The sequence below is a fragment of the Streptomyces sp. NPDC047042 genome, assembly GCF_040644035.1.
Classification (GTDB): domain Bacteria; phylum Actinomycetota; class Actinomycetes; order Streptomycetales; family Streptomycetaceae; genus Streptomyces.
This window is the reverse complement of sequence record NZ_JBEYVP010000018.1, coordinates 1-55,929: the sequence shown is the minus strand read 5'-3', so window position 1 is coordinate 55,929 and position 55,929 is coordinate 1. Positions and strand designations below refer to the sequence as shown.

The following is a 55,929-nucleotide window of genomic DNA, read 5'->3' as shown; positions in this document are numbered from 1 at the left end:
ACACGGGGTGGATGACGCGGGCGATGGTGAGGGCCATCGCAGCTCTCTCCAGAACGGTCGCAGCCGTCGGGCCGAATGTCGAGGGGGTGGGGCGGCCCGACGGAGCGGGCAGCATGACCACCCGGCCCCAGCTTTCGCCCTGGTACTCCACGGATGTCACGAGCCAGCCGCCGGGTCCGGACACGGATGTGCGGCCGGCGGGAGGTGTCGCTCGTGAGCGCCGTTCCCAGTCGCTGAGCGCTGCCTCGACCGTGCTTGCGGAGGGCGCGCAGATGAGTGCCTGGTGGGCCAGGTTCTCCAGTACGACGGTATGGCCGCTCATCTCGGCGGCGGCACGTACGACCTCCTCGGGCACAGCGCCGCGCAGGGTGAGGGCGGTGAACGCCTCGTGAATGCGCTGGGTCCGGCGCATCTCCTCGGCCTGGTTGCCGAGGATGAGAGCGTGGACGACTTGTGTGACCTCAAGGAAGTTGACGTCCTTGGCCAGGGTCACGAGGGGGAGCCCGCGCGCCTCGCAGGCATGGACCAGGGCGTCCGGCGGGCGGTGGTATCGGCGGACCAGTTCGATGACCAGGGCCGCCGCGCCGACGTCGGCGAGTTCGTTCACGTAGCGGCGTACGCCGGCCGGCTCCTCGGGCAGCGGCATACCGGTCGTCAGCACGAGCTCGCCGCCCTTGAGGAAGGACGCAGGGTCGGTCAGCTCGGTCATGTGAACCCAGCGGACGGCGCGGTCGAGGAAGTCTGCTCCGGTGACGACCTGTGGCTGCCCGGCGGCGAGGACGGGAAGGGTCAGGACGTCGGCCACGGTGAGCGGATGGTTGGCGGTGGCCATGTCCGGGCCTGCCAAGGAGGCGTCAGGACCGTCGGTGACGGGCCGCGCAGCCGTGTGGTGGTTCTCGTGCATGGGGCCTCCCTGGGTGCTCCGTCACCCTGACAATCCTCGCTGACCTGCGCAAGAGCTCTGAAAGGGCTGCTGTGAGCAGGACGAGCGGGGCGTGATGCCGGGTGCGGCTGACACAACGTCCAGATGCCGTGGCGGGGGCGGACAGATCGCGCATTGGTGTCATCGAGGTACGCGGAGATGCTCGACCGGACCGGAGCCAGACCGACGATCCGCCGGGAGACGAACATGACTGCACTGTCGCCGCACCTACGCCAGGCCACGCCCGTGGTGGCGGCCCGGGGAGAGGGCGTCCACCTCTACGGTGAGGATGGCCGCCGCTACCTCGACTTCACCGCCGGCATCGGCGTGACCAGCACCGGGCACTGCCACCCCAGGGTCGTAGCGGCCGCCCAGGAACAGGTGGGCACCCTCGTCCACGGCCAGTACACGACAGTCATGCACCAGCCGCTGCGGCGGCTTGTCGACAAGCTGGGCGAGGTCTTGCCCGAGGGGCTCGACAGCCTGTTCTTCACCAACTCCGGCAGCGAGGCGGTGGAGGCCGCGCTGCGGCTGGCCCGGCAGGCCGCCGGCCGCCCCAATGTCATCGTCTGTCACGGCGGCTTCCACGGCCGTACGGTCGCCGCCGCCTCTATGACGACCTCCGGCACCCGCTTCCGGTCCGGCTTCTCCCCGCTGATGAGCGGTGTCGTCGTCACTCCGTTCCCGTCTGCGTACCGGTACGGCTGGGACGAGGAGACCGCGACCCGCTTCGCGCTGAAGGAGCTGGACTACACGCTCCAGACGATCTCCTCGCCCGCCGACACGGCCGCGATCATCGTCGAGCCGGTGCTCGGCGAGGGTGGATACGTCCCTGCCAACCGCGCCTTCATGGAGGGCCTGCGGGAGCGGGCGGACCGCCACGGCTTCCTGCTGATCCTCGATGAGGTACAGACGGGCGTCGGCCGCACCGGTCGCTTCTGGGGTCACGACCACTTCGGCGTCACGCCGGACATCCTCGTCACCGCCAAGGGCCTGGCCAGCGGCTTCCCGCTGTCAGGAATCGCCGCCTCCGAGGAGCTGATGGCCAAGGCGTGGCCCGGCTCGCAGGGCGGTACGTATGGCGCCAACGCCGTCGCCTGCGCCGCGGCCTGCGCCACCCTTGACGTCGTCCGCGACGAGAGGCTCGTCGAGAACGCCGAGGCGATGGGCAAGCGCCTTCGCCAGGGCCTGGAGGCGGTGGCCGAGCGGACCGCAGGCATCGGCGACGTACGCGGCCTCGGGCTCATGCTCGCCACCGAGTTCGTCACCGAGGACGGCAGGCCGGACCCCGAGACGGCCGCCCGCGTGCAGCGTGCCGCTGTCGACCAGGGTCTGCTCCTGCTTCTGTGTGGCGCCTGGAACCAGGTCGTGCGGATGATCCCGGCCCTGGTGATCGACGAGACGGCGGTGGACCAGGGACTCCAGGCATGGGCGGCCGCGGTGGAGGTCGGCACATCGGGAGCGGCGCGGCGATGACGCGGTCGGGCCGGGGTGGTGTCCTTTCCGGCCACACCGGCCCGCGCGTACCGAGGGTTCCTGTGCGGTCGTCACCGCGGCGACGGTCCACCTGGTGGCGACCGCACAGGCTTCCACACCGCTCGCTCCCTCGCGTCTTGAGTCAGGAGCTTGCGGAAGCCGCGCAGGAAGGCGGCCAGGTTCTCCGGCGCTGCTGTACGTCCAGCAGCGAGGTGGCTCGGACCTTCACCTCGTCTGCGCCGTCGCAGTCGAACTCGGCATGCACCAGGCACATCCCTCGGGGAGGCCGGTGACGGAGTCCGGGCCGCGGCGGACCCGCATGGCGGTTGCGCTCACGGAACGCTGATCTGCTTCCGGCTCTCGGACCTGCGCCGGGAGACGGCTGCGACTCAGTACCTCTGTCGGCCTTACGTTCCAGCACCATGGACGGCGGTCCCTCCCGCCCGCTGGACGGGAACCAGCCCAGCCACACCCCGCACACGGTGGCGAGGAGTGAGGCGAGCAGGAACTTGGGGAGCGAGGCGAGGACGCCGACGCCGATGGCCCCTGCCCCCCGGTGCGGTCGTCGCCGGGAGCCGAGATACAGGGTGCGGGCACTGACCAGCGCCGCGACCGCGATGGTGACCGCGAGCGCCCCGAGCATCAGGGTTATGGAGACCGCGAAGGCACTCGTCGCAGCGAGGCAACCCGCCCAACCAGTGCGCGAGATGCGTGAACGGTCCCTCGTCCAGACCCAGTTGCTCCCGTACCGCAGCCAGCTGCTCCGGGGTCGGATCCTGGTCGGCGGAACGGGCCCGCAGGACCGTCAGGGCGGGGTCATTGCCGGACAGCCAGGGCAGCATTCGGGCAATGAGGGCTCGGTCATTATGCTTAGGTGAGCCTTACTTGATCTGCCTCGGTAGGTGAATTTCTCAACCAATAGGATCGCTGGGCACGAGATAACGCCATCCGCGACTGGATGGCTCCGCTGCGGCGGGACCTGGCTCACCCCTGGTCCGGCTGACCCGCGTGCTCTTCGGCAGGGTCACGGACGTGATCTTCTGCTGCATCGGGGGTCGTGCTTCGTAGAGGGTGCGTAATGGATGTTCGGCAACTGGAGTACTTCCTTGCGATCGTTGATCGTGGGGGGTTCAACCGTGCGGCCTCGGCTCTGTACGTGTCGCAGCCGTCGCTGTCGCAGGCCGTGCGGGCACTGGAGCGTGATCTCGGTTCCGAGTTGTTCCATCGCATCGGGCGCAGGGCAGTGCTGACGGAAGCCGGAAGGGCTCTGATCGAGCCTGCCCGCGAGGCAGTGCGGAGTTTGGAGACGGCGCGAGCGAGTGTCGCGGCGGTGCACGAGCTTCGAGAGGGGCGCCTGGACGTGGCATCCGTGCCCTCGCAGGCGGTGGAGCCGCTGACGAGTCTGGTGAGTGCCTTCAGTCACCGGTATCCCGGCGTCTCCGTGGCCATCAAAGCGGCGTTCACCGCGCGTGACGTGACCGACATGGTGCGCACGGGTGCCGTGGAACTGGGGCTCTTGGCGTCCGCCGGGCCGCTTTCCGACAAAGAGGTCGTCTGCCATGCGCTGGGGCGGCAGCGCTTTGCGCTGATGGTGCCGGCCGACGGCCCGTTCGCTGATCGGACAGCGGTGGGGTGTCAGGAGCTTGCCGGACAGCGGCTGATCGTCGGGCAGCCGGGTACCGGAATGCGCGCCTACGTCGACGCGCTCCGGGAACAGGGCATCGAGTTCACCGTCGCCGCCGAGACCGAGCACCGGGTGTCGCTCATGCCCTTGGTACTGGCCGGGGTCGGGCTCGCGGTGGTCATGGATTCCTGGCGGGACCTCGCCCGGCAGCTGGGCGCCCGCGTCCTGGACATCGAGCCGGAGACCACCTTGGACATCGCTCTCGTCAGCCGCCGAGGCAGCCTGTCGCCTGCGGCCGCCGCGTTCGTCACGGCCGCCCTGTCAGCCGCCGGCAGCTGATAGGCGCCGCTTATAAGGGGTATCCGCTTTACGTCTTGGACGCCCCGTGGACCGCCTTGCTGCAATCGACGGTATGACGACCAACCACCGCATTGCCCTGATCCCCGGCGACGGCATCGGCGCCGAGGTACTGCCCCCAGCGCAGCAGGTGCTCGATGTTCTCGGCCGCCGCCACGGCTTCAGCCTGTCCTACACGTCCTACGACTGGTCGTGCGAGCGGTACCTGCGGGAGGGCGCGATGATGCCCGCCGACGGGATCGACCAGCTGCGCGACAAGGACGCGATCCTGCTGGGCGCCGTCGGCTACCCGGGGGTGCCGGACCATGTCTCGCTGTGGGGGTTGCTGATCCCGATACGGCGCAGCTTCCGCCAGTACGTCAACCTCCGGCCCGTCCGTGTCTTCGCGGGCATCGACAGTCCGGTGCGCGGCGCGCGGCCGGGCGAGGTCGATCTCGTCGTCGTGCGGGAGAACGTCGAGGGCGAGTACAGCGAGATCGGCGGACGGCTGAACCAGGGAACGGCCGAGGAGCTGGCCGTCCAGGAAGCGGTGTTCACCCGGGCCGGGGTCACCCGTGTCGCGGACTTCGCGTTCTCGCTCGCCGCCCGCCGCCGGGGGAAGCTCACCTCCGCCACCAAGTCCAACGGCATCATTCACACCATGCCGTTCTGGGACGAGCTGATCGCCGAGCGGGCCACCGAGCACCCCGGAGTCTCCTGGGACCAGGAGCACATCGACGCGCTGGCGGCCAAGTTCGTCCTCGACCCCGCCCGCTTCGATGTCGTCGTCGCCTCCAACCTCTTCGGCGACATTCTCAGCGACCTCGCCGCCGCGGTCGCCGGATCGATCGGCGTCGCCCCGGCGGCCAACCTCAACCCCGAGGGCGAGTTCCCCTCGATGTTCGAGCCGGTACACGGCTCGGCGCCCGACATCGCGGGCCAGGGCATCGCCAACCCGCTGGGCGCGATCTGGTCCGCGGCCATGATGCTCGACCACCTCGGCCACCCGGCCGCGGCCAAGGACATCACGGACGCGATCGCGTCGGTCCTGGCCAAGACCGATACCCGCACCCGTGACCTGGGTGGAACCGCGACCACCGCCGAGTTCACCGACAGGCTGATCGAGTTCCTCTGAGCCATGTTGTTCCGCGGTGGGCGGCGGGGACGACGCCGCCCGCCAGTCAGTCCCGCGCGCCCTCTGCCGCTGCTTCTCCCGCGTCCAGAACCAGCACCGCGACGTGCAGGGACGTGCGCTCCAGTCCTGACTCCAGGTCGCAGCCGAGGAGCCGCTCGATGGTGTGCAGGCGCTGGTAGTACGCCTGCCGGGACATCCCGGCACGTTTCGCCGCGACCGACTTGTTCCCGGCCGCCGCCAGATAGGCGCGCAGTGCCGGGACAAGATCGCCGCTGTTGCGGTCGTCGTGCTCGATGAGGCGGGTCAGTTGCCGTTCGGCGTACCGCTGAAGACGGGTGTCCTCGCGAAGGATGCCCAGCAACTCCGGCAGCCGGACGTCGGCGGGGACGTAGAACCACCGCTCGGGGGAGGCCGGTGTGATCGCCTCGGCCGTCTGCTCCGCCTCCTGCCACGACCGGGCGATCCCGCCGAGATCGGTCACCCCGGGGCCGACGGCGACGACTGCCCGCGGTCCGAGTTCTTCCCGGGCCAGGCGGCCGATCCGTTCGGCGACCGGCTGCCAGCCGCTCGCCTGTGCCAGAGCCATGAGGACACCGATGCGGCCCGGGGCCGTCTCGCCGACCAGGGCGCGGACACCGGTGTGCGTCAGCGCCTTCGCGATCCGTTCGTCGAGGTGCTCCCCCTCGGTGCCGGTGTACGGGTGGCGGATGACCACGGCGAACAGGCGGTGTCCGAGGGTGGGCAGTCCCAGTGCCTCGGCGCGGGCGCGGGCGTCCGCGGGGGAGCGGAAACGCCGTTCGTACAGGTCCCGCAGTACGGAGCGGTGGGCTCGCCGCTCCCACCAGGCTTGCCCCGCCAGACGCGCCATGGTCAGTGCGATCGCCGCACGCTCCAGCACCAGGACGTGCTCCGGGTCGGGCTCGGCGCTCAGCCGGTCCTCCAGCAGCACCAGCCGCCCCCACGGGCCGTGGTGGTCCTGCACCGGCGCGATCAGCCACCCCTCCGGGCCGCTCGGCGTGATCCTCTCCGGCGTCGGGGCGGCCCGCGAACGCCGCGACCAGGCCGACACCACCGGCTCGTACGGCCGGCCGAGCAGCTCGCACATCAGGACCCGGTGGGTGAGATCCTCCAGCACCACGGGGGCTCCGGTGAGCTCCGCGGTGGTGTGCACCAGTTCCTCGGGGTCCGCGCCCCGCAGTGTCAGGGCCGTGAAGATGTCCTGGATGTCCCGCCCGCGGCGCAGCAGGGCCCCCTGGGCGTCGAGGATGAGCGCGTGCACCGTGTGTGTGACGTCGATGAACCGGACGCCACGGGCCAGCTCGACCAACGGCACATCACGGGCACGGCACGCCGCCACCAGCTCCTGGGGCACCTTCTGGTACCGGTACCCGAGCTCCACGATCAGGCCGGCCGCGCCGACGTCCGAGAGCTGGTCGACGTAGCCGCGCAGCTCGGAGGCCTTCTCGGGATGCGGCACACCGGTCGTCAGGATCAGCTCGCCGCCCTCCAGGAAGTCCGCGGGGTTGAGCAGCTCTGTGACATGCACCCAGCGCACCGGGCTGTCCAGCCGTGACTCGCCTGCCAGCACGCGAGGCATCCCTTCGGCGAGCACGGGCAGGCGCAGTACCTCCCTGAGCGTGGGGAAGTGCCCGGTTGCGTGACGTATGGGTGGCATAAGTGGTGCTTTCTTCCGAGGGGAATCGGGCTCACCTTCGCATCGGCCACTCATCGTGACAAGAGGCGGCCCGTCATTCGGGCAGCCCGGTCGTCCGCCGTGACAGACCGTCTCAAGAAGGCCTGGAGGCGGAACACAGTGTGGGTTGCCCTGCGGGTTCTCCCGGGCGGAGAGTGAACGCCATCCCCAGCAGGACGCGAACCGGAAAGGTCCACACGGTGTCCGCACAGTGCTGGGGCCCCACTGCCACCCACCACACCATCGAGAGGAGCGACCTCATGCGCATCCCGAAGCGCGTCGCCGTGATCGGTGCCGGCAGCATGGGCAGCCAAACCATGTGGCGACTGGCCGCCCGCGGAGCCGAGGTCATCGGCTACGACCGCTACGCACCGGGTCACGACCGCGGCGCGGCCGGGGGCGAGAGCCGTATCTACCGAGCCGCCCACCTCGGCGAGCCGGGGTACATCCCGCTGCTGCGGCTGGCGGACCGGTTGTGGGAGCAGCTCCAGGCGGAGACGGGCCGGTCGCTGCTACGCCGCAGCGGCAGCCTTGTGATGGGAGAGACCGCCTCACCGTCCATGCGCCTCCTCCTGTCCACCAGCGCCGCACACGGGCTGGATCACGAGGTACTGGACCGGGAGGAACTCGCCCGCCGCTACCCGCAGCACCGGCTCCCGGACGGACACACCGCTGTCCTCGACCGGTTGGGCGCCGTCATCAGGCCGGAGGCGTCGATCCAGGCCGCCGCCGCCCGTGCCGAGCACCTGGGCGCCCGGCTGCACCGCTACACCACGGTGCGCGAGGTCGCCCCCGCGGCCGGCGGCGGGGTGCGGATCGTCACCGACCAGGGCACGGACCACGTGGACGCCGCCGTGGTGACCGTGGGCCCCTGGATCAACAACCTGCTCCCGGACCTGCCCCGGACCATCGACGTCCGCCGGGTGATCTGCTCCTGGCACCTGCCCACCCGCCACGACTGGTTCGCGGGCGGTGCCCCTTCCTTCGTGCGCGCCGCGCCCCACGACTGCTTCGGGATCCCGTCGCCCGACGGCATCTCCGTCAAGCTCGGTCTCTCCGTCAAATACCATGCGCCGGTGCCCGAGCCCGACCGGCTCGACCGTACCGTCCGCCCCGAGGAACTCGGTGTCTTCCGCGAGCTCATCGGTGAACTCATGCCCGACCTGAACCCCGACCCCATCAGGATGTCGGCCTACATGGAGGGCTACACGGAGTCCGGAAACCCGATCGTCGGTCATCTCCCCGGCGAGGACGACATCATCGTCATGGCCGGGTTCTCCGGCAGCGGTTTCAAGTTCTCGCCCGCGATGGGCGAGATCGCCGCCGACCTGGCGCTCGACGGCACCACGGAGCACCCTGTCGACTTCCTTGCTCCGGCAGGAGTCGGCGCCGCCTGATCCCCAGCGGTTGCCGACGTCATCACCCCCTCATGACGTCTCTGTCGTGAGCATGCCTAAAAGGGCCCGCACCGGCCCTGACCACTTCCCCGACGCAAGAAAGTGGAGCACTTCCATGCCCATTCCCTCGTTCCAGTTCCGCCCGAAGTACGTCTCGTTCGACTGCTATGGGACGTTGATCGAGTGGCCGATGACGCCCATCACGCGTGAACTCGTCGGCGACCAGATCCCCGCCGAGCAGTGGGACCAGTTCGTCAAGGAGTTCCGCGGCTACCGCTACGACTCGGTCCTCGACAAGTACTACCCCTACGAGCAGACGCTGCAGGCCGCCTTCGAGGGCGTCTGCCGCAAGTGGGGCATCAAGGCGGCCCCGGACGCGGGCAAGCGGTTCGCCGACGGCGTGCGCAGCTGGGGCCCGCACGCCGACGTGCCGGAGCCGCTGAAGAAGATGGGCGAGAACTACAAGCTGGTGATCCTCTCCAACGCCGACGACTCCGTCCTCGCCGAGAGCGTGCCCCGGCTCGGCGCCGACTTCCACGCCGTCTTCACCGCCGAGCAGGCCGGCTACTACAAGCCCCGCTACGCCGCGTTCGAGTACATGCTCGACCAGCTCGACGCGTCCCCCGAGGACTTCGTGCACGTCTCCTCGCACACCCGCTACGACCTGATGCCGATGCACGACATGGGCTTCCGCAACCTCGTCCTGCTGGACCGCGGCTGCGACCCGGTCACCCACGGCTACGACTACGTGACCGTCAAGTCCCTGGACGAGCTCAACCAGATGCTGGGCATCTGACGCCCGACGCGCACCCGCTCACCCACCCCCCCCGTCCGATCCGCACGTCGTCCCCGCATCACGGATTCCCCGTATCCCCGTATCCCCAGGAGGCACCGCCATGGAAACCAACCGGACAGGCCGCAGAAACGCATTCCGCACCGCAGGCGCCGTGGCCGCCGCGATGCAGGTCAACAGGCACCTGAGCATCCCGCTCGTCACCACCGCCCTGGCCCTCGCGCTCGCCGCGTGCGGGTCGACCGGCACCGCGCAGAACGCGGGGGCGAAGGGCACGACGCAGGGCGGGGGAGCCGGCGCGTCCGCCGAGCACACCGACGACATCTCGGTGGGCGTGAAGCCGGACCAGAACGCGGTGAAGCTGCTGCCCGCCACGGTGAAGGCCAAGGGCACGCTCTCGGTGGCGATGGACCTGTCGTACCCGCCCACCACGTTCATGGCATCGGACAACAAGACCCCGATCGGCTTCAACCCGGACATGTCCCGGCTGATCGCTGCCAAGCTCGGCCTGAAACTCCAGATCAACAACGTCAAGTTCGACACCATCATCACCGGCCTGCAGGCCGATCGGTACGACTTCACCAGCTCCACCATGGGCGCCACCAGCGACCGGCTGAAGGTGCTCGACATGGTCGACTACATCAACTCCGGGACCGGCGTGTCCGTCCCCTACGGCAACCCGCAGAAGCTGGGCACCCACACGCTGTGCGGGCACCGCGTCGCCGTCCCCTCCGGCAGCACCGCGGAGCTCCAGTGGCTGCCCCAGCTGTCCAAGCAGGACTGTACGAGCCAGGGCAAGCCGGCCATCAAGTCGGTGACCCTGCCCAGCGTCAACGACGCTCTGACCCAGCTGGTCTCCAAGCGGATCGACGCGGTGATGTACGACTTCACCTCGCTCGAGTGGGCGGCCGCGCAGCAGCCCAAGACGTTCGACGTCCTCAGGCCCCTGGTGGCCACCAAGCCCGCCACCGTCGCGCTGAAGAAGGAATCGCCGCTGACCCCCGCGGTGAAGGCCGCCCTCCAGTCGATCATCGACGACCCCAAGTACACCGAGGCGCTGGGCCGCTGGGGTCTCAAGGACCTCGGGATCAAGACCGCGGCCATGGCCGTCCCGCAGGACTGACATGTCCACGGATCTGATCGGTACGAAGACCGGGAGCCGACCGATGTCACCCCTGCTGGCCGAAGAAAAGAAGCGGATCACGCCGAAACGTCCGCGCGACTACGTCGCCTGGGCCGTCGCGATCGCGATCGTCGCCGGTCTGGCGTGGACCGCGGTGACGAACGAGAACTACCGATGGCCGGTGGTGTTCAGCTACTTCACCACCGAGACCATCCTCAACGGCCTGCTGATCACGCTCCTCCTGACCGCGGCGAGCATGGCCCTGGGCACGCTGCTCGGGCTGGTGCTGGCGGTGATGCGCATGTCGGACCAGCGGCCCGTCTCCGGGCTTGCCCAGCTCTACATCACCTTCTTCCGCGGCACCCCGGTGCTCGTGCAGCTGGTCTTCTGGTTCAACATCGCGGCCCTGTATCCGCACCTCTCGATCGGCGTCCCGTTCACCGACATCTCCACGCCGGTGAACGTGAACGCGATCATGACGCCGATGACCGCGGCCATCGTGGGGCTGACCCTCAATCAGGCCGCCTACATGTCCGAGATCATCCGCGGCGGGTTCGCCTCGGTCAGTCGCGGACAGCACGAGGCAGCGGAGTCCTTGGGCATGTCGGGGTTCACCAAGCTCCGGCACGTGATCATCCCGCAGACCATGCCGGCGGTCATCCCGGCCACCGGCAACCAGGTGATCGGCATGCTCAAGGAGACCTCGCTGGTGAGCGTGCTCGGCGTCGCCGACCTGCTGAACAGCGCACAGTCGATCTACGCCCGCAACTACCAGACGATCCCGCTGCTGATCGTGGCCAGCCTCTGGTACCTGATCATGACGCTGGTGCTGAGCGTGCCGCAGTCCATGATCGAGCGCCGTTTCTCCCGCTCGACCCGGGCGCGGCTGACCCCGGCCGCCATGCCGGCCGAGCCGGGGGCGAGCCAGCCAGTTCCCACCACGAGGGAGTCCCTGCTGTGAACGCCGACGGAACGATCGTCGCACGCAAGCTGTGCAAGAGCTTCGGACGTCACCAGGTCCTGCGTGACATCGACCTGACCGTCGCGGCCGGAGAGATCTCCTGCATCATCGGACCGAGCGGATCGGGCAAATCCACCCTGCTGCGGTGCATCAACGGCCTGGAGACCGTCGACCGCGGAGTCCTGCGAGTCAACGGCGAGGACTTCGGTTACGTCGAGAAGGACGACGCCTACCATGCCGTCCGCCCGCAGCGGCTGGCCGAGCAGCGTGCCCGCATCGGCATGGTGTTCCAGCAGTTCAACCTGTTCCCGAACATGACCGCCGAAAGCAACGTCATGTCCGGACCGGTGCTGGTGCAGAAGAAAAACCGCGCCACCTGCCGGGAGCAGGCACAAGAGCTGCTGGCCAAGGTCGGCCTCAAGGGCTGTGGCCACAAGTACCCCGCTCAGCTCTCCGGCGGCCAGCAGCAACGCGTGGCCATCGCCCGCGCGCTGGCGATGGAACCCACCATCATGCTGTTCGACGAACCCACCAGCGCGCTGGACCCCGAGCGTGTGGGTGAAGTACTCGCCGTCATGCGCGACCTCGCCGGCAACGGAATGACCATGCTGCTCGTCACCCACGAGATGGGCTTCGCCCGCGAAGTCGCCGACGAAGTGCTCTTCATGGACGAAGGCATCGCCGTCGAACGCGGCGATGCCCGCGAGGTCCTGGGCAACCCCCGTGAGAAACGAACCCAGGCCTTCCTCGAAAGGGTCCTGTAGAAGCGGCTGGGACCGACGTGACGTCCGCACCCTGCAGGTCCCGGTCCCCAACGCCCTCCAGTCAGACGTCGATCCGACGGTCGCTGACGTCGCCGTCGGCCGGGCCCCTGGTGCTGCCCGGCCGCGCCATCTTCGAAACTCCCCGCTAAGGACCCGACATGAAGACGATTCCCTACTGGATAGAAACCGCCGGGGCGTTTCCCGACCGATCCGGCAAGCCGCTGACCGAGGACACCGACCTGGTGGTCATCGGCGCCGGCCTGACGGGTCTGTCCACCGCCCTGCACTCCGCCCGCAAGGGCGCTCGCGTCACCCTCGTCGAAAAGGGCCAGATCGGCTCCGGTGCCTCCGCCCGCAACGGCGGCATGGCCAACCTGGGCTTCACCATCGGCGTGGGCCAGGCCATCCGCCGGTACGGACTGGAGCGGGCCCGCGAGATATACAACTCCTACGGCGAGGCCGTGGACACCGTCGAGCGGCTCGTGAACGAGGAGTCCATCGACTGCCAGTTCCGCCGCGTCGGACGCCTGGGCGTAGCCTCCCGCCCCGCCCACTTCGAAGCCAAGAAGGCCCAACAGCGCGCCCTGGCCAAGCACTTCGGACACGAGACCACTCTGATCGGCAAGGCCGAGCTGCGTTCCGAGATCGGATCCGACGCCTACCACGGCGGCCTCCTCGACCCGTTCAGTGCGGCCCTGCACGTCGGCCGCTTCGTGCGCGGTTTGGCCGAGGCGTGCGAGCGCGCCGGTGTGGAGATCCACGAGCGCAACGCTGCCATCGGCGTGCGGCGTACTGCCGCCGGCCGGTTCGAGGTCAGCACCGAGCGCGGAGTCATCCGTGCCGGGCAGGTCATGATGGCCACCGACGCCTACACCGACAAGAACTTCCCCTGGCTGCGTCGCCAGCAGGTCTGCGTGGGCAGCTTCATCATCGTCACCGAGCCGCTGGGCGAGGAGCTCGCCGGGGACATCATTCCCAAGGCCCGCCTCATCGTCGACTCGAACAAGGTCTGCCACTACTTCCGGCTCACCCCGGACAACCGGCTGCTGTTCGGCGGCCGCGCCCGCTTCGCACCGTCCGACCCCACCTCGGACAAGAAGAGCGGGGCCGTTCTGTTCCGTGAGATGTGCGAGATCTTCCCCCAGCTCTCCCGCACCAGGATCGAGTACGTGTGGGGCGGCTCCGTCGGCTTCGCCATGGACCGCATCGTGCACGCCGGGCAGACCGAGGACGGCGTCCACTACTCCATGGGATACGCGGGCCACGGTGTGCAGATGGCCACCCACATGGGGCACGTCATGGCCGAGGTGCTGGACGGCCACCCCGAGGCCAACCCCGTCCGCGACATCGCCCCGCCCCGCATCCCCCTCTACAACGGCACTGCCTGGTTCCTGCCCTTCGCGGGCGCCTACTACAAGACGCTCGACCGCATCCGCTGACCGGTCGGCAGCCCCTCTGCACCCACAAGGAGATACCCACGATGACTGTCGTCCGTGATGTTCCCAAGCAGCTGTTCATCGGCGGCGATTGGCAGGACGCCGAGTCCGGCCGGACCCTGTCCGTCGACAACCCGGCCACCGGCGAGGAACTGTGCCAGATCGCCGACGCCTCACCCGCCGACGGCCGTCGTGCGGTCGAGGCGGCGGTCGCCGCGCAGGCCGCCTGGGCCGCCACCCCGCCGCGCGTGCGCAGCGAGATCCTGCGCCGCGCCTACGACATCATCATCGCGCGCACCGAAGACCTCGCGCTGCTGATGACCCTGGAGATGGGCAAGCCCCTGGCCGAGGCGCGTGCCGAAGTGGCCTACGGCGCGGAGTTCTTCCGCTGGTTCTCCGAGGAAGCCGTGCGTATCGACGGCGGCATGATGACCGCCCCCGACGGCAGGAACCGTCTGCTGGTCGCCCGTCAGCCCGTCGGCCCCTGCCTCCTCATCACTCCCTGGAACTTCCCTCTGGCGATGGGCACCCGCAAGATCGGCCCCGCCGTCGCAGCCGGCTGCACCATCGTCCTCAAACCCGCCCCCCAGACCCCCCTGACCAGCCTCGCCCTGGCGGAGATCCTCACCGAAGCGGGCCTTCCGGCCGGGGTGCTGAACATCGTCACCACCACCGACGCCGCCGGCGTCGTCGAACCCCTCCTGCGCGGCGGGAAGATCCGCAAGCTCTCCTTCACCGGCTCCACCCAGGTCGGGCGGATCCTGCTGGCCCAGTGTGCCGACACCGTCATCCGCACCTCCATGGAACTGGGCGGAAACGCCCCCCTCATCGTCTTCGACGACGCCGACCTCGACGTGGCCGTCGAGGGCACCATGGTCGCCAAGATGCGCAACATGGGCGAGTCCTGCTGCGCGGCCAACCGCATCTTCGTCCAGAGCTCCGTCGCCGACGAGTTCGCCCAGCGACTCACCGCCCGCATGGCCGCCCTCACCGTCGGGCCCGGCACCGAACCCGGCACCGACGTCGGCCCTCTCATCGACCTCGCCGGCCGCAGCAAGGCCCACGACCTGGTGCGGGACGCCGTCAAGCGCGGTGCCACCGCCCTGACCGGCGGTGAACTCCCCGAGGGACCGGGCTGCTTCTACCCGCCCACCGTCCTCACCGGCATCGCCCCCGACTCCGCCATCATCGACACCGAGATCTTCGGCCCCGTCGCCGCGATCCGCGCCTTCGAGACCGAGGACGAGGCAGTCGCCGCCGCCAACGACACCGAATTCGGCCTGGCCGCCTACCTGTTCACCCAGAACCTCGACCGTGCCCTGCGTGTCGCTGAACGCCTCGAAAGCGGCATGATCGGCATCAACACCGGACTGGTCTCCAACCCCGCCGCGCCCTTCGGCGGCGTCAAGCAGTCCGGCCTGGGCCGCGAGGGCGGACTTGTCGGCATCGACGAGTTCCTGGAGTACAAGTACATTGCCGTCCCCGTCGGAGCCTGAGATGGGCGAGCGACTCGTCGTCCTCTACCGCGGCAACCGGCCCCCCGCCACCGACCGCATCGAAAGCCTCGCGGACACCGTCTACGCGACCGAGGAGGAACTGCCCTACCTCCTCCCCGGCGCCGACGTCCTCCTGGCCTGGGTGACCATCACCCCGGCCATCCGGGAGGCGTGGCCCGACGATCCGCAGAAGGCGCCCCGTTGGGTCCACGCGTCCTCCGCGGGCGTGGACTCCTTCCTGTTCCCCGCCCTGGTCGACGATCCGCGCCTTGTCCTGACCAACGCCCGCGGGGTCTACGAGCAGCCGACCGCCGAGTACGTCCTGGGCCTGATCCTCGCCCTCGCCAAGGATTTCCCCGGCACGTGGGAGCACCAGCGGCGCCGCGAGTGGCGTCCGCGCCCCAGTGACGGCATCACCGGACGCACTGTGCTGGTCTGGGGGACGGGGCCGATCGGCCGGGCCATCGCCCGGCTGCTGCGCGCCGTCGGGATGCGGGTGAGCGGTGCGGGCCGCAAGTCCCGCGCGGACGACCCCGACTTCGGCACGGTTCACGGTGCGGCGACCCTGCGCTCCGCCCTGACAGAAGCGGACTACGTCGTCCTGGCCGCCCCCCTCACGCAGGGCACCAGGGGAATGGTCGACGCCCCCGTGCTGGCGGCCATGAAGCCGGGGGCCCGGCTGATCAACGTAGGCCGGGGCGGACTCGTCGACGAGGAGGCGCTGGTCGACCACCTCGCCGCCGGACGGCTCGCCGGCGCGGCCCTGGACGTGTTCGCCCAGGAACCGCTGCCTGCCGAGTCCCCCCTGTGGAACATGCCCGGCGTGATGATCTCCCCGCACACGGCGGGCGAGACCACCAGCGAGCGGGAGGAGCTCGTCGAGATGTTCCTCGACAACTTCGCCCGGCACATCGAGGGCCGGCCGCTGCGCAACCTGGTGGACAAGCAGCGCGGATACGTGGTCGACGAAACGCCCCCAGCCTGAAGGCGAGTAGCACGCGCCCCGACCGGTGACTCCTACCGGTCGGGGCGCGTGCTACTCGCCTTTTCTCTCTCCGACTCGCGGCACCTGGCTGAACCCGGACGCCGGGCAGCATGGATGGGACCGGGCGGCAGCCGCCCGGTCCCATCGCCCCGTACCGCTTCGCTGAGCTGGGTTTATGAAACGGTCAGGTAGATCTTGCGCACGGTTTCGATGGTCTTCCAGACACCGACGTAGCCCGGCTTCATGACAAAGCTGTCGCCTGCCTTGTAGATCACCGGTTCGCCGCCTTCCGGCGTGAGTTCGATGACGCCGGAAAGGATGTGGCAGAACTCGAAGAGTTCGCCCTTGATCGAGTGCGTCTCGCCGGGCGTGGCTTCCCAGACACCCGTTTTGATCGTTTCCCCGCGGGCGGCGTCCTGGGCCCAGGTCTTGTAGGTCGGGTCGCCGGAAATCAGGCGTTCCGGCAGCGGGCCGGACTCCTGGGGTGCGAAAGAGGGGTTGGGATCGATGGTCTTCAGGAGCGACATGCTTTTCTCCACTGGTTCTGGGAACGGTGCGAATCGGGTGCGGACATACCAGGAGGTCACCGGGGCGAGTCAGATCAGGCTCATCACCCATCCACCACGGGTCTCGGCGTGCAGCAACCGGCGAGCCTCTTGGCGGGCAACAGGCCCTTCTCCTGAGCGAGTCAGGCCACGCACCGGCGGGCGGGCGAGGGCCTCGCGGTGCTGTCCGGCCTCCGCCGCCATGGTGATGACGTCGTGCGACTGCGCGCCTGTTGCCGCCCATCGAGTGTCTCCGACGCCCCGCACCGAGCTCAGACGTGATCTGTCCGTTGCGGGCACGATCTTCGGACGTTGTGTCAGGCGTGGGGCTGGGCGGCGACACTCACGGCCCGTTGAACGAGGGGATGCTGAAACCTCCGCGTATGCTCCCGCAGCGGTGCCTTCCGGCCAGTTCCCGCTGCCAAGGCTCCGCGATGAGACCCCAAGCCGGCGGCTTGGGGTGCTTGTGCTGTCAACGGCGGCCTGTGCGTTGCCGAAGACGCCCGGCGCCCGACTGGGCCTCCGTGACGAGCAGGATTCCCTCGACCGTTCGCCGAGGGGAACAACGTCCGTTTCCCGCACGGTCGCGGCCAGATCAGTCGTACGGGAGTGGCAGGAGGTGAGCGTGGCGTCCCGGGTGAGCAGGAGCATTCCGACGGGCTTGCCGAGGATCGTGCTTCGACCCGCGACAACGGCATGCTGACCTGCAAGATCGATGGTTCGCGGCGATGAGGCGTCCTTTTCCGGCGCGATGGCCTCGAACGCTGCCCGCTCATCGATGTGAGGGCCTACGGGGGTGCTGGCCTGCCTTCGCGCCACGCGCCCGCTTCATCGGTACGTACGTCACCGAAGCCGGATCTTCACCCGCCGGCACCGTTGCCGGGCAAGGCGTCACACCGACATGCCGCGCAAGCTCCGCCGCCTTGGGTGACATCTCCTCGGCGATGAGTCGGGCATCCGCGCTGCATCCGGCGCCGACAGCCAGTCGCTGATCCTGGGGTCAGGACCGGGCTGCTGGTGCCGCGGCGCGGGCCCGGTGCGCGCGGATCTCGTCGTGGTGGTCGGTGGCCCAGCCGATCAGGGATGTCACGATCTCGTGGAGGCCGCGCCCCAGCGGGGTGAGGGCGTACTCGACGCGCGGTGGGACCTCGGCGTAGGCGGCGCGGGTGATCAGACCGTCCTCCGTCAGCTGCCGGAGCGTGAGGGTGAGCATCCGCTGGGAGATTCCGGGGACCTGGCGTTGCAGGTCGGTGTAGCGCAGCGGGCCGGCCTCCACGACCGCGATGAGCAGCAGGCTCCACTTGTCGCCGACGCGGTCGAGGACCTGCCGGATGAACTCCATGTGCTCGGTGGGGATGCGGGCACAGGGCCCCACCGCCGCCGCGCCGCCCGAACTGCTGGTGACCTCCATGACGCACATCCCTCTCCGGCACGAACACCGATGTGCCTTTTGTATCGACTTCCATACTGGCCCATCATGGCGCTACGAACAAAAAGTAGGAATCGCAGCGCAGGCACGGGAGGCGCGCGTCATGAAGATCGAGATCTGGGCCGAGGTCACCTGCCCCTGGTGCGGACTGGGCAGCCACCGCGTCGACCGGGCCGTGGAGCGGTTCGAGCACGGCAAGGAGGTGGATGTCGTCCACCACTCGTTCCCGCTGAGCAGTTCGTTCCCCGTGGGTGAGACGTTCCGCGTCCGGGAGGTGCTGCTGAGCCGGTACGGCATGGGCGGCTCCCAGGCCGAGGCGTCCACGCGGCGGATCGAGGCGCTGGCTGAGGCCGAGGGGCTCCGCCCCTACATGGTGCTGGACAACCTGGTCGGCAACACCGATCTGGCGCACGAGTTCCTCGCCCATGCCTCCGCCGAGGGGAAGAACCGCGAAGCCTGGGACGCGATTCTCCGCGCCTACTTCGGTCAGGCCCGCCCAGTCTTCGGCATGGACGACCTGCTCGACCTGGGCCAGGAGATCGCTCTGGACCGGGAGACCACTCGCCGGGCGCTCACCGAGCGCCGCTACCGGCGGCAGGTGGGCGATGATGCCGCCCGCGCCCAGCGCCTGGGCGCCACCGGCGCGCCCTTCATCGTCGTCGACGGCAGGTTCGGCATCCCCGGGGCCCAGGACAGCGACGGCCTTCTCGACGTGCTGCGCACGGCCTGGGACGCCTCCCACCCGCTCACCCTCGGCACCGACGGCGACGCTCCGGTCTGCGGCCCCGACGGCTGCGCCGTACCGGCCCGCAACTGACCTCCACCGTTCACCCCACGACACACCCTTGATCATTTCGAAAGGCTGACCTCCCCATGTCCTACCTGCTGCACATCGATGCCTCCTCGCTCGACGAGGCATCCTTCTCCCGCCAGGTCGCCCGGTCCTTCCGTGACGCGTGGAAGGGCACGGTCATCCACCGCGACCTGGCCGTCCACCCCGCCCCGCACCTCAGCGCAGCGGGCATCACCGCCCGCACCACCGACCCCGCCGAGCACACCCCCGAGCAGGCGAAGGCCCTGGCGGTCCAGGACGAGCTGATCGAGGAATTCCTCGGCGCCGACGCCTACCTGTTCACCGTGCCGATGTACAACCTCACGATGCCGTCCGTGTTCAAGGCATGGCTGGACCAGATCATGGTCGCCGGGCGCACCCTGAGCTTCGACGGACCCCCTCCCACCCTCGGCCGCGCGGCCACGGTGATCTCCGCACGCGGCGGCGGCTACGGCCCCGGCGCCCCCAAGCACGGCATGGACCACCTGGTGCCCACACTGGAAACCGTCCTGGGCCACCCGGCCAACCTCGGCCTCGACCTGACGACGGTCCTGCCCGAACTGACCATGGCCCCGTACGTGCCGATGATGGCCCCGCTGCTGCCGATGCACGAGGCGTCCATGGCCAAGGCGCACGACGAGGCCCGCCGCCTGGGCTCTGCCCTGACCGGCCGGCCGGCCGCCTGATCCACCTCTGAATTGACCGAAAGGCGTTTGATCACCATGAGCAGCCTCCTTGTTCTCGGCGGCAGCGGCCGCACCGGCGCCCACGTCCTGGAGCACGCGGCCCAGCGCGGCCACCACGTCCGCGCCCTCGTCCGCAACCCCGACAAAGTGCAGGCACCGGCCGGTGTCGAGCTGATCCAGGGCACGCCCGCCAACATCGACGACCTCCGCAAGGCCGCCGAAGGCACCGACGCGGTGATCGGCGCGCTGAACAACGCCCGCACCTCCGACAACCCGTGGGCCATGCCGGTCAGCCCGCCCATGTTCATGACCGACGCCACCCGCAACACGCTCACCGTCATGGGCGAACAGGGCATACACCGCATCGTGCTCACGTCCACGCAGGGCTCCGGCGACGACTGGGCCCGGCTCAACCCGCTGGTCAAGGCGGTCATCAACCGGTCGAACCTCAAGGCGGGCTTCGAGGACCACACCGGCGTCGACCAGGCCGTCCGCGCCTCGTCCGGCATCGACTGGACCCTGGCCCGCGCCGTCACCCTCACCGACAAGCCCCTGAGTGGTCCCGTACGGGCTGCCGAGGCCGGCACCGAAAAGCCCGGCGCCCGTATCAACCGCGCCGACCTCGCCCAGTTCCTCGTCCGGACGATCGAGGACGACACATGGATCCGCGAAGCCCCCCTCGTCTGGAACGCACGAGGATGACCCACCCATGATCCACACCCACCTCATGCGCAACAGCTTTCCGGCCTTGGGCGCACCGTCCGTCGACGGCGACGCCGGACTGGAGTTTCGACGATCTTCAGAAGGCGTTCGGGGACGTGGCGCTCAGGCACGGCATCACGCGCGAGGAGCTGGGCCAGACCATCACCTACATGCAGAAGCTGGTCGCGTCAGGGGAGTTCATGCTGGCGACGACCCTGCTCCTCGCCAATCGCACGATCGAGGTCAGTTACGGCAGGGCCTACGCCCACCCGGAGAAGGACGGTGCCTCCACCTGGATGGCGACCGGGCCCGCCCACGTGCCCGGGGCACCGGAGATCGACAACCCCGGCGTGCTGCCGATGGCGCCCGACGAGCCCGGCGACACACTGTTCGTCTCCGGCGTCGTACGCTCCACCACGGGCAAGCCGCTGCCCGGCGCGGTGATCGATCTCTGGCAGACCACCGCCGACGGCCGGTACGCGGGTCTGACGCCCGAGCGGGCGGGCCCCCTGGAAGGCCTCGACGTCGGCGACTTCGACCTGCCGAAACACCACCTGCGCGGCAGATCGTCGCGGATGCCGAGGGCCGCTATGAGTACCGGACCGTGGTGCCCGGGGTGGAGGCCGCGGCGGTGCCGGGCAGCCTGCTCGACGACCTCCTGCACATGCTGGGACGGGCCAACTCGCGCGCGAGGAACATCCACGCGCACGTCAAGCACGCGGTCTGACCGGCCCGTACCGGACCCTCACCTGCGACTACATACTCCGCCCCATCGGCTTCGACGAGGTGAAGGACCCGTACGTCCTCGAGGGCTTCTGGAAATAGTGACCCGGAGCGGCCACGGGGCTGCTGACGAGCTGGCTATCCGTGAGTCGAGCCAGGAGCCTTGCTCGGTCACCGCTGCCGGAGCCGACATCCAGAGCACGGTCAAACCGCCTCGGTAGCTGCCTCAGAATCCAGCGGTGGTGATCAACGACGCCGGGAGGATCAAAGAGACCTACTGAGCCAACGGAGACCTTCGCTCGTGCCGGCGCGGGGGCGGTACTCGCAGCCGATCCAGCCGTCGAAGCCCAGCTCGTCGACCACGTCGAGCAGGTGGCGGATGTTGATCTCACCACGGTCGGGCTCGCCCCGGTCGGGCACGCCCGCGATCTGCAGATGACCGACCCTGCCGGTCGGCAGATCACGGCGCAGGGTCGCGGTGAGGTCGCCCTCGACGATCTGGCAGTGATAGAGGTCGAGCTGCACCTTGAGATGCGAGGCTCCCACCTCCTGCACCACGGTGTGGGCCTCGGCCTGGGTACTCAGGAAGTAGTCGGGCATGTCGCGGCCGTTGATCGGCTCGATCAGGATGTCGACGCCCGCCGCGGCGGCCCGTTCCGCGGCCCAGGCCAGGTTGGTCAGGTAGGTGTCGCGGTGCTTGGCCCGCTCGGCCGGTGTCGCGTCAGGCCGGACCAGTCCGGCCATGAGGTGCACCCGCGGGCAGCCCAACGCCGCTGCGTACTCCAGCGCCCGGTCGACCCCGGAACGCACCTCCGCCTCGCGTCCGGGCAGTGCCGCCATCCCGCGCTCTCCGGACTCCCACGCTCCGGGAGGGGCGTTGAAGAGCACCTGCTCCAGGCCGTGGTCGTCGAGCCGGCGGCGCAGCTCGGCGGCGTCGTACGCATAGGGGAAGAGGTACTCGACGGCCTGGAAGCCGTCGGCCGAGGCCGCGGCGAAGCGGTCGAGGAAATCGTGCTCGGTGTACATCATGGACAGGTTCGCTGCGAACCTCGGCATGCTGGCTCCTGTGTTTTGGCCGTGCTTACCTGCGTAGTCAGTCTCCCTGTCATTCCATGGTCTCGAAGGCCCCTGCCGTGGTACGGACAGGTTCAGCCGTCTGCTCGGTCAGCACACGCACCGCGTTCTCCGCTCCGCTGCGCGGGCTGGAGAGGACGGGCTTGCCGACGGCTTCGGCGATCGCGGGAGCCAGCCGTGCCATGGATGCCTGGGCCAGCACGATCACGTCCACCTCGGTGGCCAGCACCCGTGCCCCGTGCAGCACCATCGCGTCGTGGCGGTCGCGGTCACCGGACATCAGCACCGAGAAGGCGCCTTCGCAGAGCCGCTCCCGGACGGTGACATCGCGACCGGCCGCCCGGGCCTTCTCCTCGACGAGGGAACGGGTCGGCGGCAGCGTCGTGGGGACCGTGGCCAGGACGCCGACGGCGTTCGCGGTCTCGACCGCTGACGCGGTCATCGCGTCGTCGATCTTGACGACCGGGACGGAGACCAGGTGTCGGGCCACGTCGATGGCCGGACCGACCGAGGAGCAGGCGGAGAAGATGACGTCGGCGCCCGCGGCCTCCGCCGCCTGGGCCAGGTGCACCATGCGCTGGGTGCTGGCAGGTGACACCTCACCGTCGCGCACCACGGCTGCGAGCACGTCGCTGTCGACGAAGTGCAGGACGTGGGCGTCCGGCGCGAGTTCCGCGAGGTGTTCGTTGATGACCGAATTGGGGTTGATGAACAGCAGGCTGGTGTGCAGCACGGCGATCGAGGCAGTGGTGGACATGGTGTCTCCAACGGGGTGAGGTATCGGGCCGCGTGCCGGTGAGGGCACGAGAGCACGAGCCGAAGTGGTGCGGTCCAGGTCGGCGGGGCTGAGTTCAGGTCAGGCGTTTTGCCCTTCGGCGTAGGGGCTCAGGCGGCCGATGACCTCCAGGGCTGCGTCCCGGACCGCGTCGCGGCCCGCCGCCCACAGGGAGACGACGTCGGAGCCGGGCAACGCGGACGGGAGGGTCACGTGGGTGGCCTCCAGATAGGCGCGGCGCAGTTCGGCGTTGACGTTGACCTTGGCGACGCCTCGGGCGAGAGCGCCGTGCAGCTCCTCGACGGGCAGACCGCTGGCGCCGTGCAGGACGAGCGGGACCGGTACGGCCTCGTGGATCGCGGCCAGCCGCTCCAGGTCCAGGCGGACCGGGTGCTTGGTGAAGCCGTGGACGTTGCCGACGGCGACGGCGAGCGCGTCCACGCCCGTCGCGGCCACGAATTCGGCCGCCTGCTGTGGATCGGTCATCGCAGCGGCCTGCGCGACGGCGTGGGTGGAGACGTCCTCGTCGCCCGGCAGGGCACCGAGTTCGGCCTCCACCCAGGCACCGTGGGCACGAGCCCGCCGGACCGCCTCCTGCGTCAATGCGATGTTCTCGGCGAACGGCAGATGGGAGCCGTCGACCATGACGGAGGTGTAGCCCGCCTCCAGACAGGCGGTGATCTCCTCCAGGTCCCGGCTGTGATCGAGGTGCACACCGAGGCGGGCGGCGGATTGTCCGGCCGCGTGCAGCGCCAGCCACATCAGGGCCTCGCGCCCGGCGTGCTTGAAGGGACTGGAGCCCGCCTGGATGACGACCGGCCGTCCCGCGGCCTCAGCGGCGGCCGTGATGCCCTGGACCGTCTCCAGGTTGTAGGCGACGAAGCCAGGCAGGGCGTGACCGGCGGCCGCCGCCTCCTTGAGGGCATCGGTTCCGTGCAGCAGCATCAGGCACTCCTGAGCAGGTCGAGGGCGTCGGCGAGGGCGTCGGCGCCCCCGACGTTCCCGGCGAAGACGATGTAGGGGATGCCGGCGGCGGGACCGTCCGCGGGCTCCCAGAGCGAGACGATGCCCGGCAGCAGGGTGCCCCGGGCCCAGGCACGGCGGATCTCAAGGCCGTGGGTGGCGGTGTCGCTGGAGGTGATCCCGCCTTTGGCGACGACGAAGGCGGGCCGCCGGGTGGCGCTGACCTGGCGTACGGCCTCGATGAGCGCGGCGGAGACCCGGCGGGAGATCGCGAGACTGTCGTCCGCGTCGGCACCCGTCACCAGCACGCGAGAGGTACGGATCACGGCGTCCGCCGAGTCCAGAGCGCCGGCGGCCGCGGCCGCGACCTCGGCGATGTGGGCGTCACGCCGCTCCTCGTCGAGCAGCAGGGCCACATCCAGCTCGTACTCGGCGATCCCGCCTCGCTCCCGCAGCCGGTCCAACTGCCGTGTTGTCAGCGCGACATGAGACCCCACGACGATGAGACCGTGCGGTGCGTCCCCGCGTCGCAGCGGGTGCAGTTCGGCCGGGGTGAGCGGCGCCCGCGCAGCCTGTCCGGCGCGGGCCCTGACGAAGGACGGCCCGACCCGGTACAGCAGCCGCGTGCCGTTCTCCTCCGCCTGTGCGAGGGCCAGGGCCAGCACCCGCAGATCGTCGTCGCACACCGCGTCGACCACAGCAGTGCGTCCGCCGCGCAGCGAGGACAGCAGCCGCGAGGTGTGCGCCGGGCCGCAGCCGCGCAGGTCGTCGAGGGTGACACGCAGAACCTCGTCCGAGGGGATGCGTCCGCCCGTCTTCTCCTCGACCCACTCGGGCAGCGAAGAGCTGCGGTAGCCGAAGGTGGCGTCGCGCGCGAACTCGCTCTCGCCGACCGGGAGCAGGCCGTCGGCGGTACGCATCCAGTGGTGGGAGTCCACGGTCAGGCGGCCGGCCTCGATGTAGGCGGGGACCAGCACGACCCCGTCGACCGTGCCGAGTTCCTCGGTCAGGACGTCGGTCTCCAGCGGGAAGTGGCCGCGAAGCGTGGAGTCCCCGCGGCTGGCCAGCACATAGCCGGTGCCCTCGGCCGCCGACGCCGTGCGCAGGGCGTGCACCACCTCGCGGTTGCGGGCGGCGGCGTCCTCGGGGGACAGGCTGCGGGTGTTGGTGAGGACGAAGAAGACGGTGCTGTCCTGGCGCAGCGCCCAGCGCAGATCGTCCACCGTCCAGGACGTCAGGACGGGCACGTCGGCGACCGTCTGGGTGCCGGTCGGATCGTCGTCGAGGACGACGAGACGGGGGCCGCCGGATATGCGGGCGGCCACTTCCGCGGCGCTCACCTCGTGGACTGGAGGCAGCCCTTCCAGCACCGCCGCCTCGGGGACGGGCCCGGTCTGGGCATGACGGGGTAGAGACATGGCGAATTCCTGGTCTGTTACGAGTGGTTGAGGGGGAACGTCAGTCGAGGTCGCGCCTGATCACGTCACACCAGGGCTTGACCGGGCCCCGCGATGGTCTCGGGACGGAGCAGCTGGGCGAGGGTGTCGGCGGGGAGCAGGCCCTTGTCCAGTACGAGTTCGGCGACGCCGCGTCCAGTGGCGAGGGCCTCCCTGGCGATGCCGGTGGCCGCCTCGTAGCCGATGTACGGGTTGAGGGCGGTGACCAGGCCGATGGAGTTCTCCACCGCCGCCCGCAGCACCTCGGTGTTGGCCGTGATCCCTGCGACGCACCGCTCGGTCAGGGCCAGGCACGCGCGTTCCAGGTGCGTGATGCTCTTTGAGAGGGAGTGCAGGATGACCGGCTCGAAGGCGTTCAGCTGGAGCTGCCCGGCCTCGGCGGCCATGGTGATCGTGACGTCGTTGCCGATCACCTCGAAGGCGATCTGGTTGACGACTTCGGGGATCACCGGGTTGACCTTGCCGGGCATGATGCTGGAGCCGGCCTGAACCGGCGGCAGGTTGATCTCGTTCAGACCCGCGCGCGGCCCGGACGACAAAAGACGCAGGTCGTTGCAGCTCTTGGAGAGCTTGACCGCGATCCGCTTGAGCACACCGGACATCTGCACGAACGCTCCGCAGTCCTGAGTCGCCTCCACCAGGTTGACCGCGGTCACCAGTGAAAGCCCGGTGATCTGCGACAAGTGGCGCCGCACCGACTCGGCGTACCCGGCAGGCGAATTGAGGCCGGTGCCGATCGCCGTGGCGCCCAGGTTGATCTCGTGGATCAGCTCCACCGCCTCCGCCAGCCGGCTGCGGTCCTCCTCCAGCATGACCGCGTACGCCGAGAACTCCTGCCCCAGCGTCATCGGCACCGCGTCCTGCAACTGGGTGCGACCCATCTTCAGCACGTCACGGAACTCCAACGCCTTGGCCGCGAACGCGTCCTGAAGTACCGCCATCGCCCTCAGCAGCCCGCGTACCGCATACACCGTCGCGATCTTGACGGCGGTCGGATAGACGTCGTTGGTGGACTGGCCGAGGTTGACGTCCTCATTCGGGTGCAGGAATCCGTACTCCCCCCTGGCGTGGCCCAGCAGCTCCAGCGCCCGGTTGGCGATCACCTCGTTGGCGTTCATGTTGGTCGAGGTGCCGGCTCCGCCCTGAATGACGTCGACGACGAACTGGTCGTGCAGCTTGCCGTCACGGATCTCCCGGCACGCCTCCACGATGGCAGCGGCCTTCCTCGGCTCCAGCAGGCCGAGTTCCTCGTTCGCCCGGGCGGCGGCCTCCTTCACGGCGGCCAGAGCGTCGATCAGATGCGGGTAGGCGCCGATCGGCGTCCCCGTGATGGCGAAGTTCTCCCTGGCGCGCAGGGTGTGGACGCCCCAGTACGCCTCGGCGGGTACGTCGCGGTGGCCGAGCAGGTCGTGCTCGCTGCGGTGAGCTACGGCGGTCATGGCAGGCCGGGCCTTCTCTCGGAGCATGTTCTAGGCGGGCGTGTTCGTGGGGTGTGGCAAGGGGGCGCGCGAGCCGACACGCCAGGGCGGTGGGGACTTCCCACGATCACGCGGCGGAAATCCGCGCAGTGTCACCGCCGTGGGTATCGGCTCAGAACGACTTCTCCTTCGCCCTGCAGTAGGCGCGGCCGAACGGCAGGAAGCGGGCGGGCGGCAGGACCTCGGTCCCGGGTCCCGATGCCGTCACCGGGGATGAGGGTGGTGCGGTGGTTCTGGGATCGTCATAGCGCCGATTGCAGCAGCGGGCCGGGCAGCGCGTCCAAGACGCAATGCCGATGTGCCTTATAAGGTCGCCCTATAACGCGGCTACTGCGGTTCCGTCGGCTCCGTCCAGGAAGTACATCGCCGCCGAGGACATTGGGCCGCGGCGGCTGATCTGCCGGCGCCCGGACAGCCCTTCGCGGTCCACCGACCCGCCGGCGAGCGCTGAGCAGCGGCACGGTTCAGGACGGCACGCCGCACGTCTGACTCGGCCTCGACAAGGTGGACGCCTGGGCGGCGCTGATCCTGGAGCGCACCCACCTCTCCTCGTACCGCTTCGGCGGCTGATTCGGCCCCTCCTGGGCCTCCACTCTCGACCAGCGGGTTCAGGCCGCGGATGACGGCTTCGTGTACGCGGCGGCGGACGGTTCCCGCCTGCGCTTCCCCTTCCTGGACTCGGAGAGCAACGAGCCGGTTCGCCCGGAGACCCCCGGCTCCCGCCTGCCCCTGTCCTGGGACGACGAGGCCGACGGCGCCATCCGCATCACCAACCCGACACCGGCCTGATACAGGTCTTCCACAGCCTGGTGCCAGCGGCCGACGACACCGCGGTCGACCTGCCCCTGCGGCACATCCAGGACCGCAACGGCAACCACATCACCGTCGACTACGCCGACAGCGGGCGACATCCCCACCCGGAGACCCACTCCAGCGGCTACCGCATAGCCCTGGACCGCGACCGGTAGCGGATGGACGTCCCGCTCACCGTCACGGCATCCACGTTCGGGGGAGTTCCCTGGCGCCGCGGAGCCCGATGCCCGGCCGGTTTTGCGCGGCGCGTCTGTCAAGGAAGCCGCTCGGGCCGAGTTTGTGCCGTTGGGACATCCGGCCGGAGCGGCGTCGTACGCGGCTGGGCTGCGCTGGGTGCTCGGTTACGGGGTCCTGTAGGGGTCTTGGCTGAGGAGGTGGGCCTTCAGACCCTCGCCGACGCCAGGCTCCGGGGTGCCCGCCCAGTCCTTGATGAGTACGCCACCAGTGCTGCAACCCCACGGGTTCCAGGTCCACGCGAGATAACCCAGGCTGTGCGCGTCAGCCCAGTCCGCCAACCGCTGCATGTAGTCGAAGCCGCAGTCGTCCTGGCCGAACTCACCGATGACTACCGGTACCTGTTGTGCGAGCGGCGCGACCTGACTGTCCCAGCAGGAAGCGGTCGCACAGGCGTTGAAGCTGTACGAATGCCATGACGCGGCGATGTTGCTCAGCGGGTCGGCCGGCATGTGCGTCAACCACTCGCGCATGTCGTTGGCCCACTCCAGGCCACCCAGCATGAGGACGTTGGTCGCGCCGGTGGCCCGGACCGCATCGACCAGGTCCTGCATGCCGGCTGTCTCATAGGGAAGACCCGTGCAGGTACCGCCGTCTCGCCAGCACTGCCAGCCGACGGTCTTGTCCCAGTCGCCGGCGATCTCCGGGTACGGCTCGTTGAACAGATCGAAGACGACGGCGTCATTGCCCTTGAAGGCGTTGGCGACACTGGTCCAGAACTGGGGGGCGTACTGCGCGTCGGGCATCGGTTTCTGGCATGTCGCGGTGATGTCCTTGCAGTGCCAGTCCGGCCCGTCGGTATAAGCACCCCGTGTCCAGTGCAGGTCGAGGATCGGGGTGATGCCATTGGCCACCAGCAGGTTGACGTAGTCTCTGACGCCCTGCTGGTAAGTGGTTCCACTGGGCGAGCCGTTGACGCCGAGCCAGCATTCCTCGTTCAACGGCAGGCGTACCGCGTGGATGTTCCAGGTCTTCATCGCGTCGACGGAAGCCTGGTCCACCGGGCCGCCGTCCCAGAGCCCCTTGCCCTGCACACAAGCGTATTCACCGCTGGAGCGGTCCACACCCAGCAGCCGGTACTGCTTGCCGCTCGCGGTGACGATCTTGTTGCCGGAAACCTTCAGCTCCGGGGCCGGACCACTGGGGCCGCTGGTCGGAGTGGTGGTGGGGCTGGGGGTGGGGGACGTCACCGAGCCGGTACAGGTCACGCCGTTGAGCGCGACCGATGCGGGTTCCGGATTGGCGCCCTTCCACGCACCGGTGAACCCGATGGAAGCCGACCTGCCCGTATCCAGCGCTCCGTTCCAGTCGAGGCTGGTGGCGGACACGTGGGTTCCGGACTGTGTCCACGTGGCACTCCAGCCGTTGGTGATCTTCTGGTCGGAGTTCGGGAAGTCGAACGTCAAGGTCCACCCTCGCACGGCGGAGCCGAGATTGGTGATGGTCAGGTCCGCGTTGAACCCTCCCGGCCATTCGCTCTGCACCTTGTACGCGACCGAGCAGCCGGTGGCGGCTGCCGATGCGGGCAGCGTGGCGATTGCAAGGCCACCCAGTATCAGTGCACCGGCCGCGCCGGTGGCCATCAAGGCATGACGACGTTTCACCTGATCTCCTCGTTGCCGTAAGGGATCGATGAGCGCGATACATCATCGTCAATTCGGTAACTCGTGAAAGTCAATGCGCATTCAAGAGGTGGCCGGATTTGCAGTAGGCATCGAGGCATTTGCCGTGAACGCCGACCAGGCGTCGAGGGAGACGGCCAGTGCGCGCCGCTGAGTGTCCTTGGAGTCCCGGACAAGAACAGTCGCAGGACGCACGGCAACCTCTACGCAGTTGCCGCCCCCACCACCGCTGTAGCTGCTCTTGAACCAAGCAAGTTCGGTGGTGGTCATAGCGCTCCTCGCATCTGCTCCAGCAGGCTCGCTGTGGCTTGATGACTCAGAGCCTGCGAGCGCATCTTGCCATAGCGCTGAAGCATGGCGCTTGCGGCTTTCGGGTCGGTGATGAGCATGCTGCAGTCGTGGGCTTCGACGTATCCCACCCAGCGATTCTCTGCCGTTTCCGCGAGGTAGAGAGGGCCCTCGAAGCCGGCATGGTCCTCCTGGACCAGAGGCATGATCTGGATCTCCACGTTCCGGAGACGGCCCACATCGAGCAGGCTGCTGAGCAAAGCGCGTGTGACCTCGGTACCGGCCAATCGTCGGTCCAGCAGGGCTTGTTCGACGATGAAGCTGAACGTGCTGTTCGGCCGCTCCCTCAGGAGACGCTGGCGTTCGAGCCGGGCCGTGACCTGTTGCTCGAACTGCTCCTCGGCCAGGGGCGGCAGGCGTCGGTCGAAGAGTGCACGAATGTACGGCTCGGGCTGCAACAAGCCCGGAATCACCGCGCACTCGTACGAATACAACGAGATCGCCTCCTCCTCGATCCCCGCCCACTGCCGGAACCACGTCGCCAACCCGGCCTTCCGGGTCAGACTTCGCGCCGCCGCCTTCAACACCCGCGCCGCGACCGCCCCCAGCGCCTCCTCCGACCTGTCCAGAAGTTCCCTGGGCGGAAACCGCTTCCCCTGCTCGATCTTGGCGATGTACGCGGCCGAGTACCGCACCAGCGGCGCGAACTGTTCCTGCGTCAGGTCGGCTTCCTCGCGGAGGGCCTTGAGGACCGCGCCGAACGTCTTCAAGCTGTCCGACAGTTCCGGTTCGCAGCCCCCGCCCTGCCCTGCGGTGCCTCCGCCGCCGTTGCCGTCCGTCGCCATCGCAGCCGCCTTCCTCCGTGCCGCCGGGCCGTACCCGTGGCCGCCCGAACCCGTGCCGTACCGTGCGTCGTCCGCGCTGCGCCACGCCCCGACCACGGCCCATGCTCACGTACAGCGACCAACCCGGTCCAGTGAGTGAACCAGTACAACGTGATCTGTATCAGCGCCTGACCTGGTGAAGGGGTCTCAACTCCCCGCAGGCTGGCCCGCATGCCAGCCCCACACACCCAGACCCCCACCGCCGTACGGACGTTCGCGCAGCGCTTCTCCGCCACTCGGCGTGGTGCCCGCCTCGCCCGGTTGCTGGCGGCGCACCAGCTTGCAGAGTGGGGCCACCCCCACGGCACCGGGGCCCACGACACCGTCGTCCTCCTCGTCGCCGAACTCGCGGCAAACTCCGTGCTCCACGGCCGCGTCCCCGGACGGGACTTCGCTCTGTTCCTCTCCCACGACGACCGTCAGGGTGTCCTCCGGATCGAGGTGACCGACACCCACCCCGCCCTGCCGGTGCGAAGGGCGCCAGGCCTGGAAGAGGACCGAGGCCGCGGCCTGCTTCTCGTCGACGCGCTCGCCACCTGCTGGGGTGTCAGCGAGCGTCCCGGTCCGGGCAAGACCGTCTGGGCCGAGTGCCACCTCGGCTCAGGCAGCCTCTGAATCCGGCTCCGGGGGCGATGTCAGTGGTGACCACTAGCTTGGAGTCACTGGAGATCGGCCGGGTCGGCCGACCGGGGTCTTGGGGAGGGGTGTGCTGTGTCCGCTGCGCAGTCACGACAGTCGGGAAGCGCGACGTACTTGGAGCTGTCCCAGGAGGACGGCGGTGCCCACAAGTTCTACGAGGTGACCGTCGAGGGGACGACCGTCGCCGTGCGGTACGGGCGGATCGGCGTGGACGGGCAGCGTCAGACCTCCACCTTCCCGACCGCGGAGAAGGCGAAGGCAGCGGCGGCGAAGAAGATAGGCGAGAAGGTACGGAAGGGGTACGCTCCCGCCGTTCAGGGGCAGCGTGCGGCACGCCCCGTGACGCGCCGTCAGGTGACGTCCGCTCCGTCCACGGCGCGAGCGACTGCCCCGGTGCTGTGGCGGTTCCGTACCGGCGACTCGGCGTTCGGTATCCACGTGGACGAGGACCGCTGCTGGATCGGCAACCAGCGCGGCGACGTCTACAACCTGAGCCACGCCGGCGAGGTACTGGCTCACTACTCGCTGCCCGACGGAGTGAAGTGTCTGGTGGCGGACGATTTCTGGATCTACGCGGGCTGTGACGACGGCCGGGTGTACGACCTCTCCTCGAAGGTGCCGTTCGCGGCCTACGAGATAGCGGACGAGGTGGACATCTTCTGGCTGGACATCCACGCGGGCGTGCTGAACGTCTCCGACCGCAACGGCGGGCTGACGGTCATCGACCACGAGGACGAGTTCCAGTGGTCACGCAACTCGTCCGGGTACAACGCATGGATGGTGCGGGCCGACGACCATGCCGTGTACCACGGGCACAGCCTCGGTGTGACGGCGTACGCGGCGGACGGCACCGGTCAGCTCTGGCACACCGGGACCAGCGGCAATGTGCTCTTCGGATGGCAGGAGGACAACGCGGTCTACGCCGGGACGGGGCGGCGGGTCGTCCAGCGGCTCGCCAAGTCCACCGGGCGGATCGAGGCCTCCTACCAGTGCGACGCGGCCGTGTACTCGTGCGCCACGTCCCCGGGCGGGCGTTACGTCTTCGCGGGCGACTCCGCCTCCTCCGTCTACTGCTTCTCCGCCGACGGCACCCGGCTGTGGAAGCTCGGCACGGGCGGCGGCTCGGCGCTCTCCATGCAGTATCACGACGAGCGGCTGTACATCGTTTCCACGGACGGCTCGCTAGCCTGCATCGACGCGACCGAGGCCGCGATCAACGCCGCCCAGTCGGGCACCGTCCCGGTCGCCACGGACGTCAAACTGGCGGCTGCCCTGCCGACGTACGCGCCGCTGACCGCCGCCGCCTCCGTCGCCACGGTCAGCTCCGTTCCCGCAGCCGGGAGCGGTGTCGTCGTGGAGTGCGTCCAGGAAGGAGGGCGGGTGCGCGTACATGTCGTCTCCGACGGCTACGAGCCGAGCTGGAACGTTCAGTTCCCACGGGCGATACGCCAGCCCGGCACCCGCTATGTGGTGGACGCGCTGCACTCCTCCTCGGGAGGGTTCTACCGAGTGCGCGGAGAGATCAGGCGCCTGGTGTGAAAGTGCCGGCCGGGCCGCCCAGGTCGCTGGTCGCGCCCTGGAGGGTGCCCATGGAGATGCCCAGGCTGTCCCGGCTGACACCGGCGGCCCTCTCCATGTCGTTGCAGTTGACCCAGTTCAGCAGGGTGGTGAGTGTGCCGGGATCCGGCTTGTCCAACACCTCTTGAGCGTCGGCGGACCGACGGCTTCACCTGGCCGTCATCCAGGGGCAATCCGGACGTAACCAGGCGACTCGTATGGTCATCGCTCCTGATGTCTGCTTTCACCAGGTGTACGGAGGTACGAGCACATGGGGCGTCCCGAGAGACCCCTGGACCCGGCGGCCGGTCCTGTGCAGCGGCTCGCCAGTGAGTTGCGGGAGCTGCGCAGGGGCGCTGGCAGTCCCTCCTACCGGACGATGGCGACGGTGGCGGGATTCTCGTCGACAACGTTGTCCCTCGCCGCCGGCGGCGAACGGCTGCCCTCGCTCGCCGTTGTCCTCGGGTTCGCGCGCGCCTGCGGGGCCGACCCCGCGGAGTGGGAAATCCGGTGGAAGGAGGCCGAGGCGGAGCTGGACCGGGATCTCGCCGGACTTCCCGAGGACGTTCCGTCGCCCTATCGCGGTCTGACGCGGTTCGAGCCGTCCGACCGGCATCTGTTCTTCGGGCGGGACCGGGTGGTGGCCGACGTCGAGGAACTGCTGGGCCGGCACCGGTTCGCCGTGCTGTTCGGTCCCTCGGGGAGCGGCAAGTCGTCCCTCGTGCGGGCCGGCCTGATCCCCCGGCTGCAGGAGATGAGCGCGGCGCGCCACGACCCCGTCAAGCTGCGGATCCTGACCCCCGGGCCGACGCCCGCCACGACCTACGGCCACATCTTCACCCCGGCCGAGGGCGAGCCGGAGAGCTGGGTCGTCGTAGACCAGTTCGAAGAGGTCTTCACCCTCTGCCGTGACCCGCACGAGCGCACCCGCTTCATCGAGCTGCTGCTCGCCGCACGCGACCCGGACAGCGGACTCCGGGTACTGGTCACCGTACGCGCCGATTTCTACGCCCGTTGCGCCGAGCACCGGGATCTGGCGGACGCCCTGCGAGGTGCCGCGCTGCTGCTCGGGCCGATGGTGGCCGCCGAGCTGCGGGAGGCGGTGGTCGGCCCGGCCCAGGCGGTCGGCTGCCTCGTCGAACGGACACTCACCGCCCGTCTGATCGACGAGGTCCAGGGCGAACCCGGCGGGCTGCCGATGCTCTCCCACGCCCTGCTGGAGACCTGGCGCCGCCGCAGGGGCCGCATGCTCACGCTCGCCGCGTACGAGGCCGTCGGCGGGGTGCGCGGCGCGATCGCGGCGAGCGCCGAGACGGTGTACGGCGACCTGTCGCCGGAGCAGGCCCGCACCGCACGGCACCTGATGCTGCGGATGGTCGAGCCCGGCCAGGGCACCCCCGACACCCGCCGCCCCCTCACCCGCGCCGAACTGGGGGAGTGGGCGGCCCCGGACGCGACGGTCGTGGTGGAGCGGCTGACCCGTGCCCGGCTGCTGACCGCCGACGAGGAAGGCGTCCAACTCGCCCACGAGGCGCTCATCACCTGCTGGCCCCGGCTGCACGGCTGGATCGAGCAGGACCGCGAACGGCTGCGCCACCACCGGATGCTCGCCGACGCTGCCCGCTCCTGGCTGGAGCACGACAGCGACCCCGGCGCCCTGTACCGGGGCACCCGGTTGACCCGCGCCGAGGAGCTGTTCCCCGACCACGAGCGGGACCAGGCGCTGACCGCGTCGGAGCGGAACTTCCTCACCCGCGCGCTCGAGGCCCGCGAGTCGGAACGCCGGGCAGCCGCCCGCGCCGGCCGCAGGCACCGCTTCCTGACCGTGTCCCTGTCCGCAGTCCTGGCGGTGGCCCTGCTGACGGGCCTCGCCGTCTGGCGCGAGTACGAGGACAACAGGACCCAGCGCACCCGGGACGCGGCCCGCCACATCGCCGACGTCGCCGACGCGCTGCGCACCACCGACCCGCGTGCCGCGCTGCTGCTCGGGGTGGCCGCCTGGCGGACGGCCGAGCTGCCCGAGACCCATCGCGCCCTGCTCGGCGCCCTCTCCCAACCGGAGGCGGACGCCTTCACCGACCCCGAACCCGGTGACGACTCCAATCGCTTCCTCACCGGCTCCGGCCGGACACTGCTCAGCGTCGAAGGCCGCACCTGGCGCACCTGGAACGTGGCCACCCACCGCCGCATCGCCTCAGGGCGCCTCCCCGCCGGGGAGACGGTGGACGCGGCGAGCGAGGACGCGCGCGTGCTGGCGCTCTCCGCGAGCGACGGCATACGGCTGTGGGACACGGCCACCGGCGGGTGGACCGGCGATCCGGCCCATCCGGAGGAGCTCTTCTCCACCGTCGACATCACCCATGTCGGGTATCTGGTGTCCTCCGTGGACGGCGGCAACGAGGCTTCGCTGCGTTCCGTAGGGGACGGCCGCCTGCTGTTCGCCACGCGGTCGGCCGGTGCCGACGAGGCCGCCGCTCAGGGCCCCGACGGTCCGCTGATGGCCGTCTGCCCCTCGGCGTCGGCCGCACCGCAGGTTTGGGACACCGTCCATCACCGCGCCCTGCCCGGAGACTGGACGAAGGCCACGGATGTCTGCGGCGACGACGAGTCCTCGCCGGTGCTGGGTTCGGGGCGGCTTGCCGTGGTCACGGCGAACGGCGTCCGCGTCTGGGACCTCCGGTCGGGACACCGGCTGGCCACGCTCTACCAGCCGGACGTGGAGTACGCCTCCTTCAGCCAGGACGGGAACTTCCTGGCGACGGCCGACAGCACGGAGGTCACGGTGTGGCGGCTGTCCTCCCCCGACGCACCCGTGTTCCGGCACGCCCTCGACGGGCAGCACCTGTACCGGGGCCTGTTCTGGGACCCCGACCACCCCACCCTGCGCTACCTCGAGGGCGGCACTGTCCACTCCCTCGACCTGACCCGGGCCGTCGCCCCCGCCTGGCGCGGGCACGCCCTGGACGACGTGCTGCTCAGCCCGGACGGCCGCACCCTGGCCACCGCCGAACGCATCGGCAACGGCGCCAAGGGCAAGGGCAAGGACAAGAACAAGGGCAAGAACAAGGGCGGCAGCCTCGGCTTCCGCTTCCAGCTCCGCGACACCGTCGACGGCCACCTCGTACGGACGCTGCCGTCCCCTCCTCTTCCCGTCTCCCGTGATCCCGCGCGCCCGGTCGTCTTCGACGACATCACGCCCCTGATGGCGTTCGACCCGGACAGCGGCACACTCGCCTACGGCGTCTACGTCGCCGGCTATGCGGCCGCCCCCCAGCTGATCACGCTCTGGGACGTGTCCCGCCGACGCGCACGTACCAGTCTCGATCTGGCGACGGGCGACTCCGCCGAGGCCGTCATCAGCCTGGCCCTGGACTCCGGCGGCCGCAGGCTGTACGCCGTCCGCACGCCCGATGTCGGCGAGCTGCGCGACGAGGTGTGGGACACCGGCCGCCGCCGCCGGCTCTCGATCCTGCCCGGTCTGGGCGGCGGCGACCGGGCCGTGCGCCCCGACGGCCGGCTCCTGGTGGGGGACAACCGCCTCGCGCGCCTCCCGGGCGGTTCCGTCACCGGACGCAATCTCGTCCAGGGCGACGAGATCGGCGCCTTCGCCTTCGCCCCCGACGGCTCGCTGCTGGCTGTGGGCGACCAGACCGGCCGGGTCGCGCTGTGGGACGGGAACGCGCGGCACCGGGTCGGTGTGCTGCGCAACGTCTTCCCCGCCGTGCACGGCACCACCCCCGAGGCGGTCTCCGCTCTGGCCATGAGTCCGGACGGCCGCATCCTCGCCGTCGGCGGCGACGCGGGCAGCCTGCAGCTGTGGGACGTGGTCGCCCAGCAGCCGCTGGGCGGACCGCTGACCACGGCGGGCGAACATCTCGACGCGCTCGCTTTCGGCCCGGACGGCACGACCCTGTACGCGGGCAGCGCGCACGTTCCGCTCCAGCGGTACGTCGTCGATCCCGAGCGGGTCGTGGCACAGGCGTGCGCGCGGGCGGGCGGCACCGGGCTGACGCGGGCGCAGTGGCGGACGTACGTTCCGGAGGCCCCGTACCGGAGGGTGTGCGGTTGAGAGGCTGTCGGACGGCCAGTGCTGGACGCGGCGCGGTGCTGACCGTGCATGAGCCCGCTGTAGCCGCCTCCTCTGCCCGCTCAGGCCCCTGCGAAGGCACGGGTCTCAGCGCGGCCCCATGCGGATGGCGCCGTCGAGGCGGATGACCTCGCCGTTGAGCATCGGGTTCTCGGCGATGTGCCGTACCAGGGCTGCGAATTCGGCCGGGTCGCCCAGGCGGGCGGGGTGCGGGACCTGTCGCGCGAGCGAGTCCCGGGCCTCCTGGGGCAGTCCTTCCATGAGGGGGGTGTCGAACAGGCCGGGTGCGATCGAGACCACGCGGATGAGGTGCTGGGCCAGTTCACGGGCCGCGGGCAGGGTGAGCGCGGCCACGCCGCCCTTGGACGCGGCGTAGGCGGCCTGGCCGATCTGGCCGCCGTAGGCGGCGACCGAGGAGGTGGCGACGAGGACGCCCCGCTCGCCGTCCACGGGTTCGGACTCGGCGATGCGCTGGGCGGCGAGGCGGAACACGTTGAACGTGCCGACGAGGTTGACGCCGACCACCCGGGCGAAGGCGTCCAGGGGGAGGGGACCACCGCGGGAGAGCATGCGGCCGGGGGTCGCGACCCCCGCGCAGCTGACCGCCACACGCAGGGGACCCTGTTCGCTCGCCGCGTCCACCGCCGCCTGCACGGTGCCGGGGTCGGTGACGTCACAGGGGACGAAGCGGACGCGAGGGCCGGTGCCGTCGCCCACCAGCTCCTCGGCGACGGCGGCCCCCGGTGAGGACGGCAGGTCGGCGATGACCACATGGGCGCCCGCCTGGTGCAACGCGGTGGCGGTGGCGCGGCCGAGACCGCTGGCGCCGCCGGTGACCAGGGCCACGGATCCGGTGAGTTTCATGCCTGTGGCTCCTCGGGCTGCGCGGTGCGCAGGACGTGGTGGGAGGGTTCGGTGCGGGGACGGACCAGGTCGCGGCTGATGACGAGGCGCTGGATCTGGTTGGTGCCCTCGAAGATCTGCATGACCTTGGCCTCGCGCATATAGCGCTCGACGGGGAAGTCCCGGGTGTAGCCCGCGCCGCCGAGGACCTGGACGGCGTCGGTGGTGACCCGCATCGCCGCCTCCGTGGCGACGAGTTTGGCGATGCTCGCCTGACGGCCGTACGACAGTCCCGCGTCCTTGCGCCGGGCCGCCGCCAGCATGGTCGCGCGGGCGGAGTCCACGGCGGCCTCCATGTCGGCCAGCAGAAACGCGACTCCCTGATGGGCGGCGATCGGCTGCCCGAAGGTCTCCCGCTGTTTCGCGTACGCGAGCGCGTCGTCCAGAGCTCCCTGGGCCAGACCGACGGCCACCGCCGCGATGCCGAGCCGGCCCGCGTCCAGCCCGGCGAGGGCGATCGGCAGACCTTGCCCCTCCTCGCCGAGACGCCGGTCCTCGGGGACCCGCACGTCGTCGAACCGTACGGTCGCCGTGGCCGATCCGGTCAGCCCCATCTTGCGCTCGGGCGGGTCGGCCGACAGCCCGTTCGACTCGGCGGGGACGAGGAGACAGGAGATGCCGCGGGTACGGTCGTCGGAGGTGCGGGCCATCACCTGGTAGAAATCCGCGTGACCACCGTGGGTCGTCCACGCCTTCTCGCCCCGCAGGACGTACGCGTCGCCGTCCCGCCGGGCGCGGGTGCGCATCGCGGCGGGGTCGGAGCCGGCGTGCGACTCCGACAGGCAGTAGGCGCCGAGCAGTTCACCGCCGAGCATGTCGGGCAGCCACTTCTCGCGCTGCTCCTCGGTGCCGTACTCGGCCAGCGCGAAGCAGGACAGGGTGTGCACGCTCAGTCCGACTCCCACGCTCGCCCAGCGGGCCGAGATCTCCTCGACGACCTGGAGGTAGACCTCGTACGGCTGGGCGCTGCCCCCGTACTGCTCGGAATAGGGGAGACCGAGCAGCCCGGCCCGGCCGAGTGTGCGGAAGACGTCACGCGGGAAGCGTTCGGCCCGCTCGTCTGCGGAGGCCCGTGGCGCGAGGGTTCCGTCGGCGATCTCCCGGGTCAGGTCGAGCAGTTCGGCCGCCTCCTGGCTGGGGAGCAGGCGGGACACGTACGCCGTCATCAGTTCGTCTCTCGGGTCGAGGCGGTCGAGGCGGTCGAGGCGGTCGGGGCGGTCGAGGTCCGGTCGGCCGGGGTTTCATTGGCCGGGGTCCGGTCGGTCGTCCGCGCGCGCTCTCTGCGCAGGAGGAAGCGCTGGGTCTTGCCGCTGGGCGTTTTGGGCAGCCGGTCGGTGAAGTGCACCGCCCGCGGGTAGGCGTGCGCGGCGAACTTCCGCTTGACGAGCTGCTGGAGCTCCACGACCAGGGCATCGTCGGCCGGTGTCCCGGGGCGCAGGACGACGAACGCCTCCAGCACCTCGCCGCGCAGGGTGTCGGGGACGCCGATCACGGCCGCCTCCAGCACCAGTTCGTGCTGGACGAGCACGCTCTCGACGTCGAAGGGGCCGATGCGATACCCGGCCATGATGATCACGTCGTCGTCGCGGGACGAGAAGAAGAAGGAGCCGTTCTCGTCCCTGAGGCCGGCGTCGCCGGTGAGGTACCAGCGGCCGTCGGCGGTGAACCGCTCGGCGGTTTTCTCCGGCGCTCCCGCGTAGCCGGTGAACCACAGCAGCGGGCTGTCCGGCACGCTGAGGGCCACCCGGCCGAGGGTGCCGGGCGGCGCGGGTTCGTCCCGTTCCTCGTACAGCACCTCGGCCGACCAGCCCGGCAGCGGGCGGCCCATCGAGCCGGGCGGCACCGGCGTTTGTACGGCATCGGCCCAGGCGGCCGCGACGACCATGCCGTGCTCGGTCTGCCCGTAGTGGTCGCGTACGGCGACGCCGAGGGCCTGCTCCGACCAGGCGACGACCTCCGGGGTGAGCGGCTCGCCGGCGGAGGAGGCCCGGCGCAGCCGCACCCCGCCGGGGACCGGACCGGGCGCGGCCAGCAGGCTGCGGTAGACGGTCGGGGCGGCGGCGAAGTTGGTGACACCGAAAGCCTTCATGACCTGCCACGTCAGGGCGGGGTCGAAGCCGGCGTGCAGCAGCAGGCTGCGGCGTCCGGCCGCCAGCGGGCCGAGGATCGCGTAGTAGAGCCCGTACGCCCAGCCCGGGTCGGCGGCGTTCCAGAACACGTCGTCCTCGCGCACGTCGAGGCCGAACTCCAGGTACGCCTGGAACGACGCCAGCGCCCGGACGGGTACCGGGACGCCCTTGGGGGCGCCGGTGGTGCCGGAGGTGAACAACAGGACGAGCGGAGCGTCCGCGCCGGTGGCGACCGGGCGGCCCTCGGGCTCGTCGCCGGAGTAGCGGGAGAGCAGTTCGCCGAAGGACGGTTCCGTGCCCTCGGGTGCACCCCCGGCGACCACGGTCACCCAGGGCCGGTCGGCGGGCATGTCCTCCCCGGGCGCCAGCTTGCCCAGCTGGTCCACGTCGACCACGACGGCCTTCGCCGCACTCGCGCCGAGGCGCAGAGCAATGGCGGAGGGCGCGAACGCCGTGAACAGCGGTACGTGCACGGCCCCCCGGCGCCAGATGCCCAGCAGGGCCACGACCAGATCGGCGGACTTGGCCATCAGGGTGGCGACCGCGTCCCCCGGCCCGACCCCGAGATCGGCGAGTGCGGCGGCGAAACGGGCGGAGTCGCGCCGCAGGTCCCCGTACGTGAGGTCCGTGGCCGTCAGGTCCTTCTCGACCACCGTGAAGGCCACCGCGTCGGTGGGATGCCGGTCGCAGAGCAGTTCGGCGGCGCAGGCGTCCGGAGCACCGAAGAGGCCGAGCAACTTCCGCACCCGTTCCTCCGGCGGTCCGTCGACGGTGTGGGTCCCCGCCGAAGCCGATACCGAAGCCGATGAGTCGTTCATGGTCGCGTGGTCCCCTCTACGATTCCGCTCTTCGATTCCGCTCTTCGATCAGGCTCTTCGATTCAGAGCTGCCCTATGGCGGGAGTGTTACGGCGGTTTATGCTCCGGGTCACGACGACGGCGGACTACCCCCGGAAAGGGGTACGGGTATGCCCTCCCAACCCGGCGCCCTTCTGCGGCCCGACGACGGCGACGCGCTCCGGCAGGTTCTCCGGCAGGTCCACGACAGCACGGGCATTCCCGTCCTGTTCGGCGGCCAGGTGGAGAACGCGCTGCTGAGGCTGTCGCAGCACATCGGCCTGCGGACGGCGGGTCTGCGCGGTCTCCGGGTGCGCGCCGAGACGGGGCTCGGCGGCCAGGTCCTCACGACGGGGCGGCCGGCCGGGGTGACCGACTACAGGTCGGCGCGCTCGATCACGCACGACTACGACCGGCCCGTGCTGACGGAGGGCATCCGTTCCGTCGTGGCCGTGCCCGTCGTGGTGTCCGGTGTGGTGCGCGCGGTGCTCTACGGGGCGAGCCGCGGGCCCGCCCCGCTCGGGGACCGGGCTGCCGACGCGGTCACCGACGCCTCCCGGCGACTGGCCGCCGAACTGGTCATCCGCGACGAGGTCGACCACCGCCTGCGTCTGCTGGAGGCCGCGCAGGGTGGCCCGGTCGGCGGGCCGCAGGGCGTTCCGCTGGAGGAACTCCGCCAGGTCCACGCCGAGTTGCGCCGGATAGCCCAGCAGGTGCCCGACGGTGATCTGCGCGGTCAACTGCTCGACGCGGCACAGCGGCTGGCCAGGCCACCCGCCGCCGACTCGGCACCGGGGCCGCGGCTGGCGCCCCGCGAGCTCGACGTTCTGACGCAGGTGGCGCTGGGCTGCAACAACGCCGAAGCGGGGCGCAGGCTGTCGCTGCTGCCGGAGACGGTCAAGGCGTACCTGCGCAGCGCGATGCGCAAGCTGGGAGCGACCACCCGCTTCGAGGCGGTCGTCGCCGCACGGCGCCAGGGGTTGCTTCCCTAGCCGGTCCGCTGGTGTCCCAGGCGACCGAGCCGGACCGGTCCTGGCGGTCTCCCCGGCAGGGTCTGCGCGGTCCGGGTGGTCTGGGCGGTCCGGTGTCCCAGGTGGTCGGGCTGGGTCCTGGCGCTCTCCCGGCAGGGTCCGGGCGGTCCGGGTGGTCCGGGCGGTCCTGGTGGTCTGCGCGGTCCGGGTGGCCCAGGTGGTCGGGCCGGGTCCTGGCGGTCTCCCTGCAGGGTTCAGCCGGTGTGGTCGGCCCTCGCGGCCGCGCATTCAGCTGTGGCGGACAGCGGCCAGCGCCGGTCACCATGCCGAGGTCGGCCTTGGGGCCAACCCGTCATCCGGTCCGTCGCGTCCCGCTTCCGCTCGCGCGACGCGACTTCACGAGCCTGCGGCTCCGCAGCATCCCCCCGCCCTGAAGACCCGGCGACGGGCGACTTGCCACGCGGAAACCGATCGGTGTACGGTACTGAAAACCGAACGGTTTCCATCGATCTGGGAATCCGATGCCAGCGCGCCCGTCCTCATGGGGGGGCCGCGTCCGTACACGACCTCTGGAGTCAACGACGATGTCTTCTCACGCCACCTCCACCATCTTCGTCATCGGCGGTACGGGGGCCCAAGGAATGCCCATCGTCCGCGCTCTTGTCGCCGACAAGAAGTACTCCGTGCGTGTACTCACCCGGAATGTGAACTCCCCCCGGGCCCAGGCTCTCCTCGCGCTCGGCAATGTCGAACTCGTCGAAGGCTCGTTCGCCGACGAGGACGTACTGCGTGAAGGATTCCGTAGCTGCGACGGGGCGTTTGTCAATATCGACGGATTCAACACCGGTGAGAAGACCGAGACCTACTGGGCCTTCCGCAGCTATGAGCTCGCGATCGAGGAGGGAGTCAAGTTCTTCGTCTACGGAAACCTCGACTACGCCCTCAAGAAGGGGGGCTACGACTCCAGGTTCCGTACCGGCCACTATGACGGCAAGGGCCGCATGGCCGAGTGGGTGCTGTTCCAGAACGAGAAGAACAGGGACCGGATGGGAGCGGCGGTCTTCACGTCGGGGCCCTACATCGAGATGGTGATCTCACCGCTGACGCCCATGACGCCCAGCGTCGAGGACGGTGTCGTCACCTGGCGTGTCCCGCTCGGCGACGGAGCTGTTCCGCACGTGGCTCTCGAGGACTGCGGATTCTATGTCCGCTGGCTCTTCGACAATCCGGAGCGGGCCAACGGCATGGACCTGGAAGTCGCCATCGAGCACATGACCTATGCCGATATGGCTGCGGCGTTCGAGAAGGTCACCGGCCATCCGGCGCGGTACATCGACACGGATCTGGAAACGTACTGGGACCACCCGGACCTCAAGGGGATCGCCGATGACCCGGCCGGATACAACGCCGACCCCAACGACAAAAGCACCATGAGCTTCCGCGACAATTTCACGGGGTTCTGGAACGTGTGGAAGCACGGAATCATCACCAGGGACTATGCCCTGCTCGACGAGATCCACCCCAACAGGATCCGCAGCGCCGAGGAATGGTTCCGCCAGGAGGACCAGGCCGGAAGGGAATCCGGCAAGGGAAGCCTCTGGGAAAGGGTCCAGTCGGAGAACTGGACCATGGAATCCGCGGTCCTCAAGAGCAGCGCGGATTTCCGGACGGGCACGCTGTAGGCGGACAGAGGGCATGACGTAAGGACGTAAGAGCGACACGGTCGGCCGGCGATGACACCGGCAACGCGGACGGGGGCGAACGGGCGGACGAGGTGTCCGCCCCGGATGTGATCGACCGCAACCCCGCTTCCGACGCAGTCTCGGGTGTCGATGATTTCCTCCGCGGCACTCCCGCACGCCGACGGGGGTTTGCGATGGCCGAGCCGGATGTCCCGGCTCGGCCATCGCTCGCGTTGTGCGCGGTTTTCCACCGCCCCCATCCGACGACGAGCCCTCGGCGAGGAGCGGCTACGTAGTCTCCCGCTGGACAAGGGCGAGGATCTCGCCCGCACTCGGCCGGTCCGGCGTCGCCGGGGCCGGAGCGCCGACCGTCGCGAGGACGCGGGCGGTGAGGTTACGGGCCGCGGTGGTGAGGTCCATCCCGATGGTGGTGAGGGCCGGTACGGCGAGCGAGCTGACGGGGAGGTCGTCGACGCCGATGAGTGCCAGGTCGTCGGGGATGTCGATGTGCTGGGTGCGGCAGCTCGCCAGGACGGCGAGGGCGATCAGGTCGTTGAAGGCGGCGACCGCTGTGACCGGGGTGGCGGCCTGTGTCCACTCCGCGACGGCGTCCCGGGCGCTGGCCCGCGAGTAGCGCATGGTGACCACATGCGGTGCGGGCAGGCCCAGTTCGGCGCAGGCCTGGGTGGCTCCTTCCAGGCGGGGCAGGCAGAAGGGGCGTTCTCTGGGGTCGTCGAGCGCGGCGTAGCCGATGTGCCGGTGACCGCGGCCCGCGAGGTGCTCGATCTGCAGGCGTCCGATGTCTTCCTGGTTCAGCCCGGTCAGTCCGCTGCCGTCCGGGGTGAACACGCCGTCGATCAGGGGGATTTCGGCCTGCCGCAGTGACTGTGCGTCGGTGGGCGGCAGGCTGCCGAACGCGACGACCACGGCCGGCTGGACGTGCTGCCACAGCTCGGACAGGGGTGTGGTCGTGCCGGCGTGGTGCAGGTAGACGCAGGTGTATCCGGCTTCGCCCAGCGAGCGTCCGAGGGCCAGTTTGAACTGCTCCATGGCCTCGGCGACGGGGAGGTCCGGGACCACGCAGAACACGACGTTGGTGCGGCCCTTGCGCAACGCACGGCCGGCGCCCGACGGTACGTAGCCGAGGCGCTTCGCCGTCTCCAGCACACGGCGGCGGGTCTCGGCGGAGAGGCCGTGCTCGTCCTTGCCGTTCAGTACGAAACTCACGGTGGTCTGGGAGACACCGGCCTCTCGTGCCACGTCCTTGCTGGTGACCCTCGGCAATGTCCCTCCCGAACTCTTGCCACGCCTGCACGCACAGGCTACGGTACGGCGATCAGCGACCTAATACGTATTAGATGATGTCAGGTCGCCGCACTGGTAGCCCGCAGTGGCCCCGTCGGGGGACGCCCCGCACCCGTTTTGCCCGAGCCGCCCACCCCAGCCGATCACCGCTTCCCCGAGCGCCCACGGGGTGGATGCACACGAAGAGAGATCTGTCATGGACGACACGATCCCCGTTACGACCGATACGACACCCGGCAGCGTTTCCGCCCCCACCGATCCGGTCCGCCTGGCCCGTCTGCTCACCTTCGTCTTCCCGGCGACCACCGCGATGTACGCCCTCTTCAACGGCATCGGGGTGATCCTGCTTCCCGCGCAGGTCGCCCAGCTCGCGCCGGACCACAAGGTCGGGGAACTGGCGCTGCTGACGACGCTGGGCGCGGTGGCCTCGATGATCGCCCTGCCCGCCGGCGGAGCGCTGTCGGACCGCACGCGGTCCCGGTTCGGGAGACGCACCCCCTGGCTGCTGGCCATGGCCGGCGTGTCAGCGCTGCTGACCGTCGCCATGGGCCTGAGCACCGGACTGACGGCCCTCGCCATCCTGGTCCCGATCCTCTGGTTCACCGCGAACTTCTACGGCGGGGCGATCTCGGCGATCCTGCCCGACCGGGTGCCCGTGGCCCGGCGCGGCATCGCCTCCGCGGTCATCGGACTCGGCACACCCATTGGCATCCTCCTCGGCGTCAATCTGGCCAGCCGGGTCAGCCAGCTCTGGGCGTACACCGTGCTCGCGCTGGTGCTGCTCGTGACGACGCTCGCACTCGTGGCAGGCGCGCGCGAGCCGTCCTCGCTCCACCTGGTGACGGAACGGAAGAAGGACCGGGGCAGCACGACCGCGGCTGTCCGGGCGTTCTTCCGCGCGTTCGCCCACCGTGACTTCGCCCTGGCCTTCGCCAGCCGGTTCGGCCTGTTCCTGGCCTACTTCACCGTCTCCGGCTACCTCTTCTTCGCCGTGCAGGACTATGTCGGGGCCAAGAACGTCCCCGGCGGCAACGTCGCCCTCGCGGTCAGCACGCTGTCGACCGTGTCGTTCGGCACCTGGATCGCCGTCGCGACACTCTGCGGCTGGCTCGCCGACAAGCTCGACCGGCGCAAGCTGTTCATCGCGATCAGCGCCATCGGCCTGGGCCTGTCCCAGGTCATACCGATCGTCAGCCACAGCTGGGGCGCGATGCTCGCGTACTCCGCGGTCTCGGGCGCCTCACTGGGCACGTACTTCGCGGTCGACCTCGCCGTCATGTCGCTGGTCCTGCCCGACAAGGAGAGCGAGGGGCGGGACTTCGCGATCCTCAACGTCGCCACCGGCCTGCCCCAGCTCGCGGCTCCGGCCATCGCCGGCTCACTCATCGGGCTCGGCGGCTATGGCTCGCTGTTCCTCGTCAGCGGCGCGTCCGCCCTGGTCGCCGGTGCCCTGGCCATGTGCATCCGCTCGATCCGATAACCGCAAGGACCCCCCATGACCACGATCACCACACCCACCGGGGTATCGCTCAACTACGACACCTTCGGCGATCCCGGCGCCCCTCCGCTGCTGCTGATCCAGGGCCTCGGAGCCCACATGCTGGGCTGGCGCGCCGATTTCTGCAGGCAACTCGCCGACGCGGGCTTCCACGTCCTGCGCTTCGACAACCGGGACGTCGGCCTGTCGCAGAAGTTCCAGCAGGGCGGCTACACCCTGGCCGACATGGCCGACGACACCGCGGGCCTCCTCACCGCGCTCGACATTCCCGCAGCGCACGTCGTCGGCCAGTCGATGGGCGGCATGGTCGCCCAGGAGCTCGCCCTCAACCACCCCACGCGCGTGCTCACCCTCGCCCTCATCTACACGGCGCCCAGCGCGGACTTCATCGCCGGACGCGACCTGGTCGAGGAGCGGACGCAATGGCCCCGGGCCCGCGACCGCGACGAGGCGATCGCGCTGTACCTGGACAACGAAGCGGTGTGCGCCTCACCCGGATACGCCCAGGACACCGCCTGGCTGCGCGAGCTGGGCGGCCAGATGTACGACCGGGACTACGACCCCGACGGCATCCTGCGCCAGATGGAGGCGCTCGACAACTCTCCCGACCGCGCCCCTCGCCTGCACGCGGTCACCGTCCCCACCACGCTCCTGCACGGCGACGGCGACCGCCTGATCGGCCCCGAAGGGTCCAAGGCCATCCACGAACTGATCACGGACTCGACGCTGACCATCTACCCCGCCATGGGCCATGAGCTTCCCCGCCCGCTCTGGCCTCGGATCATCACCCAGATCCAGGAAAACACCGCACGAGGGAGTGCCTGACATGACAGCGGTACAGGTGGAAGGCCAGGTGGCCGACGGCTTCGAGCCCGTCGCGGACGCCTTCGCCGACAACTTCCGGCAGCGCGGCGACACGGCCGCCTCCTGTGTGGTGTACGCCCAGGGGGCGCCGGTGGTGGACATCTGGGCCGGGCGGACTGCCCGGGGCGCCTGGACGCCCGAGGCCCGCACCGTCGTGTTCTCCGTCAGCAAGGGCGTGACGACCGTCTGTCTCCTGATGGCCGCCGAGCGCGGACTGATCGACCTCGAGGCCCCGGTGGCGAAGTACTGGCCGGAGTTCGCCGAGAACGGCAAGGAGGCGACGACCGTACGGCAACTCCTCGCGCACCGGGCCGGTCTGCCGGCGCCCGAGGAGGATCTGACGTGGGAGGACCTGCGCGCCTGGCAGCCGGTGGCGGACGCGCTGGCCCGGCAGGCACCGGCCTGGCCCCCCGGGACGGCGTACGCCTACCACGCCCTCACCTTCGGCTGGCTGGCCGGCGAGGTGCTGCGCCGGGCCACGGGACTGCGTCCCGGCCAGTGGCTGAGCGAGCACGTGGCCGATCCCCTGAACCTGACGATGACGTACGGCGCCGACCCCGCGTCCGCCGATCTCCACCCCCTGGCGGACCCGCTGCCCGGCACCGACCCCGAGGCCGCCGCGATGATGGCCGCCGCTTTCGCCGAACCGCTGATCGAACGCTCCATCAGCCTGGGCGGGGTCATCGACGCCGCCCGGATCATCCAGGCCGCCAACGAAGAACCGTGGCTGTCGGTGGAGATGCCGGCGGGCAATCTCGTGACCAACGCCCGCAGCCTGGCACGGCTGTACGCGGCCACGGTCGGCGAGGTCGACGGCGTCCGGTTGCTGGGCCCGGACGTCGTCCGCGATGCCCGCATCGCGCGTTCCGAGGGCTGCCCCTTCGTGGGCCCCGACGTGAACAGCGGCTGGGGCACCGGCTTCATGACCAGCTCCGGCCACCGGCCGATGGTCGGCCCCGGCAGCTTCGGCCACGACGGCCTCGGCGGCTGCCTCGGCTTCGCACACCTGGAGTCCGAGGTCGCCTTCGCCTACCAGACCGCACAGCCCGGCGGTCTCCCCGACGACCGGGCCAACGCGCTCAGCCACGCGCTGCGTGCTTGCCTGTGAAGGCCGGCTCCGCCCCCTCTCGCCAGCACCAGCCCACCGAAGACCGGAAAACCAGGCCATGACAACGACACTTCCACGACCCACAGCTCCGACACCCCCGAGCCCGGCCGCTCGCGCCGCCGACCGGTTCCTGACCCGCCTGATGCGGTTGCCGGGGACGCGGTACGGCTACCGGGTCGAGCGGAACCTGCCGGCTCCGGCCCGCGACGGCGCCGTCCTGATGACGGACCACTACGCGCCTGCCACCGACCGGCCCAAGGGCACCGTCCTCGTGCGCACACCGTACGGGCGCGGGTTTCCCGGCACTCTGGAGGCGAGGGTCTACGCGGACCACGGGTATCACGTCGTACTGCAGAGCTGCCGCGGCACGTTCGGCTCCACCGGGGACTTCTACCCGATGGCGAACGAGGCCGACGACGCCCAGGACGCCGTGGCCTGGCTGCGCACCCAGCCTTGGTTCGACGGGCGGCTCGCGACCTCCGGCGGTTCCTATGTGGGCTGGACCCAGTGGGCGCTGCTGATGGACCCGCCCGCCGAACTGCGTACCTCCCTGATCGCGGTAGCCCCGCACGACATGCACGACGCCGCCCACGGAAGCGGAGCGTTCCGGCTGGGTGACTTCCTGTCCTTCGCGGAGATGGTGGTCAACCAGGAGCGATTCACCGGACTGCGGGCCATGGCCCGGATGCTGACGCTCAACCGGCGGCTGGCCCCGGTCTTCGGCGCCCTCCCGCTGGCCGACGCGGCCGACGAGGCGACCGGCCACCGAGCGCCGTGGTTCCGGGAATGGCTGACCACTCCGGAGCGCGACGACGCCGTATGGGACCGGCTCAAGCTCGGTGACGCCCTTGAGCGGGCGAACGTCCCGGTGCGGCTCACCGCCTGCTGGCAGGACCTTTTCCTCGACCAGACCCTGCAGCAGTACGAGTCGCTGCGTACCCGTGGGGTCGACGTATCGCTCACCGTTGGCCCGGGGACCCATCAAGAACAGGGCCAGAAGGGCATGGGGCGTCTGCTCCGCGGCAATCTCGCATGGCTGGAGACGCACCTCGCCGAGGAAGCGCCGGCGCAGGCTCGGGCCGCTCTGCCGGTCGAGGTGTATGTCACCGGGCAGGGTGCCTGGCGACACCTTGCCGAGTGGCCGCCGGTGGGCGGTGAAACCGTGCGCTACCTGCAACCGGACGGCAGGCTCCTGGCCGACGAGCCGACCAGCGGCACGCCCTCCACGTACGTGTACGACCCGGCGAACCCCACCCCCACCCTCGGCGGCCCCCTGCTCACCCTCGACGGCGGAAGCAAGGACAACGCGAAACTGGAGAACCGCCCCGACGTCCTCACCTTCACCACCGACCCCCTGACCACCCCGCTGGAGATCATGGGAACACCGGTCGTCGATCTGGCCCACAGCAGGAACAACCCGCACGCCGACGTCTTCGTACGCCTCTGCGACGTCGACCCCAAGGGCGTCTCCCGCAACTTCGCCGAAGGACTCCTCCGCCTCGACCCCACCTCACCCCTCGACCAGGTCCAGACCGTACGCGTACGCCTGGACGCCTGCGCACACCAGGTCAAGGCCGGACACCGCATCCGCCTGCTCATAGCCGGCGGCTCCCACCCCCGGTACACACGCAACGAGGGCACCGGCGCGACGCCGCCCGGCACCGGAACCGAACTGCGACCGTGCACGCACACCGTCCACCACGCCCCCGGCGCGATCTCCCGCGTGGTGCTGCCGACACCGTCCGAGTGAGGAACTTGCGAGTTGGAAACCGATCGGTTTACGATGTTGGAGACCGATCGGTTTTCGTCGTGGAGGCGGCCATGAGTGCAAGCTCGCAGGAGAAGAAGTTCTACGCCCTGAACATGTTCGACGTGGTCGACGTGGAGAAGTACCTCGCGTATTTCAGTCGGCTGCCCGAAGTGGCCCCGCAATACGGTGGGCGCATGGTGGCGTTCGGCCGCTTCCGGGACAACGTGGCCGGTGACCTCACGCCACGGCAGGTGCTGTTTGTCGTCGAATGGGACTCCGAAGAGGCGTTCAACAGCTTCCGGGACGACCCGGAGCTGGCCGATCTGCATCCGCTGAGGGAGGACGGGACGGCGTCCTATGTCTGGCAGACCTTCGACGGTGCCGACATGAGTGATCCCACCACCGTTTCCATCGACGACGTACTGGCGGTGCTCAAGCCGTAGGGCGAGGGAGGCTAGGGCGCGGTCTGGCCCGAGCTGAGCCCGTCCAGCAGAAGGTCGCCGAGTTCGGAGAAGGCGTCGCCTGCGGTCAGTCCGGTGCTCTCCAGGAGGGCCCCGGACTGGACCGCGTCGATGGTGACCGCCACGACCTGGGCGGCGAATTGCCCGTTGAGGGCACGGAAGACGCCGGCCCGCACGCCCTCCTCGATCAGCTGGTGCACCCGGTGCGCGGCGGCGGCGGAGTTCTTGCGGTAGATCTGTGCCGTCGGTTCGTAGCCGACCATGTCGTCGTAGAAGGCATTGGAGTGGCGGCGCATGGCCGTGCCGACGCCGGTGAGGTAGACCCGGATGCGCTGCCGGGGGTCGGGCTCGGCCTGGACGGCCTGCTCGATCTCGGCAGTCGCATCCCGGAAGAAGGCGCGCGTGACGGCCAGTACCAACTGTTCCTTCGTGGAGGCCAGGCTGTACAGCGTCGCCTTCGAGCAGCCCAGTCGCTGGGTGAGCTCGTCCATGGTCACCCCGGTGAAGCCGTCGGCCAGGATGATCGCCTCGGCCTGACGCAGGAGTTCGTCCCGGCGACGGGTGTCGACCACCCGCTTGCGTGGGGTTCGGCGCGGGCGTCGGTCGCGCGAGTCAGTTGGGGCCGTCACCGCAGCAGTCTCCCATGGTGTCGCCACCGGTAACGGCGGGCGGTCAGAGATCGATACCGGCCAGCCACTGGCCGGTCGTCCGCGGTGTCACCCCTATGCGCTTCTGGGCGGAGCGCTCGGCGGTGATCGAGTGGTCGGGCTGTGTGCCGACGGCTCGGTACATGTTCACGATGTCGGCCGTGGCCTGCTCGCCGAGTATGGGGGCGAGCGGTGCGAAGAAGGCGTGGGGGTCGGCCGCCTCGTACACCACGGTCCGCCCGAGCCGGGTGCTGAACGCCTCGGCCAGTTGCTCTCCGCTTACCCCCGGGTACTGGCCGACGGAGACCACGCCGGTGATGTCCGTGCGCTCGAACAGCGCGGTCGCGGCGTCGGCGATGTCCAGGTGCGAGGCCCACGAGGCGGGGAAGCCGCTGGGCAGCGAGTAGCGCAGTACGCCCTCCTCCTGGACGCCCGCGATCACGTGTGGCAGGAGGAGGTTCTCCAGGTAGAACCGGGGCTCGATCACGGCGTGGGAGACACCGCTGTCCGCCAGTCCGGCGGCGAGCACCGAGGTGGCGGTCCCGTCCGAGCCGTCGCCGTCGGGGTGGACGATGGCGCCGCTGGTGGAGAACACCACGCGGGCGGGCCGGGCCTCGCGGACGGCGGCCACGACGTTGCGCGCGAAGGTCAGGCGGTCCTCCTCCGGAGCCACCGGCAGATGGACGAACACCCCCTCGGCGCCACGGTAGGCCTCCGTCAGGTCCGTGGTGGAGGAGTAGTCGACGGCCAGTACGCGGGCACCGTCCACGACAGCGCCCGCGTCGCGGGTCAGGGCGGTCACGGGCTTGCCCGCAGCGGTGAGGGAGGCGACGACAGGGGCACCCTGGGCGCCGGTGGCGCCGTGAATCATGTAGGTCATGGAGCCATTAGTGCATGCACTGCACCGGTTACATCAACTGCACTAATGGGCTAGCATCAGAAAATGTCCGCTGAATCCAGCCTGCCCGAGTGCGGCGTCGCCCGGTTCATCACCCTGCTCGACGGGCCGTGGGCCACCCTCATCGTGCGCGAACTCCTGCGCGGACCCCACCGCTTCACCGAGTTGCGCGATGCGCTGCCGGGCATCAGCCCGCACACCCTGACCAGCAGGCTGCGCCAGTTCGAGAGGCACGGCATCGTCGTCCGCACCGCCTATGCGGAGATCCCGCCGCGGGTCGAGTACCGGCTCACCCCTCTCGGCGAGGGGCTGCGCGCCGTCCTCGACACCATGGCGGCCTGGGCCGTGACAGTTCCGGACGGCGAGCCCACCGTCATCGCCTGACCGTCGAAGCGGCCTCACCGGGCGGTCTTATCAGGCGGTCTTACAGGGCGGCCCTACCAGGCGGTCTTACCGGATCGACGAGCCGATGGAGATGCCGCCGTCCACGTCGAGGACGACGCCGGTGATGTAGCCGGCAGCCTCGCTGGCGAGGAAGGCCGCGGCTTCGGCGATGTCCTCGGGGCGACCGGTGTGGCGCATGGGGACCTTCGCGGTGAGCTTGTCGCGTGCGGGACCGTTCATCGAGGCGAGCATGGGGGTTTCGATGAGGCCGGGGGCGATGGCGTTGGCGGTGATGCCGTGGCGGGCGCCCTCGAGCGCGAGGGTGCGGGTCATGCCGACGATGCCCGCCTTGGCGGCCACGTAGTTGGTCTGGCCGAAGTTCCCGCGCCAGGACATGGAGGAGAAGCTGACGATACGGCCGTAGCCCTGCCGTTTCATCGGGCCGAACGCGGCGCGGGCGCAGTGGAATCCGCCGGTGAGGCTGACGCCGACGACGGCGTGCCAGTCGTCGTCGGTGATGTCCTCGACGCGGTTGTCGCGGATGATGCCGGCGTTGTTGACCAGCACGTCGAGGCGGCCGAGGTCGGTGGTGACGCCGTCGATCCAGGCGTTGACCCGGGCCGAGTCGGTCACGTCCACCACGTCGGTGCGGTGTTTCGCGTCGTGGGCGCCGGTGAGGGTCCCGGCGGCCTGGGTGAGGGCCTGTTCGTTGACGTCGGCCAGGGCGACGGTGGCGCCCTCGGCGGCGAACCGGGTCGCCATGGCGAGGCCGAGGCCCTGTGCGGCGCCGGTGATGGCGACGACGCGTCCCTGATAGCGATTCACTGCTTGTCCGCCTTCGTGGTGGGGGGAGTGAGGAAGTCCCGCAGGGCGTCGGCCACCGCACTGGCCGACCAGTTGTCGGCGAAGGTGGCCAGTTCCTCGCGCAGGGCCTGCTCGGGGGGCATGCCGTCGATCCGGTGCAGCAGCGACTTGAGGTGTTGCTGGGCCGGGCTGCCGCGGTCGGCCAGTTGCCGGCAGACGCGGGTCGCGGTGGCCTCGAGGTCGGCCTCGGGCACGATCGCGTGGATCCAGCCGGTGTCGGCGAAAGCGGGCGCGGGCAGCAGTTCGCCGGTGAGCAGGAGCCAGCGGGACAGGCCAAGGCCGACCGCGTCGGGCAGTCGGACGCTCGACCCGCCGGCCGGTACCAGGCGCCGCTGGAGGTGGCCGTCGCCGATGAGCGTGCTGTCGGCGGCGACCACGACATCGCAGGCCAGGGCGAGTTCGAGGCCCCCGGCGACGGCGTGACCGTGCAGGACGGCGACCCAGGGTTTCGGGCTGGCCGCGATACGGCTGAAGCACGCCGACACGTCGGTCAGGAAGCCGACCGGGTTGTGGCCCGCCTCGTGCAGCTGAAGGAACTGGTGGAAGTCACCGCCGGCGCAGAAGCTCGGTCCCACGCCCGCCACCGCGACGACCGCTGTGCCGGGGTCGGCCTCGGCGCTGGTGATCTGCTTGTCCAGGGCTTCGACGAGGGCGATGTCGAGGGCGTTGCGCCGCTCGGGGCGGTTGAGCAGGAGCCATCGGACGGGGCCGCGTTGCTCGACGAGGAGAGGTTCGGTCACGGCAGGGTCGGGGAGGGGAGGTTCGGTAGGGAGGGGCTCGGTGTGGATGGGTTCGGTGTGGATGGGGTCGGGGCGGGGAGGGTCGGTGAGGAGAGGTTCCGTGCCGGTCAACGTGACTCCGGGGTGGTGGCGAGTTCGGTGCGGCGGCGGTCGCGCAGCAGGTAGCGCTGTGTTTTGCCGCTGGGGGTCTTCGGCAGGGCGTCGATGAAGTGGATCGAGCGCGGGTAGGCGTGCGCGGCGTAGCGGGTCTTGACCAACTGCTGGAGCTCTGCGGCCAGTTCCGGTGACCCGGCACCACCGTCACCGCCGTCGCGCAGGACGACGTACGCCTCGATGACCTCGCCGCGGACCTCGTCGGGTGCGCCGATGACCGTGCACTCGGCGACAGCGGGATGCTGGGCGAGGACGCTCTCGATCTCGAACGGGCCGATCCGGTAGCCGGCCATGATGATGACGTCGTCGTCGCGGGAGGAGAAGAAGAAGTCGCCGTCCGCGTCGACCCGTCCCGCGTCGCCCAAGAGGTACCAGCGGCCGTCCGGGGTGAACTTGGAGCCGCTCTGCCCGGCGATCTGGTAGTCGCGGAACGTCATCAGAGCGCTTCCGGCGACGTCGATCGCGACCCGGCCGAGCACGCCCGGTCCGGCGGGCTCGTCCTTGTCGTCGGCCAGGACGGTCAGGCTCCAGCCGGGCACCGGCCGGCCCATCGATCCGGTCTTGAGGGGACGGGCGAGTTCGGGGTGGTGGTGGTTGGCCAGGGGCATGCCGACCTCGGTCTGGCCGAAGTGGTCGTGCACGGCCAGGCCGAGCGCGGTGCCGGCCCATTCGTTGACCTCGGGGGTCAGGGGTTCGCCCGCGCTTGAGGCCCGTTCCAGGCGCAGCCCCTGCGGTACCGGTACCGACGAGGAGCGCAGTCCCCGGTACACGGTGGGGGCGGCGGCGAAGTCGGTGACCCGCTGGTCGAGGAGGGTGCGCCAGGTCGTCTCGGCGGAGAAGCCGCCGCTCAGCAGCAGACTGGGGATGCCGGCGGCCAGGGGAGCGACGATCGCGGAGTACAGGCCGTAGGCCCAGCCGGGGTCGGCTGCACACCAGTAGCTGCTGTCCGGGGTGACGCCGAGACCGTACTCCAAATAGATCTGCCAGCCCGCGATGTAGGAGACGGGGTGGATGACGCCCTTGGGCTTGCCGGTGGTGCCGGAGGTGAACATGTGCACCAGCGGGCCGTCCCCGCTCGTGATGACGGTCGGAACAGGCTCCGGTGATGCGGCGGCGACGAGGTCGGTCAGCGACGTGTCCTCGCCGGACGCGGCCGTCCCGGTGACGACGACGCGGCGCCGGGGGTCGTCGGGCATGTCCGGGCCCGGGTCGAGTTTGTGGCGCTGGTCGGGGTCGACGACCACGACATGCGCACCCGCGCCCTCCAGGCGCAGGGCGATGGCCTGGGGTGCGAACGCGGTGAACAGCGGGACGTAGACCGCGCCGAGCCGCCAGATCGCCAGGATGACGGTGACCAGGTCGGTGCCCTTGCCCATCAGGGTCGCCACCCGGTCGCCCGGACCGACCCCGAGCCCCCGCAACGCCCGCGCGCAGCGGTGCGAGTTCGCGGCCAGCTCGCCGTAGGTCAATGTCGAAGCCGTGCCGGAGCCGGCGACGACGGTGAACGCGACGCGGTCGGAGGGATGCCGGTCGCACAGCAGCCCGGCCACGTCGAGGGAAGGAGCCGCGAAGGTCCCGGTCAGGTCGGCGACCCGGTCGGCGGCGCTCACGACTGGTCCTTGCGGTCGATGATCGGCAGGACCAGACGGCTGGGGTGGTCCGGGCCGTGGTGGATGTGGTTGATCGCGGGGACCATCTGCTCCTCGCCCTCCCGGGCGATGACGCCGCCGGTGTTCGTGTTGCGGTCGTAGCGGGGGAAGTTGCTGCTGGAGATGTCCACGCGGATGCGGTGACCGGGGAGGAACAC

51 protein-coding genes and 3 pseudogenes (1 of these 54 only partly in view) are annotated in these 55,929 nt (G+C 70.0%); 28 read left to right on the top strand and 26 right to left on the bottom strand.

The genetic code is table 11. The features are described 5' to 3' along the window. Window positions 1–904, bottom strand: the 5' portion of a protein-coding gene (locus tag ABZ855_RS21995; protein ID WP_360809246.1) for a PucR family transcriptional regulator ligand-binding domain-containing protein. It extends 782 nt beyond the left edge of the window; 904 of the gene's 1,686 nt are visible here — the first part of the coding sequence; the start codon lies at window positions 902–904; its stop codon lies off the left edge, out of view. A 225-nt stretch (window positions 905–1,129) separates the two neighbouring features. Between ABZ855_RS21995 and ABZ855_RS21990 the strand changes: the two genes are divergently transcribed. Continuing rightward, the gene (locus ABZ855_RS21990; RefSeq protein ID WP_360809244.1) at window positions 1,130–2,398 is read left to right on the top strand and encodes an aminotransferase class III-fold pyridoxal phosphate-dependent enzyme; all 1,269 of its coding nucleotides are present in this window, start codon (window positions 1,130–1,132) and stop codon (window positions 2,396–2,398) included. A gap of 142 nt (window positions 2,399–2,540) precedes the next feature. Here the strand turns inward: ABZ855_RS21990 and ABZ855_RS21985 are convergent, their stop codons facing one another. Continuing rightward, complete coding sequence (locus ABZ855_RS21985; protein WP_360809242.1) at window positions 2,541–3,041, bottom strand: hypothetical protein; 501 nt, start codon at window positions 3,039–3,041, stop codon at window positions 2,541–2,543. Between the two features lie 435 nt (window positions 3,042–3,476). Between ABZ855_RS21985 and ABZ855_RS21980 the strand changes: the two genes are divergently transcribed. Next, window positions 3,477–4,361 (top strand): LysR substrate-binding domain-containing protein, encoded by an 885-nt coding sequence (locus ABZ855_RS21980; protein ID WP_360809240.1) that lies wholly within the window; start codon window positions 3,477–3,479, stop codon window positions 4,359–4,361. 73 nt (window positions 4,362–4,434) lie between these two features. After that, complete coding sequence (locus ABZ855_RS21975) at window positions 4,435–5,493, top strand: tartrate dehydrogenase (protein WP_360809238.1); 1,059 nt, start codon at window positions 4,435–4,437, stop codon at window positions 5,491–5,493. 46 nt (window positions 5,494–5,539) lie between these two features. Here the strand turns inward: ABZ855_RS21975 and ABZ855_RS21970 are convergent, their stop codons facing one another. After that, complete coding sequence (locus ABZ855_RS21970; protein WP_360809236.1) at window positions 5,540–7,168, bottom strand: PucR family transcriptional regulator ligand-binding domain-containing protein; 1,629 nt, start codon at window positions 7,166–7,168, stop codon at window positions 5,540–5,542. A gap of 278 nt (window positions 7,169–7,446) precedes the next feature. Here ABZ855_RS21970 and solA point away from each other — a divergent pair, with 278 nt between their 5' ends. The 8 genes from solA (at window position 7,447) to ABZ855_RS21930 (ending at window position 16,141) form a co-directional block, all read left to right on the top strand. Further along, a complete protein-coding gene (solA, locus tag ABZ855_RS21965) occupies window positions 7,447–8,583 on the top strand; it encodes an N-methyl-L-tryptophan oxidase (protein ID WP_360809234.1) in 1,137 nt (378 codons plus the stop codon). A 115-nt stretch (window positions 8,584–8,698) separates the two neighbouring features. Then, entirely contained in the window at window positions 8,699–9,379 is a 681-nt protein-coding gene (locus tag ABZ855_RS21960) for a haloacid dehalogenase type II (protein ID WP_360809232.1), read from the top strand. A gap of 100 nt (window positions 9,380–9,479) precedes the next feature. After that, a complete protein-coding gene (locus tag ABZ855_RS21955) occupies window positions 9,480–10,499 on the top strand; it encodes an ABC transporter substrate-binding protein (protein WP_360809230.1) in 1,020 nt (339 codons plus the stop codon). 1 nt (window position 10,500) lies between these two features. After that, on the top strand, window positions 10,501–11,460 hold the full coding sequence (locus ABZ855_RS21950) for an amino acid ABC transporter permease (RefSeq protein ID WP_360809228.1): 960 nt from the start codon (window positions 10,501–10,503) through the stop codon (window positions 11,458–11,460). Next, on the top strand, window positions 11,457–12,224 hold the full coding sequence (locus ABZ855_RS21945) for an amino acid ABC transporter ATP-binding protein (protein ID WP_360809226.1): 768 nt from the start codon (window positions 11,457–11,459) through the stop codon (window positions 12,222–12,224). Before ABZ855_RS21950 ends, ABZ855_RS21945 begins: the two co-directional genes overlap by 4 nt. Before the next feature lie 158 nt (window positions 12,225–12,382). Further along, window positions 12,383–13,663, top strand: coding sequence for an FAD-binding oxidoreductase (locus ABZ855_RS21940; protein WP_360809224.1), 1,281 nt, complete (start codon window positions 12,383–12,385; stop codon window positions 13,661–13,663). Window positions 13,664–13,704: 41 nt separating this feature from the next. Beyond that, entirely contained in the window at window positions 13,705–15,156 is a 1,452-nt protein-coding gene (locus ABZ855_RS21935) for an NAD-dependent succinate-semialdehyde dehydrogenase (RefSeq protein ID WP_360809222.1), read from the top strand. A gap of 1 nt (window position 15,157) precedes the next feature. Then, window positions 15,158–16,141, top strand: a complete 984-nt coding sequence (locus tag ABZ855_RS21930) for a D-2-hydroxyacid dehydrogenase (RefSeq protein ID WP_360809220.1) — start codon at window positions 15,158–15,160, stop codon at window positions 16,139–16,141. 173 nt (window positions 16,142–16,314) lie between these two features. On the opposite strand, the gene ABZ855_RS21925 is transcribed toward ABZ855_RS21930, so the two are convergent. From ABZ855_RS21925 to ABZ855_RS21915, 3 genes and pseudogenes are all read right to left on the bottom strand, one after another. Further along, entirely contained in the window at window positions 16,315–16,668 is a 354-nt protein-coding gene (locus tag ABZ855_RS21925) for a cupin domain-containing protein (protein ID WP_360809218.1), read from the bottom strand. A gap of 579 nt (window positions 16,669–17,247) precedes the next feature. After that, window positions 17,248–17,620: pseudogene (locus ABZ855_RS21920) on the bottom strand (bifunctional 5,10-methylene-tetrahydrofolate dehydrogenase/5,10-methylene-tetrahydrofolate cyclohydrolase); the annotation flags it as partial. A gap of 66 nt (window positions 17,621–17,686) precedes the next feature. Continuing rightward, window positions 17,687–18,097, bottom strand: a complete 411-nt coding sequence (locus ABZ855_RS21915) for a helix-turn-helix domain-containing protein (protein ID WP_360809216.1) — start codon at window positions 18,095–18,097, stop codon at window positions 17,687–17,689. 121 nt (window positions 18,098–18,218) lie between these two features. Between ABZ855_RS21915 and ABZ855_RS21910 the strand changes: the two genes are divergently transcribed. The 4 genes and pseudogenes from ABZ855_RS21910 to ABZ855_RS21895 all read left to right on the top strand — a co-directional run. Further along, entirely contained in the window at window positions 18,219–18,932 is a 714-nt protein-coding gene (locus tag ABZ855_RS21910) for a DsbA family oxidoreductase (RefSeq protein ID WP_360809214.1), read from the top strand. Between the two features lie 56 nt (window positions 18,933–18,988). Then, window positions 18,989–19,633 carry an NAD(P)H-dependent oxidoreductase gene (locus ABZ855_RS21905; RefSeq protein WP_360809212.1) on the top strand — a complete coding sequence of 215 codons (645 nt, stop codon included), beginning with the start codon at window positions 18,989–18,991 and terminating at the stop codon, window positions 19,631–19,633. Window positions 19,634–19,669: 36 nt separating this feature from the next. Next, entirely contained in the window at window positions 19,670–20,335 is a 666-nt protein-coding gene (locus tag ABZ855_RS21900) for an NAD(P)H-binding protein (protein WP_360809210.1), read from the top strand. 170 nt (window positions 20,336–20,505) lie between these two features. After that, window positions 20,506–20,820, top strand: a pseudogene (locus tag ABZ855_RS21895) (catechol 1,2-dioxygenase); the annotation flags it as partial. Between the two features lie 390 nt (window positions 20,821–21,210). Here ABZ855_RS21895 and ABZ855_RS21890 read toward each other — a convergent pair. The 6 genes and pseudogenes from ABZ855_RS21890 to aspA form a co-directional block, all read right to left on the bottom strand. Next, window positions 21,211–21,300: pseudogene (locus ABZ855_RS21890) on the bottom strand (SAM-dependent methyltransferase); the annotation flags it as partial. A gap of 22 nt (window positions 21,301–21,322) precedes the next feature. Then, window positions 21,323–22,114, bottom strand: coding sequence for a 2-oxo-tetronate isomerase (gene otnI / locus ABZ855_RS21885; protein WP_360809208.1), 792 nt, complete (start codon window positions 22,112–22,114; stop codon window positions 21,323–21,325). 49 nt (window positions 22,115–22,163) lie between these two features. Then, window positions 22,164–22,889, bottom strand: coding sequence for an aspartate/glutamate racemase family protein (locus ABZ855_RS21880; RefSeq protein WP_360809206.1), 726 nt, complete (start codon window positions 22,887–22,889; stop codon window positions 22,164–22,166). 99 nt (window positions 22,890–22,988) lie between these two features. Next, window positions 22,989–23,852, bottom strand: coding sequence for a class II fructose-bisphosphate aldolase (locus ABZ855_RS21875; protein ID WP_360809204.1), 864 nt, complete (start codon window positions 23,850–23,852; stop codon window positions 22,989–22,991). After that, window positions 23,852–25,288: a four-carbon acid sugar kinase family protein gene (locus ABZ855_RS21870; protein ID WP_360809202.1), complete on the bottom strand. Its 1,437-nt coding sequence runs from the start codon at window positions 25,286–25,288 to the stop codon at window positions 23,852–23,854. Before ABZ855_RS21870 ends, ABZ855_RS21875 begins: the two co-directional genes overlap by 1 nt. A gap of 65 nt (window positions 25,289–25,353) precedes the next feature. Further along, window positions 25,354–26,766, bottom strand: coding sequence for an aspartate ammonia-lyase (gene aspA, locus ABZ855_RS21865; protein ID WP_360809200.1), 1,413 nt, complete (start codon window positions 26,764–26,766; stop codon window positions 25,354–25,356). Window positions 26,767–27,435: 669 nt separating this feature from the next. On the opposite strand from aspA, the gene ABZ855_RS21860 reads away from it, so the two are divergent. Further along, window positions 27,436–27,594, top strand: coding sequence for a hypothetical protein (locus ABZ855_RS21860; RefSeq protein WP_360809198.1), 159 nt, complete (start codon window positions 27,436–27,438; stop codon window positions 27,592–27,594). 20 nt (window positions 27,595–27,614) lie between these two features. Beyond that, window positions 27,615–27,773: a hypothetical protein gene (locus tag ABZ855_RS21855; RefSeq protein ID WP_360809196.1), complete on the top strand. Its 159-nt coding sequence runs from the start codon at window positions 27,615–27,617 to the stop codon at window positions 27,771–27,773. Between the two features lie 186 nt (window positions 27,774–27,959). Here the strand turns inward: ABZ855_RS21855 and ABZ855_RS21850 are convergent, their stop codons facing one another. From ABZ855_RS21850 to ABZ855_RS21840, 3 genes are all read right to left on the bottom strand, one after another. Beyond that, window positions 27,960–29,456, bottom strand: coding sequence for a cellulase family glycosylhydrolase (locus ABZ855_RS21850; protein ID WP_360809194.1), 1,497 nt, complete (start codon window positions 29,454–29,456; stop codon window positions 27,960–27,962). Window positions 29,457–29,537: 81 nt separating this feature from the next. Then, window positions 29,538–29,744 carry a DUF397 domain-containing protein gene (locus ABZ855_RS21845; protein WP_360809192.1) on the bottom strand — a complete coding sequence of 69 codons (207 nt, stop codon included), beginning with the start codon at window positions 29,742–29,744 and terminating at the stop codon, window positions 29,538–29,540. Further along, on the bottom strand, window positions 29,741–30,607 hold the full coding sequence (locus tag ABZ855_RS21840) for a helix-turn-helix transcriptional regulator (RefSeq protein WP_360809190.1): 867 nt from the start codon (window positions 30,605–30,607) through the stop codon (window positions 29,741–29,743). The genes ABZ855_RS21845 and ABZ855_RS21840 overlap by 4 nt, the downstream gene beginning before the upstream one ends. A 210-nt stretch (window positions 30,608–30,817) precedes the next feature. Here ABZ855_RS21840 and ABZ855_RS21835 point away from each other — a divergent pair, with 210 nt between their 5' ends. Both ABZ855_RS21835 and ABZ855_RS21830 read left to right on the top strand, forming a co-directional pair. Then, complete coding sequence (locus ABZ855_RS21835) at window positions 30,818–31,261, top strand: ATP-binding protein (protein ID WP_360809188.1); 444 nt, start codon at window positions 30,818–30,820, stop codon at window positions 31,259–31,261. A gap of 96 nt (window positions 31,262–31,357) precedes the next feature. Continuing rightward, complete coding sequence (locus tag ABZ855_RS21830) at window positions 31,358–32,824, top strand: WGR domain-containing protein (protein WP_360809186.1); 1,467 nt, start codon at window positions 31,358–31,360, stop codon at window positions 32,822–32,824. Here ABZ855_RS21830 and ABZ855_RS21825 read toward each other — a convergent pair. Next, complete coding sequence (locus ABZ855_RS21825) at window positions 32,808–32,984, bottom strand: hypothetical protein (protein ID WP_360809184.1); 177 nt, start codon at window positions 32,982–32,984, stop codon at window positions 32,808–32,810. The genes ABZ855_RS21830 and ABZ855_RS21825 overlap by 17 nt on opposite strands. 129 nt (window positions 32,985–33,113) lie before the next feature. Here ABZ855_RS21825 and ABZ855_RS21820 point away from each other — a divergent pair, with 129 nt between their 5' ends. Further along, window positions 33,114–36,911: a helix-turn-helix domain-containing protein gene (locus ABZ855_RS21820; protein ID WP_360809182.1), complete on the top strand. Its 3,798-nt coding sequence runs from the start codon at window positions 33,114–33,116 to the stop codon at window positions 36,909–36,911. A 105-nt stretch (window positions 36,912–37,016) separates the two neighbouring features. Here ABZ855_RS21820 and ABZ855_RS21815 read toward each other — a convergent pair whose 3' ends face one another. The 3 genes from ABZ855_RS21815 to ABZ855_RS21805 are packed head-to-tail and all read right to left on the bottom strand — an operon-like array spanning window position 37,017 to window position 40,779. Then, a complete protein-coding gene (locus tag ABZ855_RS21815) occupies window positions 37,017–37,793 on the bottom strand; it encodes an SDR family NAD(P)-dependent oxidoreductase (protein ID WP_360809180.1) in 777 nt (258 codons plus the stop codon). Next, window positions 37,790–38,998, bottom strand: coding sequence for an acyl-CoA dehydrogenase family protein (locus ABZ855_RS21810; RefSeq protein ID WP_360809178.1), 1,209 nt, complete (start codon window positions 38,996–38,998; stop codon window positions 37,790–37,792). The genes ABZ855_RS21815 and ABZ855_RS21810 overlap by 4 nt, the downstream gene beginning before the upstream one ends. Then, on the bottom strand, window positions 38,998–40,779 hold the full coding sequence (locus tag ABZ855_RS21805) for an AMP-binding protein (protein WP_360809176.1): 1,782 nt from the start codon (window positions 40,777–40,779) through the stop codon (window positions 38,998–39,000). The genes ABZ855_RS21810 and ABZ855_RS21805 overlap by 1 nt, the downstream gene beginning before the upstream one ends. Window positions 40,780–40,928: 149 nt before the next feature. On the opposite strand from ABZ855_RS21805, the gene ABZ855_RS21800 reads away from it, so the two are divergent. Further along, entirely contained in the window at window positions 40,929–41,789 is an 861-nt protein-coding gene (locus ABZ855_RS21800; protein WP_360809174.1) for a LuxR C-terminal-related transcriptional regulator, read from the top strand. Window positions 41,790–42,352: 563 nt separating this feature from the next. Then, window positions 42,353–43,450: an NmrA family NAD(P)-binding protein gene (locus tag ABZ855_RS21795; protein WP_360809172.1), complete on the top strand. Its 1,098-nt coding sequence runs from the start codon at window positions 42,353–42,355 to the stop codon at window positions 43,448–43,450. Window positions 43,451–43,738: 288 nt separating this feature from the next. On the opposite strand, the gene ABZ855_RS21790 is transcribed toward ABZ855_RS21795, so the two are convergent. Then, a complete protein-coding gene (locus tag ABZ855_RS21790) occupies window positions 43,739–44,734 on the bottom strand; it encodes a LacI family DNA-binding transcriptional regulator (protein ID WP_360809170.1) in 996 nt (331 codons plus the stop codon). 217 nt (window positions 44,735–44,951) lie between these two features. Between ABZ855_RS21790 and ABZ855_RS21785 the strand changes: the two genes are divergently transcribed. The 5 genes from ABZ855_RS21785 (at window position 44,952) to ABZ855_RS21765 (ending at window position 50,418) form a co-directional block, all read left to right on the top strand. Then, window positions 44,952–46,235 carry an MFS transporter gene (locus ABZ855_RS21785; RefSeq protein ID WP_360809168.1) on the top strand — a complete coding sequence of 428 codons (1,284 nt, stop codon included), beginning with the start codon at window positions 44,952–44,954 and terminating at the stop codon, window positions 46,233–46,235. Between the two features lie 15 nt (window positions 46,236–46,250). Then, complete coding sequence (locus ABZ855_RS21780) at window positions 46,251–47,078, top strand: alpha/beta hydrolase (RefSeq protein ID WP_360809166.1); 828 nt, start codon at window positions 46,251–46,253, stop codon at window positions 47,076–47,078. A 1-nt stretch (window position 47,079) separates the two neighbouring features. Beyond that, complete coding sequence (locus ABZ855_RS21775) at window positions 47,080–48,225, top strand: serine hydrolase domain-containing protein (RefSeq protein ID WP_360809164.1); 1,146 nt, start codon at window positions 47,080–47,082, stop codon at window positions 48,223–48,225. A 58-nt stretch (window positions 48,226–48,283) separates the two neighbouring features. Next, window positions 48,284–49,975 (top strand): CocE/NonD family hydrolase, encoded by a 1,692-nt coding sequence (locus ABZ855_RS21770; protein WP_360809162.1) that lies wholly within the window; start codon window positions 48,284–48,286, stop codon window positions 49,973–49,975. Between the two features lie 71 nt (window positions 49,976–50,046). Next, window positions 50,047–50,418 (top strand): DUF1330 domain-containing protein, encoded by a 372-nt coding sequence (locus ABZ855_RS21765; RefSeq protein WP_360809160.1) that lies wholly within the window; start codon window positions 50,047–50,049, stop codon window positions 50,416–50,418. A gap of 11 nt (window positions 50,419–50,429) precedes the next feature. Here the strand turns inward: ABZ855_RS21765 and ABZ855_RS21760 are convergent, their stop codons facing one another. Both ABZ855_RS21760 and ABZ855_RS21755 read right to left on the bottom strand, forming a co-directional pair. Then, a complete protein-coding gene (locus ABZ855_RS21760; protein WP_360809158.1) occupies window positions 50,430–51,065 on the bottom strand; it encodes a TetR/AcrR family transcriptional regulator in 636 nt (211 codons plus the stop codon). A 43-nt stretch (window positions 51,066–51,108) separates the two neighbouring features. Next, window positions 51,109–51,963 (bottom strand): NmrA family NAD(P)-binding protein, encoded by an 855-nt coding sequence (locus ABZ855_RS21755; RefSeq protein WP_360809157.1) that lies wholly within the window; start codon window positions 51,961–51,963, stop codon window positions 51,109–51,111. A gap of 63 nt (window positions 51,964–52,026) precedes the next feature. Between ABZ855_RS21755 and ABZ855_RS21750 the strand changes: the two genes are divergently transcribed. Continuing rightward, window positions 52,027–52,365, top strand: coding sequence for a helix-turn-helix domain-containing protein (locus ABZ855_RS21750; RefSeq protein ID WP_360809155.1), 339 nt, complete (start codon window positions 52,027–52,029; stop codon window positions 52,363–52,365). A gap of 66 nt (window positions 52,366–52,431) precedes the next feature. Here the strand turns inward: ABZ855_RS21750 and ABZ855_RS21745 are convergent, their stop codons facing one another. From ABZ855_RS21745 to ABZ855_RS21730, 4 genes are all read right to left on the bottom strand, one after another. Further along, entirely contained in the window at window positions 52,432–53,190 is a 759-nt protein-coding gene (locus tag ABZ855_RS21745; protein ID WP_360809153.1) for an SDR family NAD(P)-dependent oxidoreductase, read from the bottom strand. After that, window positions 53,187–53,969 (bottom strand): enoyl-CoA hydratase/isomerase family protein, encoded by a 783-nt coding sequence (locus ABZ855_RS21740; protein WP_360809151.1) that lies wholly within the window; start codon window positions 53,967–53,969, stop codon window positions 53,187–53,189. The genes ABZ855_RS21745 and ABZ855_RS21740 overlap by 4 nt, the downstream gene beginning before the upstream one ends. Before the next feature lie 107 nt (window positions 53,970–54,076). Beyond that, window positions 54,077–55,732 (bottom strand): AMP-binding protein, encoded by a 1,656-nt coding sequence (locus ABZ855_RS21735; protein WP_360809149.1) that lies wholly within the window; start codon window positions 55,730–55,732, stop codon window positions 54,077–54,079. Further along, window positions 55,729–55,929, bottom strand: a 201-nt coding sequence (locus ABZ855_RS21730) for a CocE/NonD family hydrolase C-terminal non-catalytic domain-containing protein (RefSeq protein ID WP_360809147.1), incomplete at its 5' end; no start/stop codon positions are given. The genes ABZ855_RS21730 and ABZ855_RS21735, both read right to left, overlap by 4 nt.

What these genes read in the sequence shown, in the direction of transcription:
- ABZ855_RS21990 (WP_360809244.1), top strand. Translation starts at nt 1,130, where the DNA reads ATGACTGCACTGTCGCCGCACCTACGCCAGGCCACGCCCGTGGTGGCG.
- ABZ855_RS21985 (WP_360809242.1), bottom strand. Translation starts at nt 3,041, where the DNA reads ATGCTCGGGGCGCTCGCGGTCACCATCGCGGTCGCGGCGCTGGTCAGT.
- ABZ855_RS21980 (WP_360809240.1), top strand. Translation starts at nt 3,477, where the DNA reads ATGGATGTTCGGCAACTGGAGTACTTCCTTGCGATCGTTGATCGTGGG.
- ABZ855_RS21975 (WP_360809238.1), top strand. Translation starts at nt 4,435, where the DNA reads ATGACGACCAACCACCGCATTGCCCTGATCCCCGGCGACGGCATCGGC.
- ABZ855_RS21970 (WP_360809236.1), bottom strand. Translation starts at nt 7,168, where the DNA reads ATGCCACCCATACGTCACGCAACCGGGCACTTCCCCACGCTCAGGGAG.
- solA (WP_360809234.1), top strand. Translation starts at nt 7,447, where the DNA reads ATGCGCATCCCGAAGCGCGTCGCCGTGATCGGTGCCGGCAGCATGGGC.
- ABZ855_RS21960 (WP_360809232.1), top strand. Translation starts at nt 8,699, where the DNA reads ATGCCCATTCCCTCGTTCCAGTTCCGCCCGAAGTACGTCTCGTTCGAC.
- ABZ855_RS21955 (WP_360809230.1), top strand. Translation starts at nt 9,480, where the DNA reads ATGGAAACCAACCGGACAGGCCGCAGAAACGCATTCCGCACCGCAGGC.
- ABZ855_RS21950 (WP_360809228.1), top strand. Translation starts at nt 10,501, where the DNA reads ATGTCCACGGATCTGATCGGTACGAAGACCGGGAGCCGACCGATGTCA.
- ABZ855_RS21940 (WP_360809224.1), top strand. Translation starts at nt 12,383, where the DNA reads ATGAAGACGATTCCCTACTGGATAGAAACCGCCGGGGCGTTTCCCGAC.
- ABZ855_RS21935 (WP_360809222.1), top strand. Translation starts at nt 13,705, where the DNA reads ATGACTGTCGTCCGTGATGTTCCCAAGCAGCTGTTCATCGGCGGCGAT.
- ABZ855_RS21930 (WP_360809220.1), top strand. Translation starts at nt 15,158, where the DNA reads ATGGGCGAGCGACTCGTCGTCCTCTACCGCGGCAACCGGCCCCCCGCC.
- ABZ855_RS21925 (WP_360809218.1), bottom strand. Translation starts at nt 16,668, where the DNA reads ATGTCGCTCCTGAAGACCATCGATCCCAACCCCTCTTTCGCACCCCAG.
- ABZ855_RS21915 (WP_360809216.1), bottom strand. Translation starts at nt 18,097, where the DNA reads ATGGAGGTCACCAGCAGTTCGGGCGGCGCGGCGGCGGTGGGGCCCTGT.
- ABZ855_RS21910 (WP_360809214.1), top strand. Translation starts at nt 18,219, where the DNA reads ATGAAGATCGAGATCTGGGCCGAGGTCACCTGCCCCTGGTGCGGACTG.
- ABZ855_RS21905 (WP_360809212.1), top strand. Translation starts at nt 18,989, where the DNA reads ATGTCCTACCTGCTGCACATCGATGCCTCCTCGCTCGACGAGGCATCC.
- ABZ855_RS21900 (WP_360809210.1), top strand. Translation starts at nt 19,670, where the DNA reads ATGAGCAGCCTCCTTGTTCTCGGCGGCAGCGGCCGCACCGGCGCCCAC.
- otnI (WP_360809208.1), bottom strand. Translation starts at nt 22,114, where the DNA reads ATGCCGAGGTTCGCAGCGAACCTGTCCATGATGTACACCGAGCACGAT.
- ABZ855_RS21880 (WP_360809206.1), bottom strand. Translation starts at nt 22,889, where the DNA reads ATGTCCACCACTGCCTCGATCGCCGTGCTGCACACCAGCCTGCTGTTC.
- ABZ855_RS21875 (WP_360809204.1), bottom strand. Translation starts at nt 23,852, where the DNA reads ATGCTGCTGCACGGAACCGATGCCCTCAAGGAGGCGGCGGCCGCCGGT.
- ABZ855_RS21870 (WP_360809202.1), bottom strand. Translation starts at nt 25,288, where the DNA reads ATGTCTCTACCCCGTCATGCCCAGACCGGGCCCGTCCCCGAGGCGGCG.
- aspA (WP_360809200.1), bottom strand. Translation starts at nt 26,766, where the DNA reads ATGACCGCCGTAGCTCACCGCAGCGAGCACGACCTGCTCGGCCACCGC.
- ABZ855_RS21845 (WP_360809192.1), bottom strand. Translation starts at nt 29,744, where the DNA reads ATGACCACCACCGAACTTGCTTGGTTCAAGAGCAGCTACAGCGGTGGT.
- ABZ855_RS21840 (WP_360809190.1), bottom strand. Translation starts at nt 30,607, where the DNA reads ATGGCGACGGACGGCAACGGCGGCGGAGGCACCGCAGGGCAGGGCGGG.
- ABZ855_RS21835 (WP_360809188.1), top strand. Translation starts at nt 30,818, where the DNA reads ATGCCAGCCCCACACACCCAGACCCCCACCGCCGTACGGACGTTCGCG.
- ABZ855_RS21820 (WP_360809182.1), top strand. Translation starts at nt 33,114, where the DNA reads ATGGGGCGTCCCGAGAGACCCCTGGACCCGGCGGCCGGTCCTGTGCAG.
- ABZ855_RS21815 (WP_360809180.1), bottom strand. Translation starts at nt 37,793, where the DNA reads ATGAAACTCACCGGATCCGTGGCCCTGGTCACCGGCGGCGCCAGCGGT.
- ABZ855_RS21810 (WP_360809178.1), bottom strand. Translation starts at nt 38,998, where the DNA reads ATGACGGCGTACGTGTCCCGCCTGCTCCCCAGCCAGGAGGCGGCCGAA.
- ABZ855_RS21805 (WP_360809176.1), bottom strand. Translation starts at nt 40,779, where the DNA reads ATGAACGACTCATCGGCTTCGGTATCGGCTTCGGCGGGGACCCACACC.
- ABZ855_RS21800 (WP_360809174.1), top strand. Translation starts at nt 40,929, where the DNA reads ATGCCCTCCCAACCCGGCGCCCTTCTGCGGCCCGACGACGGCGACGCG.
- ABZ855_RS21795 (WP_360809172.1), top strand. Translation starts at nt 42,353, where the DNA reads ATGTCTTCTCACGCCACCTCCACCATCTTCGTCATCGGCGGTACGGGG.
- ABZ855_RS21785 (WP_360809168.1), top strand. Translation starts at nt 44,952, where the DNA reads ATGGACGACACGATCCCCGTTACGACCGATACGACACCCGGCAGCGTT.
- ABZ855_RS21780 (WP_360809166.1), top strand. Translation starts at nt 46,251, where the DNA reads ATGACCACGATCACCACACCCACCGGGGTATCGCTCAACTACGACACC.
- ABZ855_RS21775 (WP_360809164.1), top strand. Translation starts at nt 47,080, where the DNA reads ATGACAGCGGTACAGGTGGAAGGCCAGGTGGCCGACGGCTTCGAGCCC.
- ABZ855_RS21770 (WP_360809162.1), top strand. Translation starts at nt 48,284, where the DNA reads ATGACAACGACACTTCCACGACCCACAGCTCCGACACCCCCGAGCCCG.
- ABZ855_RS21765 (WP_360809160.1), top strand. Translation starts at nt 50,047, where the DNA reads ATGAGTGCAAGCTCGCAGGAGAAGAAGTTCTACGCCCTGAACATGTTC.
- ABZ855_RS21755 (WP_360809157.1), bottom strand. Translation starts at nt 51,963, where the DNA reads ATGACCTACATGATTCACGGCGCCACCGGCGCCCAGGGTGCCCCTGTC.
- ABZ855_RS21750 (WP_360809155.1), top strand. Translation starts at nt 52,027, where the DNA reads ATGTCCGCTGAATCCAGCCTGCCCGAGTGCGGCGTCGCCCGGTTCATC.